Source organism: Tsukamurella pseudospumae (assembly GCF_001575195.1).
GTDB classification, from domain to species: Bacteria; Actinomycetota; Actinomycetes; order Mycobacteriales; family Mycobacteriaceae; genus Tsukamurella; species Tsukamurella pseudospumae.
On sequence record NZ_LSRF01000010.1, the window covers coordinates 1 to 56,109 of the forward strand.

Here is a 56,109-nt window from a genome sequence, read left to right on the forward strand (position 1 = left end):
ACCTCCAGACCGCGATCGACGAGGCGCAGCGCGCGCTCGGTGGCCCCGCGCCGGCCCCCGTCGCCCCTCCGCCGCCGGTCCCCGCCGCGACCCCGGCCGCGGGCGCGCCCCCTGCACCGGCACCCTCGGCGAGGCCCGCGGCGCCGACGGCGGTCACGGCCCGCCAGGCCGACGGTGCCGTTCTCGTCACGTGGGCCTCGCCGCACTCGACCGCCGACTACCGGGTCAGCCGGCAGCAGCCCGACGGTGCGTGGAAGGTGGTGGGGCGCACCCGCGCCACCGAACTCGAGGACGGCGGCGCGCCGCGCCGCACGGTCCCGACCTACGCCGTGATCGCGGTCGTCGACGGCGTCGCGTCCGACGAGGCCCGCTCGAGCGCCGCGCCCCGCGCCGAGGCGGCGCCGCCCGTCCCCGTCACCCCGGCGCCGGCGACGCGGGCACCGTCGGGACCGCCGGCGGCGCCCCCGGCCGACTTCCCCGCCGTGACCAACGTGGCGATGACGAGCGGACGCCTCACGTTCGACTGGCCGCCCGAGGTCACCGAGGTGTACGTCGCCGCGCGGGTCGCGGGGCCGCCGCGCTCCCCGACCGACCCGACGGCGCGGTCCTGGAAGGTCACCAACACGCGCTATCAGATCGACGGTGGCGCGGCGCTGCCCGCGGACCTGGCCCGGCCCGCGCACCTCGCGGTCGCCGCCTGCCGGCGTGGGCCGGACGGAACCCTGTTCCTCGCCCCGGATTTCGCGGAGAGCGCGCACCTGCGGTTGGATTGACGGGTGTCAGACTCCACCTCCCGCGCACAGAAGGGGAACGTGCGGCTCGCCCTCATCCTGGGCTCGCTGTCGGCGTTCGGTCCCATCACGACCGATCTCTACCTCCCGGCGCTCCCCGCCGCCGCCGACGACCTGGGCGCCTCGCAGCCCGCGATCCAGGCCACGCTCACCGCCTGCCTCATCGGCCTCGCCCTCGGGCAGGTGTTCGTGGGGCCGCTGTCGGACTCGATCGGGCGGCGCCGACCGATGGTGGTCGGGATGGCACTGTTCGTCGTCAGCTCGCTGCTGTGCGCCGTGGCGCCGTCGGTGTACCTGCTGGACGCCGCGCGCCTGTTCCAGGGCCTGGCGGGCGCAGCGGGGATCGTGCTCAGCCTGGCGATCGTCCGGGACATGTTCGACGGTGTCGCCGCCGCCCGGATGATCGCGGCCCTCATGGCGGTGGGCGGCGTCGCGCCGATCATCGCCCCGCTCGCCGGTTCGCAGTTGCTGCGGGTCACCGACTGGCGCGGCCTGTTCGTGGTACTCGCGGTGCTCGGCGTGGCGCTGCTCGCGATCGCCGCGGCGAAGGTGCCGGAGACCCTGCCGAAGGCGGACCGTCGACCGGTGGGCTGGCGGTCCGTGGCGAACGGCTTCGCGTCCCTCGCGCGCGACCGTCGGTTCGTCGCACTGACGCTGACCGGCGGACTCGCCTTCGCGGCGATGTTCGCCTACATCTCCACCTCGGCGTTCGTCTTCGAGAGCCACTACGGCTACTCCGAATCCGCGTTCAGCGTGGTGTTCGCGGTGAACGCGGTGGGCCTGCTCGCCACGAACCTGATCGGCGGCCGGCTGGTCGGGCGGGTGCCGGTGGCGACGCTCGTGCGGATCGGCCTCGCGGGCATGGTCGTGGGCGCCGTCGCCTCGCTCATCACCCTGACGATCGGGCATCCGCCGCTGGTGATCGCGTCACTGTTCGTGACGGTCTCGAGCCTCGGCCTGGTGATGCCGACGGTGGCCGCGCTCGCCCTCGACGATCACGGCTCTCTCGCCGGCACCGCGTCCGCCGCGCTCGGCGCGGCCCGCATGGTGCTCGGCGGCGTCGCGGCGCTGTTCGCCGGGATCGGCGGCGACCCCGTCGTCCTCGGCGCGGTGATGGTGCTGTGCGCGGTGGGCGCCGCGGCGTCCTTCGTCCTGGCCCGGCGACCTGTGCACTGAGCGGATCCTCCGGCGTGGGCCCTGCGGTATCGCGGACTTCAGCCGAGGAGGGTGAGGATCACCAGCGTCACCGTGGTCAGCGCCAGCGCGCCGTGCGCCAGCACGGCCGTGATGGGCAGGTTCCGCTCCGAGGATCCCCGGCGCCGCGACCCCCGCGGATCGCGGGCACGATGCCGGCCGGAGGGGCGCGCACCGTCGAACGCCTCGCGGGACCGGTAGCTGGGCACCCAGCGCACGAACATCGTCAGTCCCGACGCGGCCACGATCACCAGCAGAGCCAGGCTGAGCCACCCCGCGAAGGCGCGGCCGCCGAAGACGTAGACGATCCACGCGGTGGCGGCGGAGACGGCGAAGCCGACGTGCCCGAACACCAGGAGCGGGGGCAGCCGACGGTGCCGGCCGGAACCCGTGCGGGCCCGCCGCACGCTGGACAGCGCGAGCCACGCCCCGAGCACCACCAGGCCGGTGAGCGCGGTCAGTACCAGCACGATCAATGCCACGGTCCGCATGCCGTCATCCCCTCGATCACTGTGTCGGCCCGTATCGTCCCCGACACTGCAATGGCAAAGCACACCGGCCCGGAAGAGCAGCGACACAACGGGTTCCGGATGGCATGTGCAGGAGCAACTCCCACCCACCGAGACTTCTGTAGATTCAAGGCATGACCGATTCAGTGTCCCGAACGTATCGCTCACTCCCCGGTATCAGCACGCGCGCATGGGAGCACCCGGCCGACCGCGCAGCGCTCGTCGCGCTGCGCAACCTCAAGGGCTTCGACACGGTCCTCAAGGCGATCTCCTCGCTGCTGCGCGAACGTCAGCACCGGCTGCTGTTCCTGGCCTCCGGTGTCCGCGTGGACGATCGCCAGTTCCCTCACCTGAACGACCTGCTCGCCGACTGCGTGCGCGTGCTGGACGCCCCGTCGACGCCCGAGCTGTACGTCGTGCAGGACCCGACGGTCAACGCCATGACCATCGGGATGGACCGGCCCTTCATCGTCATCAACACGGGTCTGCTCGAACTGCTCGACGAGGAGGAGCAGCGGTTCGTCGTGGGCCACGAGCTCGGTCACGCGATGTCCGGGCACGCGGTGTACCGCACGATGCTGATGCACCTGCTGCGACTGGCGGGCAGCTTCGGCTGGGTGCCGATCGGCGGCTGGGCGCTGCGCGCCATCGTCGCGGCGCTCATGGAGTGGCAGCGCAAGTCCGAGCTGTCCGGCGACCGGGCCGGCCTGCTCTGCGTCCAGGACCCCGATGTGGCGATGCGCGTGCACATGAAGACGGCGGGCGGCACGAAGATCTCCGAGATGGACACGCAGCGCTTCCTCGCGCAGGCGGCCGAGTACGAGCGCACCGGCGACCTGCGCGACGGCGTCCTCAAGCTGCTCAACCTGGAGCTGCAGTCGCACCCGTTCTCGGTGTTGCGCGCCGCGGACCTGAACCGATGGGTCGAGCGCGGCGACTACGGGCGGATCGTCGGCGGCGAGTACCCGCAGCGGGCCGACGACGACAAGGCCAGCGCCGCAGACGAATTCCGCACCGCTGCGCGCGGCTACAAGGAGGGCTTCGACGCCTCGGCGGACCCGCTGATCACCACGCTCCGCGACTTCGGCTCGTCCGCCGTGAACACGGTCGGGCAGGGCGTCACGGATGTCGCCACCGGCATGGGCCGCAAGATCGACGAGTGGCGGCGCAACTCCCAGCGCAAGCAGGACGGCACCGGCTCGGAGTAGACGCGCACGACGGCGGGGCGCGCACGCTCAGGAGTCGCATCGTACTCCCCGAGGACTCCGGACCGCGGTCCGAAGGACCTGCTCACGGGGCGCCTGTGGACAACCGGTTCTCCTCCACAGGCGGGCGCTTCCGGCCCGATTCCCGACGGTGCCGTCCGGCATCGTCGGGGCATGCGCACCGTCACCCGAACGTCCCTGGCCGCCCTCGCCGTTCTGCTCGTCGGCGCGGGCGCACCGTCGGCGACGGCGCTCGACTACGACTGGCCCCTGGACCCCCGCCCGTCGGTGGCGCGGCCCTTCGCGAACCCCCAGAAGCGGTGGCAGCCCGGGCACCGCGGGGCCGACCTCGCTGCGGCCCCGGGGCAGGCGGTGTACGCCGCGGGCGCGGGCAGGGTGAATCACGTCGGACGCGTCGACGACCGGGTCGTCATCTCGGTGCTGCATCCGAACGGCCTCCTCACCACCTACGAGCCGATCGACGGTCCGCTCGTGCAGGAGGGCGACCAGGTCGGCACGGGTACCGCGCTCGGCCGTGTCGCCGCAGGGCACGAGGGCTGTCCGGCGAGCGCCTGCCTGCACTGGGGCCTGCGACGGGGGTCCGGCCACGCCGCGGAGTACTTCAACCCGCTGCTGCTCGTGGGTGCCGCGCCCGTGCGACTGCTCCCGGACGCCGGCGGCGCATGACGACACGGGCGGTGTCGCCTCCGCCGAGGGAATGCCAAACACGGCGCACGCGGAGCGGGAGTGCAACGATGGTCCCGTGACGGACGAACAGACCCCGGACAGCGCACCGTCGGGCACGGGCGACGGTGAGACGAACGCGGAGCGGCTGGAGGAGGCGCAGACCATCGCCTACCCGAGCGGATCGACGCGCCGCTCCCGGAAGACCTCGCAGGACGACCCGACCCTGGTGGTGCTGTTCGGCGCCACCGGCGACCTGTCCCGACGCAAGCTGCTGTGCGGCCTGGGCTACCTCGCGGTGTCCGGGCTCGCGCCGGACATGCGCGTGATCGGGACCAGTCTCGACGACATGACGGACGAGGAGTTCCGCACCTTCGCGAAGAAGGCGATCGACGAGCTCGGCAATCGCAAGCTCACGGACGCGCAGTGGGAGTTGTTCGCGCCCAAGCTGTCCTACGTGAACACCTCCGCCGGGCCGGACGCGCTGGCCGCGAAGGTCGCGGCGGAGGAGAAGGTGCTCGCCGACACCGACGAGCACGGCGATCCCGATCGGGTGCGTCGCCTCTACTACCTCAGCGTCCCGCCCAAGGCCGCCACGAAGGTGATCGCGACCCTGAACGAGGCCGGCCTCGTGGACCGTTCGCGCGTGGTCATGGAGAAGCCCTTCGGTGAGGACCTGGAGTCCGCCCTGGCCCTCAACGACGAGGTGCACAGGACCTTCAAGGAGAAGCAGATCTTCCGGATCGACCACTTCCTCGGCAAGGAGGCGGCGCAGAACATCCTCGCGTTCCGGTTCGCGAACGGTCTGTTCGAGCCGATCTGGAACCGCAACTTCATCGATCACGTCCAGATCGACATCCCCGAATCGCTGGGACTCGACGCGCGCGCCGCGTTCTACGAGCCCACCGGCGCCTACAAGGACATGGTGGTCACGCACCTGTTCCAGGTCATGGCCTTCGTCGCGATGGAGCCGCCGACGGCGCTCGAGCCGCGCGCGATCTCCGAGGAGAAGAACAAGGTCTTCCGCTCGCTGGAGCCGATCCGACCCGAGGACGTGATCCGCGGGCAGTACGCCGGGTACCGGCAGGAGGAGGGCGTCGACCCGGAGTCCGACACCGAGACCTTCATCGCGCTCAAGGCGCGGATCGACAACTGGCGCTGGGCCGGCGTGCCCTTCTACCTGCGCACCGGCAAGAAGCTGGCACAGGGCATGCGGATCATCTCCATCGCCTTCAAGGAGGCGCCGAAGTCGATGTTCCCGTCCGGCTCGGGCATCGGCCAGCAGGGCCCGGACCACCTGACCTTCGACCTCGCCGACGAGTCGAAGGTGTCGCTGTCGTTCTACGGCAAGCGCCCCGGACCGGGCATGCGCCTGTCGAAGCTGTCGATGCAGTTCTCCACCGAGGACACCGAGCAGGCCGACGATGTGCTCGAGGCGTACGAGCGGCTCATCCTCGACGCGATCAACGGCGACCACACGCTGTTCACCACCGCCGAGGGCATCGAATCCCTGTGGGAGCGGTCGATTCCGCTGCTCGACGACCCGCCGCCCGTGCGCCAGTACGAGCCGGGCTCGTGGGGCCCGAACTCGATCCACCAGCTCATCGCCCCGAACGCCTGGCGACTGCCCTTCGAGCGCAGCTGGCGCGACTAGAGACTCACGCGCGCGGGTGCGCCTGCTCGTGCGCCGCCCGGAGCCGGGCCACGCTCACGTGCGTGTAGAGCTGGGTGGTGGCCAGCGACGAATGGCCCAGCAGCTCCTGCACGACGCGCAGGTCCGCGCCACCGTCGAGCAGGTGGGTGGCGGCGGTGTGCCGGAGCCCGTGCGGTGCCACCTCGCGCCCGCCCGGCACCGACGCGGTGATCTCGTGCACGACGGTGCGCGCCTGCCGCGGGTCGAGCCGTCCGCCGCGCGCCCCGAGGAACAGGGCGTTGCCCGAGCGCGCGCCGACCAGGCCGGGCCGGGCTTCGTCGAGCCACCTCCGCAGCGCGGCAGCAGCGGGCGCGCCGAAGGGCACCGTCCGCTCCTTGTCGCCCTTGCCGATCACACTGAGCACGCGGCGCCCGTGGTCGACCGAGCCGAGGTCGAGCCCGCACAACTCGCTCACGCGGATCCCCGTGGCGTACAACACCTCCGCGATCGCGAGATCCCGCACCGCGATCGGGTCGCCCTCGGCCGCACCGGACGCCGCGTTGCGCAGGGCCTGGGCGGCATCGTCGGAGGAGAGGACCGCGGGCAGCGTGCGGTGCGCGCGCGGGGCCTTGAGCCGGGTCCCCGGGTCCTCGGGCAACAGCCCGCGCCGGGCGGCCCAGGCGGTGTAGGTCCGCGCCGAGGACGCCTGCCGGGCCAGCGTGGTGCGGGCGGCACCGGACGCCGCCCGCTCCCCCAGCCAGGCGCGCAGGGTCGCCAGGTCCAGACGGTCCGCCGCCACCCCACGCTCCTCGGCGAAGGCCAGTAGGGCGGTGAGGTCGGCGAGGTACGCGCGCACCGTGTTCTCGCTGCGCCCTCGCTCGAGACGCAGATACGTCTCGTACTCCGCCAACGCACCGCTCATGAGTCCCAGCCTAGGGCGACTCCGCCCCCACACCCGGATTGAACACCGTTATGGAGAATCCGACCTGCGGTTTCTCCCTCCGTAACGGTGTTCAATCGGGCAGGGGCGCGTGTGCCGTCTCCGGGCATCGTCGGACCACCGGGAGTGCGACGAGCTGCAGAACGACGAGGTACGCCGGGAAGACGAGGTCGAGGCCCGCGCCGTGCAGCGCCGTGCCGATCGCGGGGACCGTGCCGCCGAAGACCGCGGTGGCCAGCGCGAACGCGGCACCCGTGGCGAGGACGCGGACCCGGGCCGGGAACATCTCCGCGAGCGCGGTGCCGAGGCACGCCATCATCAGCGCCGTGATCGCCATCCCCGCGCTCTGCACCGCGAGGACGACGCCGGGCTCGGCGCTGATCGCGAGGAACAGCGGGACGGTGCACACCGCCCCGGCCACGAGGAAGCCGTACATCAGCGGCTTGCGCCCGATCCTGTCGGACAGCCTGCCGAGCGGGATCTGGACGAGCCCGTACACCACGAACGCGATCGCCGAGATGGTCACCGCGTCGGCCTTGTCCAGACCCGCGGTGAGGATCGCCCAGGTGGGCACGTACGTGCTCCACGTGTAGAACACCGCAGCGGTGACGGACGCCAGGACGAAGGCCCGCCGGAACGCGCTCCGGTGGTCCGTGAGGATCTCCCGATAGGGGTTCGCCGCGGGTCGCGCGCGGGCCGGTTCGAGCGTCTCGTCGGCGCTGCGCCGGATCCACCACGCGACGACCGCGAGCACCGCGCCGATGAGGAAGGGCACCCGCCACGCCCAGTCCGCCATCGCGTCGGCACCGACGAAACGGACGAGCAGGGTGATCGCGAGCAGGCACAGGACCTTGCCCAAGCTCGAGCTGACGTTCGTGATGCTGCCGTACGTGCCCCGACGGTCCCCGGGGGCCGACTCGACGAGGAACGCCGTGGCCGTGGACAGCTCGCCGCCGGTCGACAGGCCTTGGACGAGGCGTGCCGCCGTCAGGATGATGGGCGCCAGGAGTCCCACCTGCTGGTAGGTCGGTGCGAGCCCGATGAGGAGGCTGCCCAGTCCCATCAGCGCGACGCCGCCGGCGAGCACCGGTCGCCGGCCGTAGCGATCGGCGAGCCGACCCATCAGCACGCCACCCACGGGCCGCACGAGGAAACCGACCGCGAACACGCCGAAGGTCGCCAGTAGCGGCACGACCGAGTCCGCGTCGCCGGGGAAGAACTGCCGCGAGAAGTAGATCGCCAGGAACGAGTACGCGCTCCAGTCGAAGTACTCGACGAGATGCCCCACCGATCCGGTGAGGATCTGGGTCCGTCGCTGCGGGCGCTCGTCGCGCGATGCGCTCACCAGGGACTCGGTCACGGGAGAACGATACAGAGTCGGCAGCACCGTCCGGCTGAGACGGCCGACCCGGCATCGATCACGAATCGAGAAGCGGCCCGCCCCGGGGCCCTCCTACTGTGGAGCGCAGACCGTCCCGACCCGCCCCGAGGAGATCCCCATGGCCGCGAAGACCTTCGACCCCGTCCGGTGCACCGCCGTCGTCGAGCGGATCGGTGATCGCACGATCGTCCGGCTGCCGGACGCCGCGAGCGCGGCGCTCCCCTCCCGCGGGCAGGTGGCGGTGGTCGGATCCGTCGACGGCGCCGCTTTCGCCGACGTCGTCGAGCCCGACGGGAGGAAGGGGCACTGGCTCGATCTCGACGGGATCGACGGTGCGACGGCCGTGCCCGGCGACACCGTCGCCCTCGAGGTGACCCCCTCCGAGGACTGGCCCGAGCCCGAGGTCCCGGACGACCTGCGCGCGGCGCTCGACGCCGCACCGGATACCTCGGACGTGTGGATGGGCATCACGTCGATGGCCCGATGGGAATGGGTGCGGTGGATCGGCGCGACCCGTAACCCCGCGACTCGTTCGAAGCGGGTGGACGTGACGATCGACAAGATGCGCAACGGCAAGCGCCGCCCTTGTTGTTTCGACCTCGCCTCCTGCACCGATCCCGAACTCGCCCGCAGCGGCAAGCTCGTCGACGGCGACTGAGGGCCGTGGCGGAACTACGCAGCGCTCGGACCGTGACGCACGATCGTCCGGAGCGGTTCGTCGTCGGCCGGGTTGAGCAGCACGACCTGCACGCCGGGGAGGACGTCCGCGACGGCGGTGTGGACCAGATCGCCGAACGCGTTGTGCTCCATATCGTCGGCCCAATCCGACTCTATGAGCACCGCGAACTCGTCAGGAGCAGTCGCCACCATGCCGGGCGCGACCCGTCCGTGGTCCCCGACGCGAATATCGGCTTGTCGTCCGTTCTCCGTGATCGAGAGCGATCGAGCTCGAAGGCGCGTGGCGAGGGCACGGGCGAACAACCCGAAATCACCGTGGATCGCGCCGCTGCCGGTTCCGGTGAGGACCATGTCGTACCGCACTAGGACCACCTCCCGTACTCCTGATCGACCTCACGAGCGATGATCCGAATATACGTCGCGTCGCCGACCTCGACCACCGCCTTCATCTCCGCGGCGAGCTCTGCAGTCGGGATCCCGCTGCGCATCGCATTCACGAACACACGGCCCGTCCCCTGCCTCTGTCGCACGTCCGCGACCCGCCGTCCGAACGCTTTCGCATTCGCGTTGGTGGAGGTCTTGATCTCGCACGGTTCACCGTCGACCGCGATGTCGGGAGTAGGGCTCCCGCTCTTCGAGCGCGCCAGCACGGTCACGTTCCGTCCCTCGCGCAGGAGCCGATCGACGACCACCCTCTCATCGATGTCCAGCGCCCGCCCGACGCGTTCATCGAGCCTGCCCCGGATATTGCGAGACAGCCTGTATCGCTGCAGCACCTCGACGTGGACGTGAATGTCCGCGTACGTCGTTGCCGGCCGCCTGATCCGGCTCCGCATCGCGTCGTCCAGCGTCCACTCGAGAAATCGTTCTCGCACGTCCGAGGAGTAGCCACGACCACCGTCCGACGGCGGGCCATCTCGCGGAACATGTCCATCAGGGCCGCCAGGGTGGCCGCGGCGCCGTTCCTCGCCGTGCCTACGCTTCCCGTCCGGCACGTCCTAGTTCGCCAGCCGCCAGAGCGCTCCATCGCGGCGGATGAGGCCCTTCGTCTCGAGCACGGCCAGCTGCATCATGACCGCCCGCGCCGGAAGCCCTGCGATGGATGCGATCTCGGACACCGGCAGTCCCGACCTCGCGGGCAGCGCGTCGTGCACCCGCAGCGCGGGCCCCTCGAGGCCGTCCGTCGGCCGCTCGGGGACCTCGAGTTCGAGCGCGAGTTCGCCGATCCGGCCGACCTCCTCGATCACCTCGCTCGACCTGCTGACCAACCTCGCGCCGTCCCGGATCAACTGGTGGCAGGTGACCGAGGTGGCCGCCGTGACCGGTCCGGGGACCGCGCAGACCGGGACGCCCCGTCGCCCCGCCCAGGTGGCGGTGTTCCGTGTCCCCGACCGGAATCCCGCCTCCACCACCACGACTCCCCCGGTCGCGGTGCCGACGATCCGGTTCCGGTTCAGGAACCGGTGCCGGCCGGGCACCGTCCCCGGCGGATACTCGGACACCACGACGCCCGACTCGGCGATCCGCCGGAACAACCCGGCGTGGCCCGCCGGATACGGCCGGTCGAGGCCACCCGCGACGAAGGCGATCGTGCGCCCCTCCGCCGCGAGCGCGGCACGGTGGGCGGCACCGTCGATCCCGTACGCGCCGCCGGAGACGATCGTGAACCCCTCCGCCGACAGGTCACCCGCGAAATCGTCGGTGACCCGCTCCCCGTAGCTCGACGGTGCGCGCGTGCCCACCATCGCGACCGATCGCTCGAGCAGCTCGTCGATCCGGCCCTCGCCGATCACCCACAGCGCGACCGGCCGCAGCTCGCGCACCTCGTCCTCGTGGTGCGGGGCCTCCGGCGGAATCCGGGCCGCCATCGGCTGGAAGCGGTACTCCGGCCACTCGTCGTCGTCCGGGGTCACCAGCCGGCCGCCGAGGTGTGCCACGTGTTCCAGATCGGCGGCTGCACGATCGGCAGCAGCGCGGCCCGTGGTCGCGTCGGCGACCGCCTCGAAGCCCTCGGGGAACTCGCGCCGCCGCACCATCGCCGCGGCCTCCGGGGCACCCACGAGATCGATCAGCGCGACCAGCGGCCCGCACGGCGGCTCCGCCACCCGGCTCAGGTACGCCCATGCGCGTCGGACGTCGTCGTTCATGTCCACCCCTTCTCCCGGAACTGCAGTGCCAGCCCCACTTCGCTCTCACCGGGCCGGTCCAGACCCTGCAGGTCCGCGAGCGTCCACGCCAGCCGCAGCGAGCGGTCCGCGCCCCGCGCCGTGACCTTCCCCTGGCGCAGATAGGTCTCCAGTGGGCGCAGCGCCTTCGCGGGCAGCCGGAATCGGCGGCGCAGCACCACACCCGGCACCTCGGAGTTGGTCAACCAGCCCTCGGCCGCCCACCGGGACGCCGCAGCCTCCCGCGCCGCGCGCACTCGCTCGCGCACCACCGCGCTGGGCTCCTCCGCGGTGTCCTCCGCGTGGAGAGCGCCGGTCGTGGGCGGTTCCATCCGCACCCACAGATCCACCCGATCCAGCAGCGGTCCGGACAGCCTGCCCAGGTAGCGCCGGCGGACCGTCGCCGTGCATGTGCAGTCGTTGTCCCGCGCGGGTGCACACGGGCAGGGGTTGGCCGCCATCACCAGCAGGAACCGGGACGGGTACTTGACCACGCCGTCGCGCCGCGCGAGCCGGATCTGCCCCTCCTCCAAGGGGGTCCGCAATGCCTCCAGGGACTTGGGCCCCATCTCGGCGCACTCGTCGAGGAACAGCACGCCACGGTGAGCGAGCGAGACCGCACCGGGCCGGGCCAAGCCGCTGCCGCCACCGACGAGTGCGCTCACGGTCGAGGTCTGATGCGGCGCCACGAAGGGAGGCACGGTGATCAGCGGCCGATCGGCCGGGAGGTCGCCGGCGATCGAGTGGATCGCGCTCACCTCCAAGGCCTCTCTCCGCCCGAGCGGGGGCAGGATGCCCGGCAGGCGGGACGCCAGCATCGTCTTCCCGATCCCCGGCGGCCCCGTCATCATGATGTGGTGGGCGCCCGCAGCGGCGACCTCGAGCGCGAACTTCGCTTCCGGCTGCGCGACCACATCGGCCAGGTCGGCCACCGTCGGATCCACGTCGTCGACGACGAGCGGACCGGGCTCCGCGAGGACACCGGAGCCGTCGAGCCACGCGACGACCTCCGCGAGGTGCGCGGCGCCGAGCACCTCGATGCCGTCCACGAGGCCCGCCTCGTCCAGATTCGCCAGCGGTACGACCGCACGGGAGAAGCCCGACTCCTTGGCCGCCAGCACAGCGGGCAGCACCCCGCGGACCGGCCGGACCCGGCCGTCGAGCGCCAGCTCCCCGAGCAGCACGGCACCGTCGAGCCGGCCGACGGGCACGCGCTCCGCGGCGAGCAGGATCGCGACCGCCAGCGGAAGGTCGTACACCGAGCCCACTTTCGGCAGCGTGGCCGGCGAGAGGGCCACCGTGACCCGGGTGTCCGGGAACCGGATGCCGATGTTGACGACGGCGGCGCGGATCCGGTCGCGGGACTCCTTGAGCACCGTGTCGGGCAGGCCCACGAGGTGCACGGCCGGCAGCCCCGCGCCGATGCAGCCCTCGATCTCGACCACGGCACCGTCGACGCCCGTGATCGCCACCGTGTGCACCTTGCTCAGCGCCGACATCACGCGACCCCGGCCCGGTACTCGAGCGTGACGGGTCCGCCCGGCGGCGTGAAGACGGCGGCCACGTCGATGCGGACCTGCGCGAACGCGCCCTCCGTCTCGGCGAGCCAGCGCGAGGTCAGGGCGCGCAGCTGCGCGACCTTGCGCGGCGTCACCGCGTCGAAGCCCGTACCGAACGCTGTCCCCGTCCGCGTCTTCACCTCCACGATCGCGAGCAGGCCATCGGGCGCGCGGGCGATCACGTCCAGTTCGCCGCGCAGCCCTCCACCCGAGTACCGCCAGTTCCGGGCCAGCACCGTCCAGCCGCGGTCCGCCAGGAATCGACAGACCACGTCCTCACCCGCACGCCCCACCTCGTTGTTCCCCATGCGCCGATCATGCGCCGCGGACACCACAGGCACCGCCCGGGAAAGCGGTGCCTGTGGAGGAAAAAGGTTATGTACGCAAACCTGTGGACAGCGCGCGCCGTGGACTCATTCCTGTCGGACGAAGCGTCCCGCCATCGCGGCGATCTCCGTCCGGCCGACGGACGCCCCCTGCACGAGGACCCGGAACACGACCGGCCCCACGAGTTCGGCTGCGGCCGCCGACGGATCCAGCCCGGCAGGCAACCGCCCGGCCTGCTGATTCCGCGCGACGACGGCGCGCGCGGCGTCGCCCAGCGGGTCGGCACCGGCCATCAGCCGGGCGACCTTCGCGTCGTGCTGAGCCTCCCCGATCAGCGCCCGATAGGCCAGGCCCGCATCGGATTCCGTGAGGAACCGGACGACCGCCGCGAGGAAATGCTCGACCTCGCCGCGCACCGTCGAACCGGATTCGACGGTGAGCTCGCCCGCGGCGTCCGTGGCACTCGCCTCGAGCAGGATCTCGGCCTTGGTCGACCACCATCGGTAGACCGTCTGCCGGCCGACCCCGGCTCGCTCAGCGATGCCCTTCATCGTCATGGCGGCGTATCCCTGTTCGACGAGCATGTCGTCGACGGCCCGCAGCACGGCGGCGCGCGCCTCCTCACTGCGCGGCCGTCCGACGTGCCGCTCGGTCTGCGTCATCGCGTCACCGTAGCAGCGATCCGGCCGCCCCGGCCCGAGCCTCCGACCGCATCTCGATCAGCCCGACCGACGCTGCGAGCAGGGCGACGACAGCGCAGAAGACCAGGCCGGACGCCCGTAGCCCGAGCACCGCGGAGAGGGCACCGACCCCGATGGCCGGGAACGCGAGCATCACGTACAGCCCTGCGAAGAAGGACGACGAGACCTCGGCGCGGTGTGCGGGGGCCACCTGCTCGACGGTGGTCGCGATGCCGGCGTTCATGCAGAGGCCACCGAACACGCCGAGCACCGCGGCGGCCGCCAGCAGCGCGGCCAGGGACTGCGCCGCCAGGGCCGTCGCGAGCAGCGCCGCCGCCACGACCAGCCCGCCGCACCCGGCGACGAGCGCCGTGCGCGGTGCGAGTCGGCGGGCCACGAGCTGCCCGATCGCCATCCCGGCGAACGCGAGGAACACGACACCGCCGGCGAGAGCGTGCGAGGGCAGGTCCAGGAACCGCGCGAGGAAGATCGCCGAGACCGCGGTGAGCACGCCGGTCACCGCGAACGCGGACCCCGCGGCCAGCACGGCCCGCACGAACGCGCCGTGGATCTCGGCGGGCACGCGCAGCGGACGGGGTCGCAGCCGCGCCCGGCCCGCCACCGCGGCCCGAGGAGAGAACGCCCACAGCCCGGCGAACGCCGTCAGAGACAGGCCGAGGTGCACCGCGAAAGGCACGACGAGCGGGGCCGACGCGAGGTCCGCGACCACACCCGCCAGCAGCGTCCCGACCGCGAGCCCACCCGTGTTGACCGCGACCGCGAGCGTTCCGGCGGCGCCCTTGTTCTCGGGCGCGAACAGGTCGATCACCGCGGCCGTGCCGGTGCCGCTCATGAGCCCGGCACCGAGCCCCGACACCACACGCGCCACGATGAGCAACGGCAACGAGGGCGGCAGCAGGAACAGCAGCGCGCTGACGATCGCCAACAGCACCGCGAGGAGGAGCACGGGGCGGCGGCCGACGTCGTCGGACAGGCGACCGAAGACGGTCAGCGCGGCGACCACGCCGAGAGCGTAGACGGCGAAGAGCACCGTCACCGTCAGCGAACTGAACCCGAGCCGCGCGGAGTAGAGGGAGTAGAGCGGCGTGGGCAGGGTGGTACCCATCATGACGACCAGGAACGCGAAGGCCGTGCTCACCACGGCAGGCGCTGTGCGGTAGGCACCCCTGGGACGATCGGTGCGATCAAGCAACATGAGAAATTCCTTCTATATCGAGACAATGTGACTCGATATAAGACTCTAACAAATTCGAGACATCAAGTCTCGTTATCTGCGTCACAGAACGCCGCAGGCGCCGCCCCGAAACGGGAACGGCGCCTGCGGCGGATGGATCAGTGGAGCGGTCAGTCCGGAAGCCGCAACTCCGGCTTGTCCAACTCCTCGATGTTGACGTCCTTGAAGGTCACCACGCGGGCCTGCTTGAGGAACCGCGCCGGGCGGTACATGTCCCACACCCACGCGTCGGTCATCCGCACCTCGAAGTAGACCTCGCCGTCCGCGTTGCGCGGGATCAGGTCCACCCCGTTGGCCAGGTAGAACCGACGCTCCGTCTCCACCACGTAGGTGAACTGACTCAGCACGTCCTTGTACTCGCGGTACATGGACAGCTCCATCGCGGTCTCGTACTTCTCGAGATCCTCTGCGCTCACGTCGTCCTCCTCACCTCGGGTCACCGTTCGTAACCGCTCCAGATTACCGCGCCGCCGCGGCGCCGGCCGCCGACGCGGCCAGGGCCGCCCGCACGTTCTGGTAGCGCATGCGGTGCTGGCTGCTCGGGCCGAGCTCCCCCAGTGCCGTCATGTGCACCGCCGTCGAGTAGCCCTTGTGCACGGCGAAGCCGTATCCCGGGAAATCGTCGTCCAATTCGGCCATCACGCGATCGCGCGTCACCTTGGCCAGAACGCTGGCCGCCGCGATGCAGGACGCCGACGCGTCGCCACCGATCACCGGTAGCGAGGGCACGCCCAGGCCCGGCACGGTGAAACCGTCGATGAGCACGTACCCGGGACGCACCTGCAGGCCCGCCACCGCGCGACGCATGCCCATGATGTTGGCCACGTGCACCCCGATCCGGTCGATCTCCGGCGCCGGGATCGACACGACCGACCAGCTCACGGCCAGGTCGAGGATCTTCGGATACAGCTGTTCCCGCACGTTCTCGGTGAGCTTCTTCGAGTCGTCGAGGCGCGCCAGCGACGGCGGGATCCGCGCCGGCAGGATGCACGCTGCCACCGTCATCGGGCCCGCGCAGGCGCCGCGCCCGGCCTCGTCGATCCCCGCGACGGGCCCGAGCCCCGCCCGACCCAGCACCGTCTCCAGGGTGCTCAGGCCCGACGATGCCCGCACCACCGGCCGCGGAGGCCACCGGTCCCGCACGGTCGATCAGCCCTGCTGCGGGTTGATCGCCTTGACCGTCTGCCAGCGGCTGAACGGGTAGATGATCGCGACGACCTTGCCGCGGATGTCGGCCTTGGGGATCGTTCCCTGCAGCTCGTCCTCGAGGTGGAAACGCGAGTCCGCCGAGGCCATCCGATTGTCGCCCATCACGAAGACATTGCCCTTCGGGATGGTGATCGGGCCGAAGGCACCGTTCTCGCTGCCGTTGATCGGCCAGCAGCCGTTCGTCTTCGCGTACTCCTTGGCGTTCTCCGCCAGGTAGGGTTCGACGATCTTCTTGCCATCCACGGTGACGCCCGTCTCGGGGCGGCACTGGATGGTCTGACCGCCGACGGCGATCACCCGCTTGACCAGGTCGTTCTCGTTCGGCGGCTGCAGGCCCACGTACGAGAGCGCCTCCTGGACGCCGCGGATCACGGTGTTGTCCGAGCGCACCTTCTGCACCGGATCCAGCCCCCACGACGAGGTCGGGCCCTTGAACACGATCACGTCGCCCGGCTTCGGGTCGCCCGCGAAGTAGCTGATCTTCTGCGTCACGATGCGGTCGCCGGTGCAGCCGGCGCAGCCGATCAGCGTGGGCTCCATCGACTCCGACGGCACGTACCACTGCCGACCCACGAAGGTCTGCAGGCAGAAGCTCAGCACCAGCGCGACGAGGATGATCGCCCCGACCTCGAGCGGCCAGTTGGTCTTCTTCTCGCGCCCGGCCTTCTTCTCCCCCTCACCGTCCGACGGTGCCGGGTCCGGCGCGGAGTGTCGGCCGCCCTTCCGGGCGGGCTCGGCGGGGCCGTCGGCCCCGGAAATGCCGGGACCCCCGGCCGGCGATACGGGATCGCTGGGCTCGGGGGTCTCCGGGGAGTTCGTCTGCTCGGGCACGGGTACACACTACCGAGCAGGCGGGTCGGTCTCGTCCAGGCGGACGGTGACCGGCGCTGGTGTCAGCGCTTCTCCTTGATCTTGGCGGCCTTACCGCGCAGGTCGCGCAGGTAGTACAGCTTCGCGCGACGGACGTCACCACGGGTGAGGACGTCGATCTTGGCGATGTTCGGGGAGTGCACGGGGAAGGTGCGCTCCACACCGACGCCGAAGGAAACCTTGCGCACCGTGAAGGTCTCGCGCACGCCGCCGCCCTGGCGGCGGATCACGACGCCCTTGAACACCTGGACGCGCTCCTTGCTGCCCTCGATGACCTTGACGTGCACGTCAAGGGTGTCGCCGGGGCGGAAGTCGGGCACATCGCTGCGCAGGGACTGCTGGTCAATGAAGTCGAGCGTGTTCATCGCTGGATCATCCGTTTCTTACATGTCTTCGTGAGCAGAGGACCCTGGCGGCCCGTCGCGGCTACTGCCGCGGGGGTTCGACCGGTTCGTACTCCTGTCCTGCCGACTGCTCCGCAGTCGGATACACCCGGGCAGCACGCAGCCCGGGCAACCTGTTGATTGTGCCAGATCGGCGCCGGTTCTTCGAAATCGTCAGGCGGCGGGCCATGGACCTGGGTCGACGGGGCGGCGCCGGCGCGGGCACGACGGTGCGATCCAGCTCGCGCTCCGCATCCTCCCGCAGGTGCGGCAGCAGGTCCGGACGGCCGGCCATCAGCTCCTGCACCGCGATCTTCGCGCGGATCAGCGGTCGGCGGACCCGCCGCTCGCGGCGCAGCGCGCGCAGCATCCGCCGGGAGCTCGTCTCGTACCGCCAGCGCGCCCACGGCGAGCCCGGCCGCGCCAGCCGGATCGCGCCGATGAGCAGCAGCGGGAAGAAGAACAGGCCGACGAGCCCGGTCCAGATCTTGCCTTTGAGCAGCACGATCGCTGCCGTCCCGAGACTGATCACGCCGAACAGGATCTGCGCCGCCCGCTCGGGCGAGTCGCGGAACCCCGCGATGTCCACGAGGTCCAGGGGCCGCAGCCCGAGCAGGAGCAGCCCCGTCACCGCGACCGCGACGAACACGGCGTCGACGGAGGCGCGCCCCTCCTCCTGCCAGTACACGTCGCGCAGGTAGAGGATCAGCGCGAACTCGTCGAGGATCAGCGCCGCGCCCAGCCCGAAGACTCCGGCCAGTACCGCGGCCGTCGTCTGGGTGGCCTTGTCGAAGTTCGCGATGAGGCCGATCGCCGAGCCCATGCAGAGCACCACGCCGAACACCATGTGGTGCACGTGCAGGCCGCCGGGCGTGACATTGCCGAACCACCACCGCACGTTCGCCCGGATCAGCCGCACGCTGATCCGGATGCACACGAAGCCCACGATCAGCCCGACGAAGAAGGCGAACAGCGGCAGCCGTCCCGCCTCCACGATGTCGTGCCGGAACCAGGTGGACATGCCTCCAACCTACGGCGCGGACCGTCACCGCAGGTCGGAACGCCGCGCGGCGCTACTTGCCGAAGCCGGCCTGGCGCAGCGCGTCGGCCATCGAGCCCGACGGTGCCTGCTCCCGCCCGCCGCGCTGCCCGCGGCCGCCCTGCTGGCCACCACGGTTCTGCCCGCCGTGGCCTCCCCGGCCCTGCCCACCGCGCGGCTGTCCACCACGATCGCCGCGCTGGCCGCCGCGATCGCCGCGGTCACCGCCTCGCTGCCCGCCGTCGCGCGGGCCGCGCTGCTTGGGGGCGGCATCGTCGTTCAGGCGGAGCGAGAGACCGATCCGCTGGCGCTCGACGTCCACGTCCACCACCTTGACCTTGACCACCTGGCCGGACTTGACCACCTCGTGCGGGTCGGAGACGTACCGGTCGGACATCGCGGAGACGTGGACGAGGCCGTCCTGGTGCACGCCCACGTCGATGAACGCGCCGAAGGCGGCCACGTTGGTCACCACGCCCTCGAGCACCATGCCCGGCTTCAGGTCGGACACCTTCTCCACCCCCGCGGCGAAGGTCGCGGTGGCGAACGCCGGACGCGGATCCCGGCCGGGCTTGTCGAGCTCGGCGAGGATATCGGTCACCGTCGGCACACCGAACCGCTCCGACCCGAACTCGAGGGCGAGCTCGGCGACCAGATCGGCCGGGCGCAGCTTCGCCAGCGCCGCACTGTTGCCGATGAGCTCGGCCAGCTGCAGACCCGAGCGGTCCAGGATCTTCCGCACGACCGGGTACGCCTCGGGGTGCACGCCGGACGCGTCCAGCGGGTCGTCGCCGCCGCGGATGCGGAGGAAGCCGGCGCACTGCTCGAATGCCTTCGGGCCGAGCCGCGGGACGTCCAGCAGGCCGGACCGGCTGCGGAAGGCGCCGGACCGGTCGCGGTACGCGACGATCGCCGCGGCCAGCGACTCGGAGACGCCCGACACGCGCGCGAGCAGCGGCACCGACGCGGTGTTCAGGTCCACCCCGACGGCGTTCACCGCGTCTTCGACCACCGCGTCCAGCGACTTCGCGAGGCTGGCCTGCGACACGTCGTGCTGGTACTGGCCCACGCCGATCGACTTGGGGTCGATCTTCACCAGCTCGGCGAGCGGGTCCTGCAGCCGGCGGGCGATGGACACGGCGCCGCGGAGCGAGACGTCCATGTCCGGCAGTTCCTGCGAGGCGTACTCCGACGCGGAGTAGATCGACGCGCCGGCCTCGCTGACGACGGCCTTCGCGGGGACGCGCGCGCCGGTCTTCTTGATCTCCCCGAGCAGCTCGGTGGTCAACGCGTCGGTCTCCCGCGAGGCGGTGCCGTTGCCGATCGCCACGAGCTCCACGTCGTGCCGGGCGATGAGGGCCGCCAGCAGCGCCTTGCTCTTGTCCCACTGGTTCTGCGGCTGGTGCGGGTAGATGATGAGCGTGTCCAGCACCTTGCCCGTGCCGTCGACCACGGCGGTCTTCACGCCGTTGCGGAAGCCCGGGTCGAGCCCCAGCGTGGGCCGGGTGCCCGCCGGCGCGGCCAGCAGCAGGTCCTTGAGGTTGGTCGCGAACACGTTCACCGCGTCCTCCTCGGCGCGCTGCCGCAGCCGGGTGCGGGCGTCGACGGTCGCGGAGACCATCAGCTTGGTGCGCCACGCCCACCGCGCGACGGTGCCCAGCCACTTGTCGGCCGGCCGGCCCTGGTTCGAGATCCCCAGCACGGCCGCGACCATCGCCTCGTAATCGGCGTCCTCACCGCCGTCGAACTGCAGAGAGAGCACCTCCTCCTTCTCCCCGCGCAGCACGGCCAGCACGCGGTGGCTGGGCATCTGGTCGAGCGGCTCGGAGAACTCGAAGTAGTCGCGGAACTTCTGCGCCTTCTGCGGGTCCGCGCCCTCGCGCACGCCGGTGCGCAGGGTCGAGTCGCCCCAGAACTTCTCGCGGACCGTGCCGACGAGCTCCGCGTCCTCGGACGCCCGCTCGACGAGGATGTGCCGCGCGCCCTCGAGCGCGGCCGCCGCGTCCGCGACGTTCTCGCCGAGGAACTCCCCCGCCAGCTCCTCGGGAACCAGCGTGGGATCGGCCAGCAGCCGTTCGGCCAGCGGGGCGAGGCCGTTCTCGCGCGCGATCTGCGCCTTGGTGCGCCGCTTGACCTTGTACGGCAGGTAGATGTCCTCGACACGGGCCTTGGTGTCGGCGGCGAGCAATGCCGCCCGGAGCTCGGGCGTGAGCTTGCCCTGCTCCTCGATCGAGGCGATGACGGCGGCCCGGCGGTCGTCGAGTTCCCGCATGTAGCCGAGCCGCTCCTCGAGGGCACGCAGCTGCGCATCGTCGAGGCTGCCCGTGACCTCCTTGCGGTACCGGGCGATGAACGGCACCGTCGACCCCTCGTCCAGCAGCTGGATCGCTGCGGCCACCTGGTTCTCCCCCACCGAGAGCTCCTCGGCGATGCGGGCGGATACGGACTTGCTCGGCGCGCTCGAATTCACGCGGCCACCCTACCGGCGGCCACCGACGAGTTCGGCGATCACCGGCTCCGTGGCGCCGCACACCATCACCGCCTCGTACGCGACATCGGCCAACGCCTCCCCGCCGTCGCGGACGAGGAAGTGCAACGCCGACAGCGCCCGCGCCGCCTGAAAGCCCAGGACGTAGCCGGTGTGGTCACCGTCGCGACGGCACCGGTGGGCGGCCCGGTCGAGACGCTCGACCGCCGCGGCCAGACGGTGCGCCTCCCCGCGCCGGGACCCCGGCGCCCGTCGTTCGTCGAGGAGTACCTCGCCGGCGTCGTCGAGCCGCGGATCCGCCGCGCGATCCAGCGCGCCGGCCACGAGGGTCACGCCCGCGGCGTGCCGACGATCCGCGGCCACGGCGGCGACCGCATCCGCCAGCTCCGGCAGGCTAGTCGACCTGTGCATCGGCGTCCCCTCCTCCCGTGGCCCACGCGTCGCCCGACCAGCTCGGCGCGAAGCCCGACGCGCGCAGGTGATCGCACACCTCGTCGGGCGGCAGGATCGCGCCGACTACCGGGCCGGGGGCGAAGCCGCGGGCGGCGCAGAAGGTGGCGATGGACAGCTCCGGCCATTCCTCGTTGCCCGCGGCGAGCTCGCCGTCGCGCAGCACCACGCCGGGCCGCAGGTAGCCGTCGAGTTCGGTGGTGCCGATGAGCCGCCAGGGCCGGCCCGCTTCGTCCACGACCTCCGCGACCGCGATCCGCACCCAGTTCCGCGCCGCGCCGCCGATCGCCCCGCACAGCTCCCGCAGCCGCAGGTCCAGGTCCGCGGGGGCCGCGGCCGGCACGGCGTAGTGCGCCGCGCGGTGGGCACCGTCGGACCCGAGCGACCGGCCGAGCATGCCCAGACCGGCCAGGGGCGCCATCGTGCCGACGGCGGAACCGTGCCCCGCGGCGAGGGCCGCGGACCGTCGCTCGGCCTCCTCCGCCGCATCCTCCGCCTCGGCCCGGCCCCGCAGGTCGGCCAGGTCCGCGGCCTCGTCCGCCGCCGGATCTCCGGGCGGACGGCCGCCGCGGGCCTCGAGACGCGCGAGCCCGGTCCGGGCGGCGATGCCGGTCATCCGCGAGCGCGTCTCGTCGACGAGGACCGCGTAGTCGCCGACGAGGGCCGCTCTGGCATCGTCGAGCTCGCCGGCCCGGACCAACACGTCCGACGGTGCCCGCACGCCCAGCCGGGCGGCGATCCGCCGCGCCTCGGCGTGCGCGGCACGGTACTGCTCGGCGGCGCCGGTGAACTCGCCGGGCGAGCGGGGCCAGAACTCGGGGGCGGTCATCCCGCGGCCTCGATCGCCTCCGCGGCGGCCTGATCCGCAGCCATCGCGGTCCGGGCGCCGGTGCGGATCCGCTCGGCGAGCGCCCGGAGCTCCGCGACGGACGACGCATGCAGCTCGCGCGCCGCTGCGTCGGAGACGACGGGGGCCGCGCCGAGTGCGCGCGCATACCTGTCCTCGGGGAACGGAAGGGCGGCCGGCGCGGGGATCGCCTCGGCGAGAGCGTCGACGGTGCGCGCGAGCCGCTCCCACGCCGCCGGTTCCAGGTCGAAGATCATGCGGGCGTCCGGGCGATCTGGGCGCGCCGCGCGTAGTGCTCGCGCAGCGAATCGGCCGCGCGCTCCGCGAGCTCGACGATCAAGGGCCCCAGCCGTTCCGGCGGGTGCGCCCGGGCCGACGCCGGCGCGAGTTCGACCTCGACCAGGCGCCCGCGCACATCGACGGTGACCGCCACCGTGCGGTCCTGCGAGCGTGCGGTGACCCGTGCGGTGCGGAACTCCTCGTCGAGGCGGGCCAACTCGGCCTCGCGCCGCTCGACCTCCGCCAAGAGGGCGGCGGCACCGCGAGCATTGTCGACGACAGCCATGATTCCCCGCCCATCCCGGGCGCCCCCACGCCCGCTCCGGCCATCATGCCGCGACGCGCGACGCGCCGGGGCCGATCTACGGAATCGGCGCCGGTGCGGGCAGTTCCACGCGCAGCCGCGCCCCGCCCGACGGCGACTCCCCGACCCGGATCGCTCCCTCGTGGGCCCGCACGATCTCGGCGGCGATGGCCAGCCCGAGGCCGGAGCCGCCGTCGTCTCGGGACCTGCCCTCGTCGAGTCGCAGGAACGGGGTGAAGACCTGCTCGCGATGCTCCGGCGCGATGCCGGTCCCGTCGTCGTCGACGTCGAGGACGACGGCACCGTCGACCTCCCGGACGGTGAGCGACACGGCCGACCGGGCGTGCCGCGCCGCGTTGTCGACGAGGTTCTGGAGGAGCCGCGTCACCTGCTGCCGGGAGCCCACGACGAGGGTCGCGGGATCGACGTCGACGGTGTACTCGACGTCCGTCGGGGGCCGCACGGGCCCGAGCACCTCGAACAGCGGCAGGATCTCCCGTTTGGGCTTCTCCCCCGCCTCGAGCCGGGCGAGCGTCAGCAGGTCGGTGGCCACCGACTGCAGCCGGTCCACGTCGATCAGTGCTTCGCGGACCGCGACGACGGGGTCCACCTGATCCGGATACGCCGCCGCCACCTCGAGGTCGGCGCGGACGGCGCCGATCGGTCCGCGCAGCTCGTGCGCCGCGTCGGCGACGAACCGCAGCTGGCGGTCGGACGATTCCTGCAGCAGCTCCAGCGTGTCGTTCATGGTCCGGGCCAGACGAGCCACCTCGTCGTCACCCGCGGGCTCGGGGACCCGCAGGCTCAGGTCACCGGAGGAGAGCTCACGGAGGCGCCGCTCGATGGCGCCGACGGGCCGCTGAACACGACGACGCACGTCAACAGCGCGAGCTGCATCCGGACGGACCCGAGGCGCCTCACGAGCGGATCCGGTGGCCGTGGCCGCGCCGCGCCTCGACGGACGCGGCACCCAAGGGCGCGTCCACCGTGCGCCTCAGCGCGCTGATGTGGACCTCGTGCGGCGGGCGCCGGCCGTCGTCGGCGATCAGGATCCGGGTCAACGCCCCTCCCTCCACTCGAGCGCGGGCGGCACCCACCGCCCCGTCGGACTCGACGGTACCGCCCGCAACCACTCTGCCTTTGCAGTACTACACGCGTCGGGGTGCGACGGCGCGCCACCCACCACTCGCAGCGGCGGTGGATCCGGTGACCACGCCGGTCGTCAGGAGCTCTGCGCAGGTGGGAGGAGGTCCGGTCGACGGTCCGCGGTCCGCGCGCGGGACTGCTCGCGGCGCCACTGCGCGACCTTGGCGTGGTCGCCGGACAGCAGCACAGGTGGCACTGTCAGGTCGCGCCAGGTCTCGGGGCGCGTGTACGAAGGGCCCTCGAGGAGGCCGCCGGCACCGTCGGAGAAGGAGTCGTCCTGGTGGCTGAGCTTGTTGCCGAGCACCCCGGGGACGAGTCGGCCGAAGGCCTCGACCATGACGAGTACGGCGACCTCGCCGCCGATCAGCACGTAGTCGCCGATGGAAACCTCGACCACGCGGACCCGCCGGGCGGCGTCGTCGAAGACGCGCTGGTCGATGCCCTCGTAGCGGCCGCAGGCGAAGACGATGTGGTCCTCGTTCGCCCATTCGTGCGCCATGGCCTGGGTGAAGGGGACGCCCGCGGGCGTGGGGACGACGAGCAGCGCGTCGTCGGGGCAGACGTCGTCGAGCGCGGGGCCCCAGACGGTGGGCTTCATGACCATGCCGGGCCCGCCGCCGTAGGGCGAGTCGTCGACGGCCTTGTGCACATCGTGGGTCCAGTCACGCAGGTCGTGCACGCCGAACTCGAGGATGCCCTTGTCGACGGCCTTGCCGAGCAGCGCCTGTCGCAGCGGCGCGAGGTACTCGGGGAAGATCGTGATGACGTCGATGCGCATCATTCGGGGTCCAGGAGCCCCTCGGGCGGGTCGACGGTGACGACGCCACCGGCGATGTCGATGTCGGGGACGATCGCGGTGACGAACGGGATGAGGATCTCGCGGCCGTCGGGCGCCTTCACCGACAGCAGCTCCCCACCGGGTGCGTGCAGGACTTCGGCGATGACGCCCACGTCGTCACCGCCGACGGTGCGCACCGCGAGGCCCTCGAGTTCGTGGTCGTAGAACTCGTCCGGATCGTCGCTCGGCTCGACGTCGGCGGAGTCGATGAGGAACAGGGTGCCGCGCAGCTCGTCGGCCGCAGTGCGATCGTTCACACCCTGCAGACGCACGAGCAGCCTCCCGGAATGGTTCCGGGAGGCTGCCACCGTGTACGTCCGGGTGTTCTTCTCGCGGGGGCGCCGTCCGGTGAGGACGGCGCCGTCCGCGAAGCGGAGCTCGGGCGAATCGGTGCGCACCTCGACGACGAGTTCGCCGCGGATGCCGTGTGACTTGGCCACGCGGCCGATCACGAGCTCCATCGGGTCAGCGGACCCGATCGGTGTCGACGACGTCGATCCGGATGCCCTTGCCACCGATGCCGGTGACGAGGGTGCGCAGGGCGGTGGCGGTACGGCCGCTGCGGCCGATCACCTTGCCCAGGTCGTCCGGGTTCACGTGGACCTCGATCACACGACCGCGACGGCCGGTGATGAGGTCGACGCGGACGTCGTCCGGGTTCGACACGATGCCGCGCACGAGGTGCTCGACGGCATCAGCGACGACGGCACTCATTTACTCGCCCTCGGCCGGAGCCTCGGCGGCGGCCTCGGCCGGAGCCTCAGCGGCGTCGTCGGCCTTCTTCTCGGCCTTCTTCTTCGGCGTGGTGGCGGCCACGGCGGGCTCGTTGTCGGCCGCGGCGAGGGCGGCGTTGAAGAGGTCCAGCTTGGACGGCTTCTCGGCGGCGGTGCGCAGGGTGCCCTCGGCACCGGGGAGGCCCTTGAACTTCTGCCAGTCACCGGTGATCTTCAGGAGGGCGAGCACGGGCTCGGTCGGCTGCGCGCCGACGCCCAGCCAGTACTGCACGCGCTCGGAGTCGATCGCGATGAGCGACGGCTCCTCCTTGGGGTGGTACTTGCCGATCGACTCGATCGCGCGGCCGTTACGGCGGGTGCGCGCGTCGGCGATGACGACCCGGTACTGCGGGTTGCGGATCTTGCCGAGCCGCGTGAGCTTGATCTTGACAGCCATGTGTCGTGTTCCTTCGTGTGTCGTCACGTGTGCAATTCAGCGATGCGTCAGGATGAACGCACCCGGTTTTGCCGTCTTCATGCGTGACCGCCGGGCGGTATCTCAGCCGCTGCCGGTCAGCAGCGGTCCATTGTGCCATGTCGCGCGAGCTGCGCGAAATCGCCCGCGCTGCCGCTGCCGGCCCGCGGCGGTAGCGTTCGGTCATGTCCACCAACCCGCTCGACGACGACGCCGTCCTCATCCCCGCCTACGCCGGACGGCTCGGCACCGACCCCCTCCCCCGCGCCCGGCTCGCGGACGGTGAGACGACATCGGCCGAGGCCTACCGGTTCATCCACGACGAGCTGATGCTGGACGGGCAGTCGCGGATGAACCTCGCGACCTTCGTGACGACCTGGATGGAACCGCAAGGGCAGACCCTCATGGCCGAGTCCTTCGACAAGAACGCCATCGACCACGACGAGTACCCGGCCACCTCGGCGATCGACGCGCGCACGGTGGCGATCGTCGCGGACCTGTTCCACGCCCCCGGCCTCGACCCGGCGGACCCGGCGTCGGCGACCGGGACGACCACCATCGGCTCGTCCGAGGCGGTCATGCTCGCCGGCCTCGCCCTCAAGTGGCGGTGGCGCAAGGCCCGGCAGGCGCAGGGCCTCGACACGACTCGGCCGAAACTGGTCCTGGGCTCGAACGTGCAAGTGGTGTGGGAGAAGTTCTGCCGCTACTTCGACGTCGAGCCCGTGTACCTCCCGATCGAGCCCGGCCGCTATGTCATCACACCCGAGCAGGTGCGCGCCGCCGTCGACGAGCACACGATCGGCGCCGTCACGATCCTGGGCACCACCTTCACGGGCGAGTACGAGGACATCGCAGGCGTGTGCGCGGCGCTGGACGAGCTCGCCGCGCAGGGCGGGCCGGACGTCCCGGTGCACGTCGACGCCGCCAGCGGCGGCTTCGTCGCCCCGTTCCTGGACCCGGACCTGCAGTGGGACTTCCGGGTGCCGCGGGTGGCGTCGATCAACGCCTCGGGCCACAAGTTCGGCCTCACCTACCCGGGCATCGGCTTCGTCGTCTTCCGCGACCGCGCGGCGCTCGACGACGATCTCGTGTTCCGGGTGAACTACCTCGGCGGCGACATGCCGACCTTCACCCTCAACTTCTCCCGTCCCGGCGCACAGATCATCGGCCAGTACTACAACTTCGTCCGTCTCGGACGCGACGGCTACACCAAGGTGATGCGGGCCCTACGCGGGACCGCCACCTGGCTGGCGAGGGAGCTCGGCGCCCTGCCGCACCTGCACGTCGTCACCGACGGCTCGGCCCTGCCCGTCGTCACCCTGACGATCGACGACGGTGCGCCGTTCACGGCCTTCGACGTCTCGCACGAACTGCGCGCGTACGGATGGCAGGTCCCGGCATACACGATGCCGGCGGACGCGGAGGCTGTCACCGTCCTCCGGATCGTCGTGCGCGAGGGCTTCTCGGGCGATCTGGCGGGCCGGCTCCGCGACGATCTCGCCGCCGCGCTCACCCGGCTCAGCCGGACCGACGGGCCCGCCGATCGGCGCACCGTCTTCCACCACTGAGCGCCACTCGGGCGGGACACCGACACGCGGCTCACGACCCCGGCCTCCGCTCGCGGCTAGACTGGCACACGAACACGGTCACCTCCGCGTGACGCGCGCCACTTCCGGTGCGTTGCACTCGGCCGGAAGGTTACCGGCGGGTAAATTCGGGGCTGTTCGTTGCAGCCTGCGCCCGCACCTCAGCCCGGTGTAGCCCACTGCCAGGCCGCGTACAGCCACCTCGCAGGATCGGATCACAGACTCTTCACCATGGCCACGCACCTGGACCGCACCTCCCCGTCACCGGTGATCACCGGCGACGCCGCGGTCTCGCGTCCCCGCGGCGGCTACCTGCACCAGCTCGACTTCGTCCGGACGATCACCTTCCTGCTGGTGGTGTTCATCCACACGCTGACGAACACCAACGACGAGGTCAACGGCACCGTCACCAACGCGATCGCGATGAACCTGCACTTCACGCGGAACGCCTTCTTCGCGCTGACCGGCCTGGTACTGGCGTACGGGATCGTCGAGCGCGGCGCGCAGCTGAGCCCGGTCCGGTTCTGGCGCAAGCGCCTGAAGCTGGTGGTGATCCCGTTCGTGATCTGGGCCTTCGCCTACTGGGCCTACGACATGGCGGTCCGCGGTGACGGCGCGGCGATCCCCCGGAGCCTCGGCGACTTCTGGAACAACCTCAAGTGGGGTGGTCTCAACGGCTACCAGCTGTACTTCATCTTCGTCACGATCCAGATCTACCTGCTGTTCCCGCTGATCTTCGGGTTCGTGCGCCGCACCCGCCGCTTCCACGGTCGGATCCTGCTCGCGAGCGCCGCACTCCAGGTCGGGATCTACATCGCTGCCACCTACTGGAACCCGACCACCGGCTGGTGGGGCGAGAACTTCTGGCACCTGTACGCCACGTTCGTCCCGTACCAGTTCTTCATCCTGCTCGGCGTGATCACGGCGTTCCACCGGGAACGGGTGGAGGCGGCGCTGTTGCGGCACGCGCCGCTCGTCTTCGGGCTCGCGGTCGGCACGGCCGTCGCGGCGCAGGTGCTCTACCGGGTCCGCCTCAGCGATGAGACCGCCCCGATCGTGGCCTCGGCGGTGTTCCAGCCGGCGAACTTCGTGCTCTACGTCGCGCTGGTCGCGGCGGTGTACACCACGGGCCTGCTGCTCGCTCGCAACCGGCACCGCCTGCCGCGGCTGACGCGGTTCGCCTCGTACGGCGCGAAGCGCTCGTTCGGCGTCTTCCTCGTGCACGTCATGGTGCTCTCGGTGCTGCTCCTGCCCAAGTCGGGCGACGGTGCGCCGTGGCTCACCACGGTGCTCCCCTCCCCGTTCGGCACGGCCGTCGCCTACCTGGTGACCATCACGCTGACGCTCGGCATCGTCGAGCTGCTCAGCCGGGCGCCGATGGCGCAGTGGTGGGTCGGCCGCCCGCGGCCGGCGAAGCGGCCCGTCACCACTCCCTAACGGGGCGGCCCGACCGGGCTCCTCGTCCCGCTGGGGAGCACGTGCCGCGCAGGCTCAGGCCAGCGCGCCCCGCACCACCACGGCCGACGGTGCCGGCAGCCCGCCGTGCGCCAGCGCGACCCGCGGGTCCTCGTCGTAGATCACGAGGTCGGCGGGGGCACCGTCGTCGATGCCGGCGAAGCCGAGCCACTGCCGGGCGCGCCACGACGCGGCGGCGATCGCGTCTTCGGGCGGCATCACGGCGGCGAGGGCGGTGATCTCCCGAGGCAGTGCGCCGTGCACGTTGAAGCCCCCGGCGTCGGTGCCGGCGTACATCGCGACGCCCGCCTCCCATGCGGCCCGGAAGGTCGCTTTGCGGCGGTCGTGCAGCGCCATCATGTGCCGGTAGTAGGTGGGGAACTTCTCGCGGGCGGGCTCGGCGATCGACGGGAAGTTCTCGATCTGGATCATGGTCGGCACCAGGCCGATCCCCTTCTCCACCATCACCTCGATCGTGTCGGGCCCCAGCCCGGAGCCGTGCTCGATCGCGTCCACGCCCGCGGCGAGCAGGCCGGGCAGGGCGTCCTCGCCGAAGACGTGAGCCGTCACACGGGCGCCCGCGTCGTGGGCGACGGCGACGGCCTCCGCGAGCACGTCGTCGGGCCACAGCGGCGCGAGATCGCCCACGGACCGGTCGATCCAGTCCCCCACCAGCTTGATCCACGGATGTCCCTCGACGGCGCGGCGACGCACGGCCGCGACCAGCCCGGAGGGGTCCTCGAGCTGCTCCCCGAGGCCGCGGGTGTACCGCTTGACCAGCGCGATGTGCCGGCCCATCCGGACGAATCGCGGTAGGCCGGGCTGCCCGTCGAGGGGCGAGGTGTCGAGGTCGGAGCCCGGTTCACGGATGACGGTGACCCCGACCGCGACGTCCTCGAGCGCGAGGGCGCGGCCGCGGACGAGGTCCGGCTCGCCGTCGGAGACGATGCCGACGTGGCAGTGCGCGTCGACGTAGCCGGGCACTGCGTAGCCCCGCAACTCGGTCCACGGACCGGTCGTGCCCGGGTGGGACAGGTGCACGGCACCGTCGGACACCCAGAACTCGCCCTCGCCGCCGGGCAGCACGACGCCGGAGAAGTGCAGATCGCTCACCCGGGAACTGTAACCCCGCTACCGCTTCTTACGGAGCTGCTCCTCGAGCGCGGCCATGTCGATGCCCTCGAGGCCCGGAGGCAGCTGGTCGAGGCCCTTGGGCATGCCGGAGAGGTCCATGCCGGCGGGCATCCCGGGCATGCCGGGGAAGCCGCCGCCCATCCGGGGCGCCGCGGGGCCGGTCTGCCGGGCGCGGTTGTTCTTCTTGCCCTGCTTGCCCTTCTGCTTGCGCTTGGACAGCCGCTTGGGGGCGCCGCCGCCGAAGCCGGCCATCTGCGACATCATCTTGCGGGCCTCGAAGAACCGGTCGACCAGCTGGTTGACGTCGGTGACGGTGACACCGGAGCCCTTGGCGATGCGCAGGCGGCGGGAGGCGTTGATGATCTTCGGATCGTTGCGCTCGGCGGGCGTCATGCCGCGGATGATCGCCTGGATCCGGTCGAGCTGACTGTCGTCGACGGCCGCGAGGGCGTCCTTCATCTGGCCCGCGCCGGGCAGCATGCCCAGCAGGTTCCCGATGGGGCCCATCTTGCGAATCATCAGCATCTGGTCGAGGAAGTCCTCGAGGGTCAGCTCGCCGGAGGTGATCTTGGCGGCCGCCGCCTCCGCCTTCTGCTGGTCCATGTGCTGCTCGGCCTGCTCGATGAGCGAGAGCACATCACCCATGCCGAGGATCCGGGAGCTCATCCGGTCCGGGTGGAAGACGTCGAAGTCGTCGAGCTTCTCGCCGGTGGACGCGAACAGGATCGGCTTGCCGGTGATCTCGCGGACCGAGAGCGCGGCGCCTCCGCGGGCATCGCCGTCGAGCTTGGTGAGCACGACACCGGTGAAGTCCACGCCGTCGGCGAAGGCCTGCGCGGTGGTCACCGCGTCCTGGCCGATCATGGCGTCGAGGACGAAGAGCACCTCGTCGGGGTCCACGGCGTCGCGGATGCCCCGCGCCTGGCACATGAGCTCCTCGTCGATGCCGAGGCGGCCGGCGGTGTCGACGATCACCACGTCGTGCTGCTTGGCCTTCGCCTCGGCGATGCCCCCGCGCGCCACCTCGACCGGGTCCGCGGCGCTCACGCCGAGGGCGCCCTCACCGCCGACCGACGTGCCGGGATGCGGCGCGTAGGTGGGCACGCCCGCCCGCTCGCCGACGACCTTGAGCTGATCGACCGCGCCCGGACGCTGCAGGTCGCAGGCCACGAGCATGGGCGTGTGGCCCTGCTTCTTGAGGAAGTGCGCGAGCTTGCCGGCGAGCGTGGTCTTACCCGCGCCCTGCAGGCCCGCGAGCATGATCACCGTGGGCGGGGTCTTGGCGAGGTTGAGCCGCCGGGTCTCGCCGCCGAGGATGCCGACGAGCTCCTCGTTGACGATCTTGACGATCTGCTGCGCGGGATTGAGCGCCGCAGAGACCTCGTGGCCCTTGGCCCGCTCCTTGACCCGCGCGACGAAGGCGCGCACCACGGGCAGCGCGACATCGGCCTCGAGCAGCGCGAGGCGGATCTCGCGCGCCGTCGAGTCGATGTCGGCGTCGGTGAGCCGGCCCTTGCCGCGCAGGTCCTTGAGCGCGCCTGTGAGCCGATCGGAGAGCGATTCGAACATTGCTTCAGCCTACCGAAAGCCCTGCGTCTGCCCGCCCTCCGGTGGTGCGGGCGGCTCGGCCTCGGGCAGGACGGCGAGGACGGCACCCTCCGCGCGGGCCCGGAGACTCGGCTCGTCGGCCGGGACCGCGAGGCAGAAGGCGTCCACGACGGTGGCCCCGAGCGTCGCGACCCGGGCCCAGCGCACGTCGAGTCCGGCGTCGTCGAGGGCGCCCGCGATCCGCGCGAGCAGGCCCGGGGTGTCCCCCGCCCGGACCTCGAGGACGACGGTGCCGGGCGCACCGTCGAACCAGCGCAGCCGGGGCGGCGCGGCCACCCGCAGCGGCGGCGCGGCGGCGGATCGGTCGACGGGGGCCGCGGCCGAGTGTTCGCGTTCGCGCAGCTCGGCGAGCACGTCGGCACCGTCGAGCGCGGCCAGCACGCGCTGCCGGACGACCGCGGGATCGGGCGGATCGCCGAAGGTCGGGACCACGACGAAGGTGTTCACCGCGGAGTCCTCGACGCCCGCGACGGTCGCGCTGTGCACGCGCAGTCCGGCGAGGGCAAGGACGGCGGCCATGCGGGCGAGCACGCCGCGCCGGTCGGGACCGACGACCACGACGGTGAAGGTGTGCGGACCGAGCGCCGGCGCGGGCGTGATCCGCACGTGCGTGCCGCCCGCGGCGGCGAGCGCGACGACCTCGTCGGGCACCGGCGCGGGCTGCGGCGCGGGCTCCCCCGCCAGCACGCGGCCCGTGCGGCGGACCAGTTCGCCGATGAGCCGGGACTTCCAGTCGCCCCACACGCCGGGCCCCGTCGCCAGCGAGTCCGCCTCGGCGAGCGCGTACAGCAGTTCGAGCAGCACCGGGTCGCGGCCGACCTTGTCCGCGACCGTCTCGATGGTCGCGGGATCGTCGAGATCGCGCCGGGTCGCGACCGCGGGCAGCAGCAGGTGGTGCCGCACCATGGCGGCGAGCAGCCCCGTGTCGCGCTGGTCGAGGCCGAGGCGGGTCGCGATCGCCTCGGCGAGCTCCGCGCCGATCAGGCTGTGGTCGCCACCACGGCCCTTGCCGAGGTCGTGCAGGAGCGCGCCGAGCGCGAGCAGATCCGGCCGGGCGACGTCGGTGGCGCGGCTCGCGGCGTATGCGGCGGTCTCCACGAGGTGCCGGTCGACGGTCCACGTATGCACGGCGTCGCGCGGCGGGAGGTCGCGCACGGCGCCCCATTCGGGGAGCAGGCGGCCCCACAGCCCGGTCCGGTCGAGGGCCTCGATGACGGGCACGGCGCTGCGCCCGGCGCCGAGCAGGGCGAGGAAGTCGGAGACCGTCTCCGCGGGCCAGGGACTCCGGGGCGCGGGGGCCACCTCGGCGAGGCGGCTCAGGGTGGAGGCGGACATCGGCAGGCCCGACGCGGCGGCCGCGGCGGCGACCCGCACGGTCAGTCCGAGGTCCCGGTCGGGCCGGGCGTCGCGGGCGAGGGTGACCTCGCCGGCGTGCTCGACCACGCCCTCCGCGAGGGGGCGCCGCACCGGTGCACGACGCAGGCGCGAGAGGCCGCGCCGGGGCAGGGCGTTCTGCGCGGTCCGGATGCCGACGTCGACGGCGTAGGCGACGGTGCGGCCGCTGTCACTGATCGTGCGGGCCAGGTCGAACCGGTCGCCGAGGCGCAGCGCCGCACCGATCTCGTCGGCCTCCTGGGCGCGCACCTGGTCGCGGGCGCGCCCGGAGATGCGGTGCAGTTCGGTGCGCACGTCCAGGAGTCGGCCGTACGCGGTGGCCAGGTCGTTGCCCGTCGAGCCGCCCGGGGAGCCCGACGGTGTCGGGATCCCGTCCGTCAGCTGGGCGAGCGAGAGCGCCTGCAGCAGCTGCACGTCGCGCATGCCGCCGCGGCCGTTCTTGAGGTCGGGTTCGGCGCGGTGGGCGATCTCGCCGGAGCGGCGCCACCGCTCGCGGGCCTGCTCGACGAGGTCGTCGACGCGGGTGCGGATGTCGGTGCGCCACTGCTTGCGGACCCCGCTGATCAGCAGGTTGGTGATCTCCTGGTCGCCCACGATGTGGCGGGCGTCGAGGAGGCCGAGCGCGGCGGTCAGGTCGGACTGGGCGACGCGGACGGCCTCGGGCACCGTCCGGACGCTGTGGTCGAGCTTGATGTGCGCGTCCCAGAGCGGATACCAGATGCTCTCGGCGACGGCGGTGACGCGCGCCGGATCGAGCCCGTCGTCGTGCACGAGCAGCAAGTCGAAATCGCTGTGCGGCAGGAGTTCCCGTCGGCCCAGCCCGCCGACGGCGACCAGCGCCAGCCCGCTGTCCGGGCCGATCCCGGCGGCGGTGCCGTGGGTGGTCAGCCACACCTCGGCGAGGTCCGCGAGCGCGCCGCGCAGCGCGGCGGGGTCCAGCCCGTGGGGGCCCGCCGCCCGGTCCAACAGGCGGGCCCGGGCGGCGACCAGTTCCTTCGCCCCGCCCGGCCCGCCGCCGGCCGCGCCCTCCGCGCTCCCGATGTCCGGCACCGTCATCGGCGTTCCTACAGGGCCTCGTTGCCGCGCTCGCCGGTGCGTACGCGCACGACGGACTCGACGGGGGTGACCCACACCTTGCCGTCACCGATCTTGCCGGTGCGCGCGCCCTCGACGATCACGTCGACCACGCTGTCGACGACGGCGTCGTCGACGACCACCTCGATGCGCACCTTCGGCACGAAGTCCACGGAGTACTCGGCGCCGCGGTACACCTCGGTGTGCCCCTTCTGGCGGCCGTAGCCCTGGACCTCGCTGACGGTCATGCCGAGGATCCCGGCCTGCTCGAGTCCCGCCTTCACGTCCTCGAGCGTGAAGGGCTTGACGATGGCGGTGACCAGCTTCATATGAGTTTCCTTCTTGGGTCGATGGAGGGTTTCAGCTTAGTTCCGGTCGCCTCAGACCAGGTCGTAAGCCGTTTCCGCGTGCTCCGAGTTGTCGATGCCGTCGGCCTCGGACTCCTTGTCGATCCGCCAGCCGAGCGGCTTGAGCAGCAGGGCGATGATCACGGTCAGCACGCCGGTGAACAGCAGAGCCACGCCGGCGATGACGATCTGGACCACCAGCTGGCGGTAGTCGCCACCGTAGAACAGGCCGGTGTCCTTGGCCAGCAGGCCCAGCGACACGGTGCCGATGAGCCCCGCCACCAGGTGCACGCCCACCACGTCGAGCGAGTCGTCGAAGCCGAAGCGGTGCTTGAGGCCGACGCCGTACGCGGCGGCGACGCCGGCCACCACGCCCAACCCGATCGCGCCGGCGGGGCTGATGTTCGCGCAGGCCGGGGTGACGGCGACCAGCCCGGCGACGACGCCGGACGCCGCGCCCACGGTGGTGGCGTGGCCGTCGCGGAACTTCTCCACCGCGAGCCAGCCGAGCATGGCGGCGGCGGTCGCGACGGTGGTGTTCACCCAGGCCAGACCCGCCGTCATGTTCGCGGTGCCGGCGGAGCCGGCGTTGAACCCGAACCACCCGAACCACAGCAGAGCGGCGCCGAGCATGACGAAGGGGATGTTGTGCGGCCGGTACGCGGCCTTGCCGAAGCCGAGTCGCTTGCCCACGAAGATGGCCAGGATGCCGCCGGCGATGCCCGCGTTGATGTGCACGACGGTGCCGCCGGCGAAGTCGATCGGCGCCACAGTGGCCTTGCCGTCGGTGGTGCCGAACAGCCACGCCGCGATCCCGTGCTCCGAGTTCGACAGCAGTCCCCCGCCCCAGACCATGTGGGCCAGCGGCAGGTACACGATCGTGGTCCAGACCGCGGTGAACGCGAGCCAGGTGCCGAACTTCACGCGCTCGGCGACCGCTCCGGAGATCAGCGCGACCGTGATCACGGCGAAGGTCAGCTGGAACCCCGCGAACACGATGGCCGGGAGGCCGGCGCCGGTGGGGCTGAGGACGTACAGGGTGTCGGCGCCCGCCGTCTTGGTCTGGGTCAGCGCGTCGAGGCCGAAGAACCGGAACGGGTTGTCGAAGAGCCCCAGGTAGTTCCCCTCGCCGGAGAACGAGGTCGAGTAGCCCCACAGCACGTAGACCACGGAGACCACGCCCAACGAGCTGATCGACATCATCATCATGTTGAGCACGGACTTCTGGCGGGATAGCCCGCCGTAGAAGAACGCCAGCGCGGGTGTCATCAGCAGCACGAGCGCGGCCGACATCAACATCCACGCGGTGGTGCCGGTGTCCACTTTCCCGAACATGTCGTCGGGTACTGAAGCCAAGAGCACGGGGAAACCTCCTCGGGCGCGCCGCCGGTGCGACGCGAGTGAGAAAAGCTTCTTCCGCCGCGGTTTCCCGGTGGTCGCGCCCGTGTTGCCCGTGTGTAACCGGTTCGGGCCCCGTCGGGCCCCCGGGTTACGTCCGTGTTTCCGACGGTGCGCCGCCCCCTACCGGGCGCCGCTCCCGATTCCCCGCGCTCCCAGCCACGTCTCGATCTCGATCCCGGCCAGCGCCGCGGCCGTCGGCTCGCCGTCCACGAGGGCGGCGCCGAAGTGCTTGCCGCGCACCCGCACGTGCACGACATCGGACGTCCCGAACGCCGCGACCATGGCGCGGGCGTCGTCGGGGAAGCACGCCTGGTCCCCGGTGATCTCGATGAACAGGGTCGGCATCGTCACCGCGGGCGCGCAACGGAGGAATCCTGCGCGGCTGCTCAGCGCCGACCAGGTCGACAACCACGCCTCGGGCGTGGTCAGCCGCCCGAAGCCCACGACTCCGTAGTCGGTGAGGTCCGGGCGGGCGCCGAACAGCGAGCCGTAGGGCCGGTCGTTGGGGTCCAGCGACGGGTCCATGCAGCGCAGGTCGGCGTCGGTGCGCTGCACCGTGAGGAACTCGGTGGCCAGCGCGGCCCGGCGGTCGGCCGGATCGCCGCTCTCCTTGAACCGCCGCTGCGCCTCCCGCGCCGTCGCCACGCGCGCCCGGGCCAGGGCGTCGAGCCGCTCCACCCGCCCGCGCTGCGCCGCGCGGTACCGCTCCACGAACACCGGCGAGTACGACGACGCCTGCGGTGCCGGCCGGTAACCGTTGGCGGGGTTGAACGGGTCCAGGTCCGGCACCACGGACAGCGGGTCGGCCTCGTCCGCCACGGACGGATCGATCATCCGCAGCAGCAGCTCCCCCTGGCCGGGGTGCGGCGCCAGGAACACCGCGTGGTCGGGCAGCGGCATCGTCGCCGTGCGCAGCGGCACGGACTTGCCGCCGGGCGTCCCCGCGAGCCGCTCCTGGGCGGGCAGGCCCGCCTGCTCGATGTAGAACGCGGCCAGCGCGCCGCCGCCGGAGTGACCGACGGCGATCACGGTGTCGAAGCCCTGCTCGCGGAGGAAGACGTGGCCCGCGGCCATGTCGAGCAGCGCCTGCTCGTGCAGGAGCGTCAGGTCGTTGCCGAGGGTCCGCGAACCCTGCGTCCACACCGCGACGCCGCGCCGCAGGAACTCGGGCACGAGCACGTGGTGCGTGAAGTCCTGCCGGGGGTGCATGAGGAAGGCGACGGCGGTCGCCCCGGGCACGGTGCGCAGGACCCCGGCGACCTTGGCACCGTCGACGGTGGCCAGTTCGACGGGCGTCGCGACGGTACTCTCCGGCACGTCCTCGGCGTCGAGATAGCGCCCCGCGCCGACCCTCTCGGCGGCGGTCACCGGTCCACCACCCGCAGGGCGTCCTTGTCGTGCTGCGCGACCTTCGAGTCCTCGAGGCCCGCGAGCGAGCTGTACCAGACCGCGTGCCGGCATCCGGTCGCGCGCCGGTCGATGACGATCTCCTCGGGTCGCGTGATCCGGAAGTACGGGCCCACCTTGGCGATCTCCACGTCGGGCTCGGCGCCGGCGACCTTGACGACGCCCTCGTTCTCCGGGACGTCCAGGACGTACAAGCGGCTCATCGGACGCCCTCCCGCTCCCACGCCTCGGCGCGCTCGACGATCAGCTCGGCCTTGCGCACCAGCAGCGCGTCCATCGACGGTGCGCCGCCCGAGACCACGTCGCACAGCGCCTCGATGGTGAGCGCGGCGTCGAGGTCCTCCTGCGGGGTCACCGGGCGCAGGGCCCGGGTGATCTCGATCATGTAGCCGTTGGGGTCGTGCGTGTAGATCGACTCGATGGTCTCGTGCATCACCTGCATCTCGCAGGGCCACGCGGAATCGTCCAGCCGCCGGCGGTATTCGAGCAGGTCCTCCTCGCTGTCCACGTGGATCGCGAGGTGACGGGAGTTGACGAAGTAGCCGGGGGCGCCCTGCGGCAGGCGCGCCCAGGAGTCGCCGGGCGCGGTGGGATCGCCGATCGGGTCGAGGCCGAAGTAGTAGAAGAAGGCCATCCGGTCGCCGTTGCCGATGTCGAAGAAGAAGTGGATGAAGTCGGGGTGATCCTCAGGGCCCCAGCCCGCGGCGCAGATCGAGTGGACGATGGGGAACTTCAGGACGCCGTTGTAGAAGCGGACGGTGCCCACGGGGTCGAAGGTGGGGAAGGCGGCGTGGTCGACGCCCTGCACGCGGTGCTCGGTGTTCTCGGTCATGGTGGTGCTCCTTTCCGGAGGTCGGGTCGGGGTGCTAGACGTCGACGGTGACGGTCGCGTCGGCCCGCAGCAGCGAGCCGGCGCCGGGGATGTCGACGGTCGCGCCGACGGCGCGCAGGATGCGGTAGGCGCCCGCGGTGGCGGCGGTGATCACGGGGATGCCGAACTCGTCCTCGGCGGCCTGGACCAGGTCGAGCGAGGGCATCTGCACGCACGCGGAGAGCACGATCGCGTCGACGCCGGTGAGGTCGAGGCTGCGCGCGGCCTCCATGACGCGATCGCCGGGGATGCAGCCGACCTCGGCGTTGTCCGCCACTTCCAGTGCGCGCCAGTCGGTCACGGTCAGGCCCTCGTGCTCGAGGTAGGCCATCACCTGCTCGGCGAGCGGCCGCAGGTAGGGGGTGACGACGGCGATCCGCCGGGCACCCATGTCGGCGAGCGCGTCCACGAGGGCCCCTGCGCTGGAGAGCACGGCGGCCTCGCTGCCGCCGGCGGCCAGCTGCTCGGCGATCGACAGTTCGACCTTGTGGTGCTCGCCGAGGCCGCTGGACATGATCGCGACGAGGCAGGCGTAGAGCATCGCGTCGACACCGGCGTCACCGAGCTCGATGACGCAGCGTTCGCGCTGGGCGTTCATGGCGCGCAGCTGCTCCGGCGAGACTTTCTGCATCCGCATGCGGCTCGAGTGGAAGGTGAATTCCTGCTCCGGGTGGCGGGCGAGGATGCGGGGCATTTCGGTCTCGACGGTGACGTTCGAGCTGGGGACGACCAGTCCGATCCGAATGGGCTTGGCGCTCATGGTTCTCCTCCGATGGGGTTCGCCGTTCCCGTTCAGTATTCGACGTTAGCGTTCAATTGTCAACACTCATGTCGAGTCGGTGACATCGGCGTCCCGGGCCACGACGAACACCCGCCCCGCCGGGCGGCGGAGCGGGCGCGGGACAACGGGAATCGTTCTCAGATCAGGGGTTCGAGCCGGTCCAGACGACTGCGGATCTCGGCGAGCAGGTCGGCCGGGCCGGCCACGGCACCGTCGACCTCGGGGACGCAGAGCATCTGCCGGGCGAGAGCGCTGACGGTGTCGACGATGGCCTGCACCTCGACACCGTCGGCGGGCTTGGCCCACCAGGCCACCCAATTGCACATCCCCAGCAGACTCAGCGCGGCGGTACGGGGGTCGACAGGCGTGAACTGCCCCGCCTTGATCCCCTCCTCGATGATCGCGACCACCTCGCGCAGAACGCGCCGGCGCGCGGCGGCGTGGTCCTCGCCCGCCGCCTTGGGCAGCATCATCTCGGAGCGGTCGAGGATACGGAACTGGCTGGGGTGCTCGGCCCGCTGCCGAACGAGCTGCTCGGTGAGGATGGTGAGCTTCTCGGTGGGCTCGAGGTCCGCGCGGGCGCTGAGCTCGGCGAAGACGTCGGCGAGCGCCTGTGAGACCCGCTCCACCAGCATCACCAGCAGGTCCTCCTTGCTGCTGATGTAGTGGTACAGCGCGGGCCGCGACACCCCGACGGCGTCGGCGATGTCCTGCAGGCTGGTGGCGTCGTAGCCCTTCACGGCGAACAGGTCCGTCGCCGCGTCCAGCACGTCGCCGATCACCAAGTCGCGCCGTCGCTGTCCGCTCGCCCTACCCGTGCGTTCCGCCGTCGCCATGGGTCGCAGTGTACGCACGCCGCCGACTCACCCCACGGTGACGACGGCGTCCGCCCGGCCCGCACCCACCGCCGCGGCCCCCTCGGACCGCAGCGCCACCGGCACCTCGACGACGACCGTCTTACCGGCCCATCGCACCCGCTCGGCCAGGTCGATCCGGGCCCCCACGTCCGTCGGGCCCGACGGTCCGCCCAGCACCACGACGGGCGCGTCGGCGCCGCGGAGCTCGGCGACGAGGTCGTCATGGGCCGAACCCCAGACCTCCCCGCCGGACCAGTCGGCACGCACCGCGTGGGCATCGTCGAGCCCGTCGACCGGCAGCTCGCGCCCTGGCGCGGACAGCGCCTCGGTCGTGAGCGGGCGGCTCAGCACCCAATCGTCGACGGTGCCGGGCGTCGCCACGGGCGCCTCCCCGAGTTCGCGCAGCGCGAGGGCGGCGACCTGCGGGTACTCGGCGGCGTAGTGCTCGAGCCCGAGGTTCCCCGCGCGGGTCATGTAGGACAAAGCGATCCGCTCGGGCGCCTCAGCGGTGCGCTCGCGGAAACTGGACCACCAGTTCTGGGATCGGGCGGCGAGGTGCTTGAACCGGCTCACGTACGGCCGTCGCGCCGTCTCGTAGGCGGCGAAGGCCTCCGCGACGTCCTCGTGCTCGGACAGCGAGCGGGCCAGGGCGATGGCGTCTTCGAGCGCCAGCTTCGTCCCCGACCCGATCGTGTAGTGCGCCGTGTGTGCGGCATCCCCGATGAGCACCACGTTGCCGGTCGACCACCGATCCAGCGAGACGGTGGGGAACTGCGCCCACCGGGTGCGGTTGGCGAGCAGCTTCCGCCCGCCGAGCTCCTCGGTGAAGACCTCCTCGAGCAGCCCGAGGCTGCGCTCGTCGGATTCGCCGGCCGGGGTCTCGTCGGCGAACCGGTCCAGGCCGGCCGCGCGGAAGGAGTGGTCGTCGGTCTCGATGAGGAAGGTGCTGCGGTCGTCGGCGTACGGGTAGGCGTGCACCACGAAGGTCGCGTCACCCTTGGTGCGCCAGGTGAAGTTGGCGTCGTCGACCGCGAAATCGGTACCGCACCACATGAAGTGGAGGCTGCCGTAGCTGACGGACGCGCCGAGCTCGCCGGCGAAGCGCTCCCGAACGGCGCTGCGCGCCCCGTCGGCGGCGATGATCACGTCTGCGGAGATGTCGTCGATGTCGGTCTTGGCGCCCAGCCGGATGTCCACGCCCACCTCGAGCGCCGACGTGGTGAGCACCTCGAGGAGGATCGCGCGCCCGATCGCCAGGTTCCGTGCGCCGTGCAGCTCGACCTCGCGGTCGCCGGTGCGCAGCACAAGACTGTGCCCGTCGTGACTGGCCTCGCGGAGCCGGTCGGCGGTGACCGGATCGGCGGCGGCCATGTTGGACATGGTCGACTCCGTCAGCCCCACGCCGAAGCCGAAGGTCTCGCCGCTGGCGTCCGACCGCTCGTACACCGTGACCTGCGCCTGCGGGTCGCCGAGCTTGATCAGCCGCGCCGCGGCCAGTCCGGCGGGTCCGCCGCCGATGATCGCTACCGTCCTGTTGCCCATGATCGTCTTCCTCGTGTTCGTATCGGTCAGCGCGCGGACTCGGCGCGCAGTGCTTCGGCGACCCGCTCGCGCAGATCCTTCTTGGAGACCTTCCCCACGTTGGAGAGGGGGAACTGGTCGACGACCTCGATGCGCTCGGGACGCTTGTAGCCGGCGAGGCCCTGCGCGGTGAGGAACTCACCGATCGTCGCGACCGTCGGCGCGGGGTGTCCGTCCTCGACGATGAGGTACGCGCACGCCTTCTCCCCCAGCACGGGGTCGGGCATGGCGACGAGCGCCGCGCTGACGATGTCCGGGTGGCGCAGGAGCACCTCCTCGACCTCCTCGGCGTGGATCTTCTCGACACCGCGGTTGATCACGTCCTTGATCCGCCCCTCGATCGAGTAGACGGTGACGCCGTCGATCACGTGGGCCCGGGCGAGGTCGCCGGTGCGGTAGAAGCCATCGGCGCTGAAGGCGTCGCGGTTGTGCTGCTCGGCGCGGTAGTAGCCGCGGATCGTGTACGGCCCACGAGCGCAGAACTCGCCGATCTCGCCGGCGGGGACCTCGGCGTCGCCGCCGATCTCGGCGATCCGCACCTCGTCGGCGGGCGAGACCGGCGCGCCCACACTGTGGTGCCGAACATCTTCGCCGGAACCGTCGGGCGTCACCAGGAACATGCCCTCGGCCATGCCGAACATCTGCCGCACAGGAATGCCCAGCTCGTCGCGCAGTCGCTCGGACACCTCCTCGGGCAGGGCCTGCCCGCCCACGATGAGGTCGACGATGCTCGAGAGGTCCGCCGTCGCACTCCGGGGCTCCTCGAGCAGGCGCACCACGAGGGCGGGCGGCATGAGTGGCAGGACCGTGGGGCGCTCCGCCTCGATGAGGTCGAGCAGCTCGGGGATCCTCGGGGTGGGCGCGAGGACGACGGTCGCGCCGCTGAGCAGCGCGGGCTGGACCGCGAGCGCGATGCCCGCGTTGTGCATCACCGGCAGCGGATACAGGATCCGGGTCTCGGTGCCCCACCGCAGCGCGCGGGCCCAGGCGCGGGCGTTGTGCACGTACTCCTCGTGCAGCCGGGCCGCGACCTTCGGCAGCCCGGTGGTGCCGCCGGAGAGCTGGAACAGTGCGATCTGCTCGGGATCGACCGCGGGCGCCTCCGGCGCAGAGGCCCCGACCACGAGGAGGTCCTCGTAGGTCGGCGACTCGCCGATCGCAGTGCCGCGGGCGACGATGACGATCGGGAGGGCACCGTCGGCGTGCAGTGCGGCGGCGACCGCGAGGGTCTCCCCCTTGCCGTGATCGCCCTGGACCACGGTGGCTCGCGCTCCGACGTGCTCGGCGAGCAGGCCGATCTCGCGGACACCGTGCTGCGGCAGCGTGCAGACGGGGCGCAGGCCGGCGATGAGCGCGCCGAGGTAGGCGACGACGGTCTCCGCGACGTTGCCCATCTGGAACATGATCGGCTCGCCGGGCGCGAGGTCGGTACCGGCGAGGAGGCCGCGGGCGAACCGGTCCGCGCGGCCGAAGAGCTCCGCGTAGGTCCAGCGGACCTCGGGCGTGATCAGTGCGGTCCGCTCGGCGAAGACACCGGCGGCAGCGAGGAGTTCGCCCGGGAGGGAGGCGCCGCGCCACAGCCCCTCATCCCGGTATCGGCGCACGTACTCGTCCGGGTAGGCGACGAGGCCGGGCTCGTGGAAGGGGCTGGTCATCTGCATCACCGCTATCGTCTCTGACATACGAGTCAAATTATCAACATCACTGTTGACAATCAAGAGCTTCACGGAGTTTTCTTGACATCAACGTTGAAATCTCGCCATCAACGTATCGTTGCCTCACCCGCACAAGGAGACCTCACCATGACCACTGCCACCGCCCCCGTGGAATCGATCACCCTCGTCGCCGACGGCGTGTCCCTCGCCGCCCGCATCGCCCGGCCGGCCGGCGTCTCGCGCGCCCTGATCCTCGCCGTACACGGCGGCACCTACGACTCCGAGTACTTCCAGGTCGGCGACGATTCCCTCCTCACCATCGCGCCCGCCCTCGGCCACACCGTGGTCGCCGTGGACCGCCCGGGCTACGGCGGCAGCGCGGACGTCGCAGCGGACCGGCTGGGTTTCGACGCCCAGGCGAAGATCCTCACCGCCGCGATGGACGGCCTGGCGGCGAGCTTCGACCTGCCGGTCGTGCTCGTGGGCCACTCGATCGGCGGCATGCTCGCGCTGCTGGTGGCGGCGTCGTCGAGCACGCCCCGCGGCGTCGAGGTCAGCGGCCTCGGCGAGTTGTGGCAGCCCGGCATTCGCGAGATGTGGGGCGGCCTGCGCGGCGACGCCCCGTCGATCGCCCTGCCGCCCGAGGCGCACGCCGGCGTCATGCTGGGACCGGAGGGCACCTACCCCGCCTCGGCGATCGCGCGCGACGGAGAACTGTTGCGCCCCATGCCGATGCCCGAGCTGTACGACGTCGTCGACTGGGCCGACCGGCTGCCCGCGGTCGGCGCCGCCGTCAGCGCGCCGGTCCGGCTCACGTTCGCGGCGCACGACAACATCTGGCGCTCCGACGACGAGGCCGTCGCCGCCGTCGCGCGGCACTTCACCGCCGCGCCCTTCGCCACCGCGCTGATGGCGGGCGTCGGCCACTCCATCGAGCTGCACCACCTGGCCCGCGCCTACGTGCTGAGCCAGCTCTCGTTCGTCGAGCAGGTCATCGCCTGAGCCCGGTGGCCCCGCCACTTCAGGCCGGGACCACCGGAACCACCCCGACCGAGCGGCCCGCGGCGTCGAGGAGGTGACCCATGCGTTTGATGTGCCTCAGTGCCAGCATGCGGTCCACAACCTCGATGCCGCGGGCCTGCGCGCTGAGCTGACCTTCGAGCCGGTGCAACTCGCCTGGCGAGCGGACCCACAACGATACGAACAGGTTCGCGGTCCCGCCGGTCAGGGCGGCACAGAGCCGGACCTCGGGCATTCCGGCGAACCCGCTCATCACCGCCTCGAGTTCCGCGGGCGGGACCCGGCACCAGATCGCCGCCGACACGGGCCAGCCGCTGAGCGCCTGCGCCACTTCGCAGCGCAGGCTCACCGCGCCGTTCGCGATGAGACGCTGCACGCGGCGCCGCACGGTGCTGATCCCCAGCCCGGACAGGGCAGCCAGCTCGCTGTATCCCGCCCGCGCATCGCGCCCGAGCTCGGTGACCAACAGCACGTCGTGCTCGTCGAGCCGCATCGGATGGAAGCGCACCTCGGTGCGATCCTCCGCCAGCCGCCGGACGGCGTCGGGCTCGACGGCACGCAACCGCCAACCGCCGCCCTCGACGGCGACCACGGTCGCCAGTTGCACCCGCACCGCGCGGATGCCGTCGATGGCCTCCAGTTCCTCGGACAACACCCCGGAGAGGGCGGACAATCCGCTCGCCAGAACGCTCACCAGAAGGTCACGGCCGCCGGTCGCGTGCTCGATCGTGGCGGCCCACGGTCGTTCGGCGAGCGCGTCCGCGACGGCCGTACGAGCGCCAACGCGACAGCCCACCTCGATGAACGCCACGAACGGCACCCCGGCCGGGGTCGCGCGCGGATAGGCCGAGACCCAGACCCGCCCGGAGGCGGCAAGGGACTTCCAGGTGCGCGCCACCGTCGACGGATCCACGCCGAGCGCCTCGCCCGCACGCGACCAGGAGACACGCGGGTCGACCTGCAGCACGTTGATCAATCTCAGCTCCAGATCGGATAGCTCGGCAGATTCCTGCACTGGACTGATCATTTCGGCAATCTACACCAGATTTTCGAGTTGATGTGATGCGGCTCACCACCATTGCGAGCAGCGCCGCAGGCCGGCGGAATGAAAGGACCACACCGCCATGACAACCACGTCACCCATCGAGGCCCCACCCCGTGACCGCGGCCGATCCCGGCGAGAGCTGACCGCCTCGACCGTGGGCTCGATCGTGGAATCCTTCGACTGGAACATCTACGCCGTTCTCGCCCCGTTCTTCGCGGCATCGGTGTTCGGCGATGGCAGTGGGAAGCTGCTGGCCGCGTACGCCGGCTTCGCCGTCGGCTTCCTCGCCCGCCCGGTGGGCAGCATTGTGATCGGCCGGTTCAGCGATCGCTACGGCCGCCGCCTGGGCCTCCTTGTGAGCATGAGCGGCATCGCCCTCGCGAGCCTGGGGATCGCACTGTTGCCCACCGCCGCCGCGGTCGGCGTGCTCGCCGGCGTACTGGCCGTCGTCCTGCGCCTGATCCAGGGGCTCGCGTACGGGGGCGAAACCCCGACGGTGGCCGCCTATGTGACCGAGGCCGCTCCCGTCCACATGCGGTGGCGCTACAGCGCAGTCGCGTACGGCGGCATCGTGATCGGATCCCTGCTCGCGTTCGGAACGATCGCCGCCATGTACGCGATCTTCGGCAGGGAGGCCCTCAACGACGGTGCCTGGCGCTGGGGATTCGTCGCCGCTGCCGCAGTGGGACTGTTCGCGATCTGGGTGCGCCGCAGCGCCCCCGAGACCGAATCCTTCGAGGCGATGACCGCCGAGCTCGGCACGAAGCGCCCTCCCATCGGCACCGTCTTCCGAGAGCACCGCTGGGCCTGCCTGGCAATGCTGGGAATGACGATCTCCGGCACCATCCCGTTCTACTTCGCGCTGCTCTACATGCCGGTGTACGGCGACAACATCGGCGTCACGTCGAAGGAGTCGGCGTCGAGCTTCATGACGCTCACCCTGGCCCTCGTCCTGGTCACGATGCTCGCACTGGGCTGGCTCGCCGATCAGGTCGGCATTCTGGTCGTTCTCCGCATCGGCTACGTCCTGCAGATCCTGCTCACCGCTCCCCTGCTGCTGGCTCTGAAGGCCGGGTCCATGCCCTTCTGGGTGGTCGCGCTGGTGCTGGGCCTGCTGGTGGCGCCGGCGATGACGGCGATCAACGTCTACGGCGGGCTGCTCTTCCCGCCCGCACTGCGCGCGGTGGGCGGCGGCATCGTCAACGCCACCACGGTCGCGGTCTTCGGCGGTACCTTCCCGCTGCTCGCCGAGTGGCTCCACGAGCGCGGCGGCTACGGCGTGCTGCCCTACTACGTGACCTTCGCGTCGATCGCCGGACTGCTCGGCACCTTCGCCGCGTTGCGCTCGCCGTCCTTCGTCGCCGCGATCCGCGGGAACACCGCCACCATCGCACCGACCGCTGTCACCGCCTGAACCACAGCCGCTGGCCCACCCACGAACACCCACCCGCACAAGGAGATCCACCATGCCCTACGCACCCTCCGGCGACATCGACGTCTACTACGAGACCGCCGGCTCAGGCCACCCGCTGTTCTTCGTCCACGGCGGTGGCGGCAACACGATGTGCTGGTTCCAACAGGTCCCCTACTTCGCCGAGAGGTACCGGGTGATCACCGTGGACCTGCGCGGATTCAAGAACTCGCGGTGCCCGCCCGAGCAGTCGCACCCGCGCCACTACCCCGACGACATCCTCGCGATCATGAACGCCGAGGGCATCGACCGGGCCGCGTTCTGCTGCCAGTCGCTCGGCGCCTGGGCAGGCCTGCCGCTGGCGGCACGACACCCGGAGCGGGTCTCGGCGCTGTTCATCAACGGCTCGCCGACCCCCGCCTACTCGCCGCAGAACTGGGAAGTGCTCCGGACGGCGGGCGATACCTTCAACGCCGGCCACGGCGGCAACCGCGGCGGCGACGACGCGGCGGTCGGGTGGAACCGCACCTTCGTCAAGGAGCACCCGGAGCTGTTCTTCCTCTACAGCCGGATCAAGGAGCTCAACCCCGGTTTCGACGCGCGCACCATGCAGGACGACGACGTCAAGCTGCTCCCCGAGGATCTCGCCTGCTTCTCCACGCCGACGCTGATGGCCGGCGGCTCGCACGACGACTTCCTCACGCCCACGAGTCATCTACACGTCGCGACGCTCATCCCCGGCGCCGTCCCCCACACCTTCGAGGAGTCCGGCCACTCGGCGTACTTCGAGACTCCCGGGGAGTTCAATGCGGCGCTGGACTCGTTCCTCTCGCGCCACGTCTGACCGACGGTTCGGCGTGTGCTCCGAACACCACCGCACGGGTCGTGTTCGGAGCAGCGTCGTGTCAGCCCAGTAGTGCGTCGACGAACGCGGTGGGCTCGAACGGCGCCAGATCGTCGGCGCCCTCGCCCAGGCCGACGAGCTTGACCGGCACGCCCAGCTCGTGCTGCACGGCGTAGACGATGCCGCCCTTGGCGGTGCCGTCGAGCTTCGTCAGCACGACGCCCGTGATGTCCACGACCTCGGCGAACACCGTGGCCTGTGTGAGACCGTTCTGCCCGATGGTGGCGTCCAGGACCAACAGCACCTCGTCGACCTTGGCCTTCTTCTCGACGACGCGCTTGACCTTGTCCAGCTCATCCATGAGCCCCGTCTTGGTGTGCAGGCGACCGGCGGTGTCGATCATGACGACGTCGACACCCTCCTCCGCGCCCTTCGCCACCGCGTCGAAGGCGACCGCCGCCGGGTCGGCCCCCTCCTTGCCGCGCACGATGCCGGCGCCCACCCGCTCGCCCCAGGTCTGCAGCTGGTCGGCAGCCGCGGCACGGAAGGTGTCCGCGGCGCCCAGCAGTACGCGTCGGCCGTCGGCGACGAGCACACGCGCCAGCTTGCCGGTCGTGGTGGTCTTGCCCGTGCCGTTGACGCCCACCACCAGCAGCACCGACGGTGCGCCCGCATGCGGCAGCGCCTTGATGCTGCGGTCGTACTCAGGGTGCGCCTCCTCGATGAGCACCTGCCGCAGCAGCGCGCGGGCCTCCGCGGCGCTGCCGACTCCCTGCGTCGCGATCCGGTCGCGCAGCTTCTCCACGACGGCCATCGTGGTGGGGGTGCCGAGGTCGGCGAGCAGCAGCGTGTCCTCGATCTCCTCCCACGAGTCCTCGTCGAGATCGCCCGCGCCGAGCAGGCCCAGCAGCGACGCGCCGACCGTCGACTGCGAGCGCGCGAGCCTGCCCTTGAGCCGGTCCAGGCGCCCCGCTGTCGGGGCGATCTCGTCCAGCTGCGGGGCCGACGGTGCCGCGGGCGCCTCTGACTCCGGGGCTGCGGGCACGGCCGGAGCGGCGGCCTCGTCCTCGATCTCCTCGACCTCGCTCGGCGCGGCGGGGGCGACGTTCGCGATGGTCGGGTCGATCTCCTCGGCCTCGGCTAGCCGCGCGTCCATCTGCGCCGAAGTGGCCTCAGCGGCCTCCTGGTCGCGCGACTCCTGCAGGTCCTTGAGGGAGATCCTCGGCGCGGCCTCGGGCTTGACCTCGTCCTGCGCCGCCACCCGGTCCGCCGCCTCGACCTCGACATCGGGCTCGACGGTGGCGCCCGGTGTCACCTCGGGCGCTGCCGGCTTCGGCGCGGGCGGAGCCTTCGGCACCAGCGGAACGGCCTCGGCCTCCCGGGTGCCCTCGCTGAAGCTGAACCCGCCGCCGGCCTTGTAGCCGCCCGACTTGTCGAGGCCCTTCGGCTCGGGCGTCTCGTCCTTGAGCGAGACCCGCCGGCGCTTGTTCAGGTAGAAGCCCGTGGCCAGCGCCACCAGGATGACGAGGACGGCGACGACGGCGACGAGGATCGCGATGGTGGAAGTGCTCACGCCTCGACTGTAGTCAACGGGTGATGTCGGATTCGACGAGCGCACGACCGCGAGGCTCCCGAAGTTCCTTCGCGACCGCGTGGCTTCGCCGTCCTGATAGCGTCCACTCCGAGTCGGACAGGGGAACCCGGTGAGAATCCGGGACTGGCGCGCAACGGTATGAGGTGGCACCACCTCGAGTCCGATACCCGCCGACTCGCCGTAGTCCCATCGCCGCCCCGCGCACGGGCGGCCGACGAAAGCGTGAAAACCATGCGCTCTGCCGCCCTTCTCGCCCCGGTCCTCGCCGCGACTCTCCTCGCCGGATGCGGCACCTCCGATCAGGCGGCCGCTCCGAGCAGCCGCGCGAACGGGAAGTTCCCGGTCACCGTCACCACCTGCGATTTCGCCTCGGAGGTCAAGGCCGAGCCGCGGCGGATCGTGACGATGAACCAGGGCGCCACGGAGGTGGCGCTCGCACTGGGCGTCGCGGACCGAATGGTGGGCACGGCGTACCTCGACGACGCCGTCGCGCCACGGTTCCAGGCCGACTACGCCAAGGTCCCGGTGCTCGCGGCGACGTACCCGACGCAGGAGAAGATACTGTCGGTGCATCCGGACCTGGTCTACGGCTCCTACAACTCCGCGTTCAGCGAGAAGAACGCCGGCGATCGCGCCAAGCTGCAGGGGCAGGGCATCGCCACGCTGCTCGCCCCGGCGGGTTGTGCGCGCAAGCCCGAGCGCGCCTCCTGGGACCTGATCTGGGACGAGCTCACCGCCGCGGGGAGGGCGTTCGGGACCGAGACCGCGGCGCAGAAGGTGATCGACGCGCAGAAGGCCGAGTTGGGTACTCCTGCGCTGAAGGACGCCGCCAAGGGACAGCGGATCCTGTGGTGGGACTTCGGCGCGCAGTCCGGGCTCAACGTGGGTGCAGGCAAGGGGACGCCGCAGCTTCTCATCGACTCCGTCGGTGGCGTCAACGTGTTCGCCGATCGGCCCGGCAACTGGGCCGAGATCTCGCTGGAGAACGTTGTCGGCACGAACCCGGACGTCATCGTGATCGCTGAATCGTCCGGCCACCCCGCCCAGGAACGCATCGACCAGGCGCGCAAGGACCCGGCGATGAGTCAGCTCCGCGCGGTGCGCGAGAACCGCTTCGTCATCGTCCCGTTCTCGGAGACCACCTCGGGCGTCCGCCTGCTCGACGGTGCGCGCCGCGTCGCCGACGGCATCCGGGCCCTGCCGTGACCGCGATCCTCGTCGGCATGTCGGCCGGCGTCGACCCCGCCGAGCTGACCGACCTCGCCCGGACGGCCGACGCTGAACCGGCGTTCCTGCAGGTCCACGACCCGGCGCTGGTCGACGTACTGACCGCGGTCGCGGACCGCGGCGCCGGAGACCTCTTGCTCATCGGCACGGGGTGGGCGCAGCCCGGCCCGAAGCGGTCGTGGTTGCGCCGGGTGGCCGCGCACTGGCTCCGGGGCTACGACGGTGCGCCGACCCTCCGTCTGGCCCCGCAGCTCCTGCCCGAGCCCGACGCCGCGCTACTCACGGCGGCGATCGCCGCGGGCGGCGCGCCGATGGCGGCCGACGCCGCGCCGCTGCACTCGCCCGCCTGGGAGGACGTGCCCCAGCACCGTCATCAGGTCCTCGTGTGCCGCGGTCCGCGCTGCTCGGCCCTCGGGGCGTCCGGACTGGCCTCAGCGTTCGGCGAGGAGCTGCGCCGCGCGGGCCTGGGCGACGACGACGCCCTGGTCACCGTGACCGGCTGCCAGTTCCCGTGCAACCACGCCCCCGTGGTCACCGTGCAGCCGGACGACGCCTGGTACGGGCGAGTCAGCGTCGCCGACGTGCCGGACCTCGTCGACGCGCACCTGATCCGCGACGACCGCGTGGGTCGCCTCGCGCTGCCCCGGGAGCGGTCCGCCGCCCGACGGTGCGCGGAATATTCGGACCGCAGTCCGGGGTTGTAGCGGCCATGAAGAAGATCGGCTTCCTGTCCTTCGGTCACTGGACCGACTCCCCCGGCTCGCGGACCCGCTCCGCGGCCGACGTCCTGCACCAGTCGATCGATCTCGCGGTGGCCGCCGAGGAGGTGGGCGCCGACGGCGCGTACTTCCGCGTGCACCACTTCGCGAACCAGCTCGGCTCGCCGTTCCCGCTGCTGGCGGCCGTGGGGGCGCGGACCTCGCGGATCGAGATCGGCACCGGCGTGATCGACATGCGCTATGAGAACCCCCTGTACATGGCGGAGGACGCGGGCGCCGCCGACCTCATCGCCGGCGAGCGACTGCAGCTCGGCGTGAGCCGCGGATCGCCGGAGCAGGTGATCGAGGGCTACAAGTACTTCGGCTACCAGCCCGGCGAGGGCAAGACGGACGCCGACATGGGACGCGAGCACACCGAGGTCCTGCTCAAGGTGCTCGAGGGCGGCGGCTTCGCGCAGCCGAACCCGCGGCCGATGTTCCCGAACCCGCCCGGGCTGCTCCGCGTCGAGCCGCATTCGCCGACGCTGCGGGACCGGATCTGGTGGGGCGCCGCATCGGATGCCACCGCCGAGTGGGCGGCGAAACTGGGCATGAACCTCATGAGCTCGACCCTCAAGACCGATGAGTCGGGCGAGCCCTTCCACGTGCAGCAGGCGAAGCAGATCCGGAAGTTCCGCGCCGCGTGGGCCGAGGCCGGTCACGATCACGAGCCGCGCGTCTCGGTGAGCCGCAGCATCATGCCGCTGATCGACGACGAGAGCCGCGCCTACTTCGGGCACGAGCGCCCCAGCGACGACCAGTTCGGCAACATCGACACCTTCCGCGCGGTGTTCGGTCGCACCTACGCCGCGGAGCCGGAGCAGCTCGTGGAGCAGCTCCGCGACGACGAGGCGATCGCCGAGTCCGACACCGTGCTGGTGACGGTGCCGAATCAGCTGGGCGTGGAGTACAACACCCGTCTGCTGGAGTCGCTGGTCAAGGACGTGGCCCCGGCCCTCGGTTGGCGCTGAGATTCACAGCCGCGCGATCATCGTGCAAATTGCTGCGGCAATTTTATGTACGGAAGACTATGGTCATGAGGATGAGTCACACACCTCATGCAGACCGAGGTCTCACCTGTCAACCGAGGACCGGCCTCGATGAAGCGAAAGACACTCACACAGAACACGCGTGCCCATACTGCACCTTGGCGGTCGACCGCACAATATTTCGATCACATCTATCAAGCATCTACGCCCCTGAGCGACCACACATTTCAGCGAACAACGGTGGCCACATTCTCGTCGTAACGCACCGACATGTTGCGAGTCGACTCGAGTTTACCGCTGATGAACTATTGGACCAAGCAATGCTCTCCGTGCTTGCAGCCAGACTATTGGCCAGTTCGTTAGGCGCCGATTGGATCAACTATCAGGAGAATGGCAATTGGTCCACGCCACGGCTGCGACATGCCCATCTTCACATCTACGGGAGACGACACGATTCCACAGAGCAGCCATTCGGCGAAGCACTCTCATTCCCGCTCTCATCACAGGCTAACAACAAATGTCGGACACCAATTTCCGAGTGCGCCATAGGTGAAATGCGCACCGAGTCAACTCGGATTCGAAGTTCTCTCGAATGTGAACACACGATAGTGCTGCGTAAATCCTAAGTCGTCAATCTCATAGATCTGTCGTACTTCATCAGACGCACTCCTGTACTTTTCACACGCCGCCAATAGATCCTCGCGCGCCGTGAAACGCACCTTGTCTGAAACCAGATCCGAGAAATTCCGACGATAAGGGCATTCGATCTTCGAGATCAACTCCAGGCCTTGCTCATGAAACGCATTATCAATGTCCTGCTCGGTTCGAAATCTGGAATAATACCTACCCTCACAGTCCGATTGAAATTCAGCATCACGCCATCGACTGTCGTCGTCCTGATGGACCACAACAACCCCGATGGTAATCCGGGATCCGACTGCCAGAATTCTTGCGCACTCGTAAGCGAAAGCTCGAAGGTCCAGATATTGAAGAACGCTGATACAGACTGCGTAGTCGAACCCTTCATCGGAGAATGGCATGTTCTCAACGTCCGCACACACAACACGGGAAGCAAATACGGGGGCCGACTGAATTCGTCGCATCAATACCCTCAGCATATCCTTAGAGCAATCGACGCTCGTCAACATCGCTGAGCGCTGTCCGAGGATCTCGGCAAATCTTCCCGTTCCGGCACCGAGGTCAATTGTATCGCCTGCGACAGGCATTACACGCACGATCTCAGCAGCGATTTCCGCGAAGAGCACCCTAGCGGCCTCGCCGCGTCGGGCATTTTCGCCGTCGTAGCCAACCGCACGTCGCGAGTACAACGCTCTTGCCGACGCCAATTCCCGGAAATCCACCTCAGAAGGACACTTCAAGGTCGGATTGCACACATTCGCGATAGACCGAGTAGGTATCCCCACTGTCCCCACGACGCAAGATACAAATCGATGGCGACCGCCCGCCAGTCCGAGTACTGATTACCGGGGTGATCACTATCTCGTCTTGATTACCCACCAAAGAAACACTCGGCACATGCTGCAGTTGCCGGAATTCGAACCTCACGTTATCTAATCCAGAAGCCACACTCTCCAAGTCACGCACAACGGATATCGATGCGTGAATCTTGCTTATCGCAGAGCCACCAGAACCACCATAGGCAGAAGACCCCGCGCGCACCCGCGAAGCCTCGCTATCAGGGTTCAGCAAACCAACGACAACAGTAGTCAAATCTCCTGACCTCATCCGATCCTCGATAAGATCCGACACCGCTACGGCAAGAACATCATTCGAGCTGATTCCAACGATAAACAACGTCGTGGAGCGCCTGACGAACGCTGCGAAGTCAATCTCGCGGCGACTCGCTACAATCCGCCCTTCTCCAGCAGACGCTCCGCACGAATCGACTGCAGCGGAGATTCCTTCGAGCTTCTCATAAAGAGGTTCTAGGGTATCGAGTCGCATCGCCGCCTCGCTAATTACAGACAACACGGACGAAGTAAGAAGCGTTGCACCCAGCGCAACCAGAAGATCTCGTCCGGATCCTCGACCTACAAGTAGGCCAAGCAGCATAAATACCCACCCGGCCAGGAATATCAACGACGCAATGTAGACGGTTTTCGCCCTGAGCAGACTACGAACATTGCCCCAACCGTTCTCGTTTGCCAAACGTCCCACCATAATTGAAACCTCCAGGAGACTACGAACAGAATCTGCTCAACATCAAGTTCCAGTCATCAGGGCAGTCTACATCCATGAAGTCCGCGCATATGACTGCGCCGATCCGCGCAGGGAATTTGTCGGCGAGCTTGGACATTACCTCCGTGTCACTAGAAGACCCACCTGCAGCTTCGACATACGCTCGACAAAATTCTCCGCTCATTACACGGATGCCAGAGTACGTAAGTGGCTCCGACTCGATCGATTTCCCAATACAGGATACCAACATATTGTTGGAATCAACTCTCACCGACACCGGACGCATGTCCGACAATCGAATCCAATCAACGGCGAGGACACAATCAAGGATTCCGCCCCTCACGTCCGCGACAGCCATATTAACGAATCGTGACACCGCTCCTGCATCACCAATCAAGTCAGAAGCAGCGACGACGAGCGTCTCACCGACTCCTACATCTTCCGCTGCGCCGACTACAGCAGGTGCAGTTCCGAGAGATTTCATGTAGCGGAACGACCTCCCTGTTATTCCACGACAGCTTTCAAGGAAATTCTCAGTCACACTGTCGCTCTCAGCAAGCACCATCTCGATACGATAATCAACAGTAATCCGACTCAACTCAGACAACACGTAACCAACCAACGGACTACCATTGGGGAGAGGCATTAGATGTTTTCGTCCATTCGCGAGCCCCATTCGAACCCCTGCTCCACCTGCAAGGATGCTCACTTTCACCACGTCATCCTCGCCGAGTGAGAACCATCGCAGTCGACTCTGCAACCGAAGACGATCATGTCCCTGAGAGAAAATGAGATGACATCACCTACCGTCCTAGTCATGATCATTTCGTTCAACAACCCTCTGGCTTCCTGGTCAAGTGGACCTGCGACGTCCAGCCTCATTGCGAACTCTAGGAATTGCTTCAGTGCGCCATCCGGAACACCCGCACGGTACTGTTCCCTCGGAAAAGAAACAAGCCTCTGCACATATTCAACCACTGGATCCAACCCGGCACCACGGAACGCCGCCATCACCTTGCTCTCATTAATCCTAGCCGTCTCCGCAGTGCGTCGGCAGGAAAGTGAACGCAAGAGGAACGTATCGCACGTTGTTGAGCGTACGACTGTTGTCAACAACCCGCTGTGAGACAGGCGCCCAGCGAAATCGATTATCGCCTCCTTCAGATCGGAGAAGTGGTATAGTACGTGAGAAGCTAAGACATGCGCAAAACCTCCTCCCGCATGATCTATCGAGGAAACCCCCACGACTCGACCTGTGCCAACCGAAATCCTGGCGACCGCAATATCACACAGACTCAGATCTGGTTCGACAACAACCACCGAATCGAACCTAATATTCTTTGTAAAACTAAGAATGGCCTCGGTTGCGGCACCGTCAGCAGAACCTACGTCAAGTAGATTCGATGCGGATGATCCGTTGTGCTCGTTCCAAAATTCTCCGATTGTGCGGGCAGTTTCCTCCGCAGGTCGGGCCCCGAGCGCGACGATCGCCTCCTGGTACGCGTATCTCATACCCGGAAGATACACTCACATATTGCTCGGTCTCCCGAATTTCGACGATCCATCGAGCCGCGACTACTCCAGGCATCGCATCTCCACTCGGGTGAAGTGGGCGAGCACCGACATAGCGTAGTGGACGCAGTCGAAGCTACGACCGCTGGAATGACTGCGCCGGTGCCGGCGTACACGACCGTCAGGTCGACCTTCGCGCGCCCTTGAATGTCTCCAGGAATGCCTCTACCACGCTCACTCGGTCTGTCCAAGCGGAACTCGACCACACCCGGCTTCGGGTTTGTGGCTGCCCCCCTTCCTGCGGGTTCATTCGCTT

At 70.3% G+C, this 56,109-nt stretch carries 57 protein-coding genes, 1 pseudogene and 1 riboswitch; of the genes and pseudogenes, 14 read left to right on the forward strand and 44 right to left on the reverse strand.

Annotated features, from left to right (window positions below; all coding sequences use genetic code 11):
- Together AXK60_RS07240 and AXK60_RS07245 are read left to right on the forward strand one after the other, a co-directional pair.
- Positions 1–773 (forward strand): annotated as a pseudogene (locus AXK60_RS07240) (hypothetical protein); the annotation flags it as partial.
- Positions 774–776: 3 nt separating this feature from the next.
- Positions 777–1,967 carry a multidrug effflux MFS transporter gene (locus AXK60_RS07245; protein ID WP_068570396.1) on the forward strand — a complete coding sequence of 397 codons (1,191 nt, stop codon included), beginning with the start codon at positions 777–779 and terminating at the stop codon, positions 1,965–1,967.
- 38 nt (positions 1,968–2,005) lie between these two features.
- Here the strand turns inward: AXK60_RS07245 and AXK60_RS07250 are convergent, their stop codons facing one another.
- Positions 2,006–2,476 (reverse strand): hypothetical protein, encoded by a 471-nt coding sequence (locus tag AXK60_RS07250; RefSeq protein WP_068570397.1) that lies wholly within the window; start codon positions 2,474–2,476, stop codon positions 2,006–2,008.
- Positions 2,477–2,628: 152 nt separating this feature from the next.
- Here AXK60_RS07250 and AXK60_RS07255 point away from each other — a divergent pair, with 152 nt between their 5' ends.
- From AXK60_RS07255 to zwf, 3 genes are all read left to right on the forward strand, one after another.
- Positions 2,629–3,702 (forward strand): M48 family metallopeptidase, encoded by a 1,074-nt coding sequence (locus tag AXK60_RS07255; protein ID WP_068570398.1) that lies wholly within the window; start codon positions 2,629–2,631, stop codon positions 3,700–3,702.
- A 171-nt stretch (positions 3,703–3,873) separates the two neighbouring features.
- The gene (locus AXK60_RS07260; protein WP_068570399.1) at positions 3,874–4,386 is read left to right on the forward strand and encodes a M23 family metallopeptidase; all 513 of its coding nucleotides are present in this window, start codon (positions 3,874–3,876) and stop codon (positions 4,384–4,386) included.
- 145 nt (positions 4,387–4,531) lie between these two features.
- On the forward strand, positions 4,532–6,037 hold the full coding sequence (zwf, locus tag AXK60_RS07265) for a glucose-6-phosphate dehydrogenase (protein WP_068570437.1): 1,506 nt from the start codon (positions 4,532–4,534) through the stop codon (positions 6,035–6,037).
- A 4-nt stretch (positions 6,038–6,041) separates the two neighbouring features.
- Here the strand turns inward: zwf and AXK60_RS07270 are convergent, their stop codons facing one another.
- The gene (locus tag AXK60_RS07270) at positions 6,042–6,938 is read right to left on the reverse strand and encodes a tyrosine recombinase XerC (protein WP_068570400.1); all 897 of its coding nucleotides are present in this window, start codon (positions 6,936–6,938) and stop codon (positions 6,042–6,044) included.
- Between the two features lie 91 nt (positions 6,939–7,029).
- Positions 7,030–8,316 carry an MFS transporter gene (locus AXK60_RS07275; RefSeq protein WP_068570401.1) on the reverse strand — a complete coding sequence of 429 codons (1,287 nt, stop codon included), beginning with the start codon at positions 8,314–8,316 and terminating at the stop codon, positions 7,030–7,032.
- A 139-nt stretch (positions 8,317–8,455) separates the two neighbouring features.
- Here AXK60_RS07275 and AXK60_RS07280 point away from each other — a divergent pair, with 139 nt between their 5' ends.
- Positions 8,456–8,995 carry a YdeI/OmpD-associated family protein gene (locus AXK60_RS07280; RefSeq protein WP_068570402.1) on the forward strand — a complete coding sequence of 180 codons (540 nt, stop codon included), beginning with the start codon at positions 8,456–8,458 and terminating at the stop codon, positions 8,993–8,995.
- 14 nt (positions 8,996–9,009) lie between these two features.
- On the opposite strand, the gene AXK60_RS07285 is transcribed toward AXK60_RS07280, so the two are convergent.
- From AXK60_RS07285 to rpsP, 23 genes are all read right to left on the reverse strand, one after another.
- Positions 9,010–9,378, reverse strand: a complete 369-nt coding sequence (locus tag AXK60_RS07285) for a hypothetical protein (RefSeq protein WP_068570403.1) — start codon at positions 9,376–9,378, stop codon at positions 9,010–9,012.
- Positions 9,378–9,890 carry a hypothetical protein gene (locus AXK60_RS07290; RefSeq protein WP_139057804.1) on the reverse strand — a complete coding sequence of 171 codons (513 nt, stop codon included), beginning with the start codon at positions 9,888–9,890 and terminating at the stop codon, positions 9,378–9,380. The genes AXK60_RS07285 and AXK60_RS07290 overlap by 1 nt, the downstream gene beginning before the upstream one ends.
- 123 nt (positions 9,891–10,013) lie before the next feature.
- A complete protein-coding gene (gene dprA, locus AXK60_RS07295) occupies positions 10,014–11,162 on the reverse strand; it encodes a DNA-processing protein DprA (protein WP_068570438.1) in 1,149 nt (382 codons plus the stop codon).
- Positions 11,159–12,679, reverse strand: coding sequence for a YifB family Mg chelatase-like AAA ATPase (locus tag AXK60_RS07300; protein ID WP_068570405.1), 1,521 nt, complete (start codon positions 12,677–12,679; stop codon positions 11,159–11,161). Before AXK60_RS07300 ends, dprA begins: the two co-directional genes overlap by 4 nt.
- Positions 12,679–13,047 carry a YraN family protein gene (locus AXK60_RS07305; protein WP_068570406.1) on the reverse strand — a complete coding sequence of 123 codons (369 nt, stop codon included), beginning with the start codon at positions 13,045–13,047 and terminating at the stop codon, positions 12,679–12,681. Before AXK60_RS07305 ends, AXK60_RS07300 begins: the two co-directional genes overlap by 1 nt.
- A gap of 105 nt (positions 13,048–13,152) precedes the next feature.
- Positions 13,153–13,728 (reverse strand): TetR/AcrR family transcriptional regulator, encoded by a 576-nt coding sequence (locus AXK60_RS07310; protein WP_068570407.1) that lies wholly within the window; start codon positions 13,726–13,728, stop codon positions 13,153–13,155.
- Between the two features lie 4 nt (positions 13,729–13,732).
- Positions 13,733–14,962, reverse strand: a complete 1,230-nt coding sequence (locus AXK60_RS07315) for an MFS transporter (protein WP_068570408.1) — start codon at positions 14,960–14,962, stop codon at positions 13,733–13,735.
- A 149-nt stretch (positions 14,963–15,111) separates the two neighbouring features.
- Positions 15,112–15,417, reverse strand: a complete 306-nt coding sequence (locus tag AXK60_RS07320) for a DUF2469 domain-containing protein (protein WP_068570439.1) — start codon at positions 15,415–15,417, stop codon at positions 15,112–15,114.
- Positions 15,418–15,460: 43 nt separating this feature from the next.
- A complete protein-coding gene (locus AXK60_RS07325; RefSeq protein ID WP_082777879.1) occupies positions 15,461–16,144 on the reverse strand; it encodes a ribonuclease HII in 684 nt (227 codons plus the stop codon).
- Positions 16,145–16,150: 6 nt separating this feature from the next.
- Positions 16,151–17,041, reverse strand: a complete 891-nt coding sequence (gene lepB / locus AXK60_RS07330) for a signal peptidase I (protein ID WP_082777880.1) — start codon at positions 17,039–17,041, stop codon at positions 16,151–16,153.
- Positions 17,042–17,103: 62 nt separating this feature from the next.
- A complete protein-coding gene (gene rplS / locus AXK60_RS07335; RefSeq protein ID WP_019203499.1) occupies positions 17,104–17,445 on the reverse strand; it encodes a 50S ribosomal protein L19 in 342 nt (113 codons plus the stop codon).
- A gap of 61 nt (positions 17,446–17,506) precedes the next feature.
- The gene (locus AXK60_RS07340) at positions 17,507–18,484 is read right to left on the reverse strand and encodes a hypothetical protein (RefSeq protein ID WP_068570410.1); all 978 of its coding nucleotides are present in this window, start codon (positions 18,482–18,484) and stop codon (positions 17,507–17,509) included.
- Between the two features lie 52 nt (positions 18,485–18,536).
- A complete protein-coding gene (locus AXK60_RS07345) occupies positions 18,537–20,972 on the reverse strand; it encodes a Tex family protein (protein ID WP_068570411.1) in 2,436 nt (811 codons plus the stop codon).
- Positions 20,973–20,981: 9 nt separating this feature from the next.
- Positions 20,982–21,401, reverse strand: coding sequence for a hypothetical protein (locus AXK60_RS07350; protein WP_068570412.1), 420 nt, complete (start codon positions 21,399–21,401; stop codon positions 20,982–20,984).
- Entirely contained in the window at positions 21,385–22,269 is an 885-nt protein-coding gene (locus AXK60_RS07355) for a hypothetical protein (RefSeq protein WP_068570413.1), read from the reverse strand. Before AXK60_RS07355 ends, AXK60_RS07350 begins: the two co-directional genes overlap by 17 nt.
- A complete protein-coding gene (locus AXK60_RS07360; protein WP_068570414.1) occupies positions 22,266–22,544 on the reverse strand; it encodes a hypothetical protein in 279 nt (92 codons plus the stop codon). Before AXK60_RS07360 ends, AXK60_RS07355 begins: the two co-directional genes overlap by 4 nt.
- Positions 22,541–22,852, reverse strand: a complete 312-nt coding sequence (locus AXK60_RS07365; protein WP_068570415.1) for a YbaB/EbfC family nucleoid-associated protein — start codon at positions 22,850–22,852, stop codon at positions 22,541–22,543. The genes AXK60_RS07360 and AXK60_RS07365 overlap by 4 nt, the downstream gene beginning before the upstream one ends.
- Positions 22,853–22,928: 76 nt before the next feature.
- Positions 22,929–23,747, reverse strand: a complete 819-nt coding sequence (locus AXK60_RS07370; protein WP_068570416.1) for a sensor histidine kinase — start codon at positions 23,745–23,747, stop codon at positions 22,929–22,931.
- A 40-nt stretch (positions 23,748–23,787) separates the two neighbouring features.
- A complete protein-coding gene (locus tag AXK60_RS26840) occupies positions 23,788–23,931 on the reverse strand; it encodes a hypothetical protein (RefSeq protein WP_175399952.1) in 144 nt (47 codons plus the stop codon).
- Positions 23,932–24,092: 161 nt separating this feature from the next.
- Positions 24,093–24,794, reverse strand: a complete 702-nt coding sequence (trmD, locus tag AXK60_RS07375) for a tRNA (guanosine(37)-N1)-methyltransferase TrmD (RefSeq protein ID WP_068570441.1) — start codon at positions 24,792–24,794, stop codon at positions 24,093–24,095.
- A complete protein-coding gene (gene rimM, locus AXK60_RS07380; RefSeq protein ID WP_068570417.1) occupies positions 24,794–25,315 on the reverse strand; it encodes a ribosome maturation factor RimM in 522 nt (173 codons plus the stop codon). The genes trmD and rimM overlap by 1 nt, the downstream gene beginning before the upstream one ends.
- 4 nt (positions 25,316–25,319) lie before the next feature.
- Positions 25,320–25,568 (reverse strand): RNA-binding protein, encoded by a 249-nt coding sequence (locus AXK60_RS07385; protein ID WP_013126270.1) that lies wholly within the window; start codon positions 25,566–25,568, stop codon positions 25,320–25,322.
- Positions 25,569–26,024, reverse strand: a complete 456-nt coding sequence (gene rpsP, locus AXK60_RS07390; protein WP_068570418.1) for a 30S ribosomal protein S16 — start codon at positions 26,022–26,024, stop codon at positions 25,569–25,571. It abuts the gene before it with no gap.
- Positions 26,025–26,227: 203 nt separating this feature from the next.
- Here rpsP and gad point away from each other — a divergent pair, with 203 nt between their 5' ends.
- Together gad and AXK60_RS07400 are read left to right on the forward strand one after the other, a co-directional pair.
- Complete coding sequence (gene gad, locus AXK60_RS07395) at positions 26,228–27,610, forward strand: glutamate decarboxylase (protein WP_068570419.1); 1,383 nt, start codon at positions 26,228–26,230, stop codon at positions 27,608–27,610.
- Between the two features lie 249 nt (positions 27,611–27,859).
- The gene (locus AXK60_RS07400; RefSeq protein WP_068570420.1) at positions 27,860–29,065 is read left to right on the forward strand and encodes an acyltransferase; all 1,206 of its coding nucleotides are present in this window, start codon (positions 27,860–27,862) and stop codon (positions 29,063–29,065) included.
- Positions 29,066–29,119: 54 nt separating this feature from the next.
- On the opposite strand, the gene AXK60_RS07405 is transcribed toward AXK60_RS07400, so the two are convergent.
- The 12 genes from AXK60_RS07405 to AXK60_RS07460 all read right to left on the reverse strand — a co-directional run bounded on the left by AXK60_RS07405 (position 29,120) and on the right by AXK60_RS07460 (position 43,221).
- On the reverse strand, positions 29,120–30,196 hold the full coding sequence (locus AXK60_RS07405) for an amidohydrolase family protein (RefSeq protein ID WP_175399953.1): 1,077 nt from the start codon (positions 30,194–30,196) through the stop codon (positions 29,120–29,122).
- An 18-nt stretch (positions 30,197–30,214) separates the two neighbouring features.
- Entirely contained in the window at positions 30,215–31,786 is a 1,572-nt protein-coding gene (ffh, locus tag AXK60_RS07410) for a signal recognition particle protein (protein ID WP_068570421.1), read from the reverse strand.
- Between the two features lie 9 nt (positions 31,787–31,795).
- On the reverse strand, positions 31,796–34,276 hold the full coding sequence (locus AXK60_RS07415) for a [protein-PII] uridylyltransferase (protein WP_068570422.1): 2,481 nt from the start codon (positions 34,274–34,276) through the stop codon (positions 31,796–31,798).
- Between the two features lie 8 nt (positions 34,277–34,284).
- Complete coding sequence (locus tag AXK60_RS07420; protein WP_068524879.1) at positions 34,285–34,623, reverse strand: P-II family nitrogen regulator; 339 nt, start codon at positions 34,621–34,623, stop codon at positions 34,285–34,287.
- 51 nt (positions 34,624–34,674) lie between these two features.
- Positions 34,675–35,976: an ammonium transporter gene (locus tag AXK60_RS07425; protein WP_068570423.1), complete on the reverse strand. Its 1,302-nt coding sequence runs from the start codon at positions 35,974–35,976 to the stop codon at positions 34,675–34,677.
- Positions 35,977–36,162: 186 nt separating this feature from the next.
- The gene (locus tag AXK60_RS07430) at positions 36,163–37,410 is read right to left on the reverse strand and encodes an alpha/beta fold hydrolase (RefSeq protein ID WP_068570424.1); all 1,248 of its coding nucleotides are present in this window, start codon (positions 37,408–37,410) and stop codon (positions 36,163–36,165) included.
- A complete protein-coding gene (locus AXK60_RS07435) occupies positions 37,407–37,652 on the reverse strand; it encodes a hypothetical protein (RefSeq protein WP_068570425.1) in 246 nt (81 codons plus the stop codon). The genes AXK60_RS07430 and AXK60_RS07435 overlap by 4 nt, the downstream gene beginning before the upstream one ends.
- The gene (locus tag AXK60_RS07440) at positions 37,649–38,281 is read right to left on the reverse strand and encodes a VOC family protein (RefSeq protein ID WP_068570426.1); all 633 of its coding nucleotides are present in this window, start codon (positions 38,279–38,281) and stop codon (positions 37,649–37,651) included. The genes AXK60_RS07435 and AXK60_RS07440 overlap by 4 nt, the downstream gene beginning before the upstream one ends.
- Before the next feature lie 34 nt (positions 38,282–38,315).
- Complete coding sequence (locus AXK60_RS07445) at positions 38,316–39,080, reverse strand: maleate cis-trans isomerase family protein (RefSeq protein WP_068570427.1); 765 nt, start codon at positions 39,078–39,080, stop codon at positions 38,316–38,318.
- Between the two features lie 158 nt (positions 39,081–39,238).
- Entirely contained in the window at positions 39,239–39,937 is a 699-nt protein-coding gene (locus tag AXK60_RS07450) for a TetR/AcrR family transcriptional regulator (RefSeq protein ID WP_068570428.1), read from the reverse strand.
- Positions 39,938–39,964: 27 nt separating this feature from the next.
- Complete coding sequence (locus AXK60_RS07455; protein ID WP_068570429.1) at positions 39,965–41,500, reverse strand: FAD-dependent monooxygenase; 1,536 nt, start codon at positions 41,498–41,500, stop codon at positions 39,965–39,967.
- Positions 41,501–41,526: 26 nt separating this feature from the next.
- Positions 41,527–43,221: an AMP-binding protein gene (locus tag AXK60_RS07460; RefSeq protein WP_231855608.1), complete on the reverse strand. Its 1,695-nt coding sequence runs from the start codon at positions 43,219–43,221 to the stop codon at positions 41,527–41,529.
- A gap of 120 nt (positions 43,222–43,341) precedes the next feature.
- On the opposite strand from AXK60_RS07460, the gene AXK60_RS07465 reads away from it, so the two are divergent.
- The gene (locus AXK60_RS07465; protein ID WP_068570430.1) at positions 43,342–44,196 is read left to right on the forward strand and encodes an alpha/beta fold hydrolase; all 855 of its coding nucleotides are present in this window, start codon (positions 43,342–43,344) and stop codon (positions 44,194–44,196) included.
- A 19-nt stretch (positions 44,197–44,215) separates the two neighbouring features.
- Here AXK60_RS07465 and AXK60_RS07470 read toward each other — a convergent pair whose 3' ends face one another.
- Positions 44,216–45,241 carry an Lrp/AsnC family transcriptional regulator gene (locus AXK60_RS07470; RefSeq protein WP_068746751.1) on the reverse strand — a complete coding sequence of 342 codons (1,026 nt, stop codon included), beginning with the start codon at positions 45,239–45,241 and terminating at the stop codon, positions 44,216–44,218.
- A 97-nt stretch (positions 45,242–45,338) separates the two neighbouring features.
- Here AXK60_RS07470 and AXK60_RS07475 point away from each other — a divergent pair, with 97 nt between their 5' ends.
- Together AXK60_RS07475 and AXK60_RS07480 are read left to right on the forward strand one after the other, a co-directional pair.
- The gene (locus AXK60_RS07475) at positions 45,339–46,673 is read left to right on the forward strand and encodes an MFS transporter (RefSeq protein ID WP_082777883.1); all 1,335 of its coding nucleotides are present in this window, start codon (positions 45,339–45,341) and stop codon (positions 46,671–46,673) included.
- Between the two features lie 52 nt (positions 46,674–46,725).
- On the forward strand, positions 46,726–47,514 hold the full coding sequence (locus AXK60_RS07480) for an alpha/beta fold hydrolase (protein WP_068570433.1): 789 nt from the start codon (positions 46,726–46,728) through the stop codon (positions 47,512–47,514).
- Between the two features lie 61 nt (positions 47,515–47,575).
- On the opposite strand, the gene ftsY is transcribed toward AXK60_RS07480, so the two are convergent.
- On the reverse strand, positions 47,576–49,087 hold the full coding sequence (gene ftsY / locus AXK60_RS07485; RefSeq protein ID WP_082777884.1) for a signal recognition particle-docking protein FtsY: 1,512 nt from the start codon (positions 49,085–49,087) through the stop codon (positions 47,576–47,578).
- 97 nt (positions 49,088–49,184) lie between these two features.
- Positions 49,185–49,297, forward strand: a riboswitch (cobalamin riboswitch).
- Between the two features lie 42 nt (positions 49,298–49,339).
- Between ftsY and AXK60_RS07490 the strand changes: the two genes are divergently transcribed.
- From AXK60_RS07490 to AXK60_RS07500, 3 genes are read left to right on the forward strand one after another with little or no spacing between them, the layout of a single operon-like run.
- Positions 49,340–50,314, forward strand: a complete 975-nt coding sequence (locus tag AXK60_RS07490) for an ABC transporter substrate-binding protein (RefSeq protein ID WP_068570434.1) — start codon at positions 49,340–49,342, stop codon at positions 50,312–50,314.
- Positions 50,311–51,039, forward strand: a complete 729-nt coding sequence (locus tag AXK60_RS07495) for a (2Fe-2S) ferredoxin domain-containing protein (RefSeq protein ID WP_068570435.1) — start codon at positions 50,311–50,313, stop codon at positions 51,037–51,039. The genes AXK60_RS07490 and AXK60_RS07495 overlap by 4 nt, the downstream gene beginning before the upstream one ends.
- Positions 51,040–51,044: 5 nt before the next feature.
- Complete coding sequence (locus AXK60_RS07500) at positions 51,045–52,064, forward strand: LLM class flavin-dependent oxidoreductase (protein WP_068570436.1); 1,020 nt, start codon at positions 51,045–51,047, stop codon at positions 52,062–52,064.
- Positions 52,065–52,648: 584 nt separating this feature from the next.
- Here AXK60_RS07500 and AXK60_RS25690 read toward each other — a convergent pair.
- From AXK60_RS25690 to AXK60_RS26255, 4 genes are read right to left on the reverse strand one after another with little or no spacing between them, the layout of a single operon-like run.
- Positions 52,649–53,443: a class I SAM-dependent methyltransferase gene (locus AXK60_RS25690; protein ID WP_139057805.1), complete on the reverse strand. Its 795-nt coding sequence runs from the start codon at positions 53,441–53,443 to the stop codon at positions 52,649–52,651.
- Position 53,444: 1 nt separating this feature from the next.
- The gene (locus AXK60_RS26245) at positions 53,445–54,251 is read right to left on the reverse strand and encodes a hypothetical protein (protein ID WP_139057806.1); all 807 of its coding nucleotides are present in this window, start codon (positions 54,249–54,251) and stop codon (positions 53,445–53,447) included.
- A 31-nt stretch (positions 54,252–54,282) separates the two neighbouring features.
- The gene (locus AXK60_RS26250; protein ID WP_342342452.1) at positions 54,283–54,999 is read right to left on the reverse strand and encodes an NTP transferase domain-containing protein; all 717 of its coding nucleotides are present in this window, start codon (positions 54,997–54,999) and stop codon (positions 54,283–54,285) included.
- Positions 54,993–55,793, reverse strand: a complete 801-nt coding sequence (locus AXK60_RS26255) for a class I SAM-dependent methyltransferase (protein ID WP_139057808.1) — start codon at positions 55,791–55,793, stop codon at positions 54,993–54,995. The genes AXK60_RS26250 and AXK60_RS26255 overlap by 7 nt, the downstream gene beginning before the upstream one ends.
- Between the last annotated feature and the right edge of the window lie 316 nt (positions 55,794–56,109).

What these genes read in the sequence shown, in the direction of transcription:
- AXK60_RS07425 (WP_068570423.1), bottom strand. Translation starts at nt 35,976, where the DNA reads ATGTTCGGGAAAGTGGACACCGGCACCACCGCGTGGATGTTGATGTCG.
- AXK60_RS07270 (WP_068570400.1), bottom strand. Translation starts at nt 6,938, where the DNA reads ATGAGCGGTGCGTTGGCGGAGTACGAGACGTATCTGCGTCTCGAGCGA.
- AXK60_RS07440 (WP_068570426.1), bottom strand. Translation starts at nt 38,281, where the DNA reads ATGACCGAGAACACCGAGCACCGCGTGCAGGGCGTCGACCACGCCGCC.
- AXK60_RS07475 (WP_082777883.1), top strand. Translation starts at nt 45,339, where the DNA reads ATGACAACCACGTCACCCATCGAGGCCCCACCCCGTGACCGCGGCCGA.
- AXK60_RS07310 (WP_068570407.1), bottom strand. Translation starts at nt 13,728, where the DNA reads ATGACGCAGACCGAGCGGCACGTCGGACGGCCGCGCAGTGAGGAGGCG.
- gad (WP_068570419.1), top strand. Translation starts at nt 26,228, where the DNA reads ATGTCCACCAACCCGCTCGACGACGACGCCGTCCTCATCCCCGCCTAC.
- rimM (WP_068570417.1), bottom strand. Translation starts at nt 25,315, where the DNA reads ATGGAGCTCGTGATCGGCCGCGTGGCCAAGTCACACGGCATCCGCGGC.
- AXK60_RS07340 (WP_068570410.1), bottom strand. Translation starts at nt 18,484, where the DNA reads ATGTCCACCTGGTTCCGGCACGACATCGTGGAGGCGGGACGGCTGCCG.
- AXK60_RS07500 (WP_068570436.1), top strand. Translation starts at nt 51,045, where the DNA reads ATGAAGAAGATCGGCTTCCTGTCCTTCGGTCACTGGACCGACTCCCCC.
- AXK60_RS07490 (WP_068570434.1), top strand. Translation starts at nt 49,340, where the DNA reads ATGCGCTCTGCCGCCCTTCTCGCCCCGGTCCTCGCCGCGACTCTCCTC.
- AXK60_RS07250 (WP_068570397.1), bottom strand. Translation starts at nt 2,476, where the DNA reads ATGCGGACCGTGGCATTGATCGTGCTGGTACTGACCGCGCTCACCGGC.
- AXK60_RS07315 (WP_068570408.1), bottom strand. Translation starts at nt 14,962, where the DNA reads ATGTTGCTTGATCGCACCGATCGTCCCAGGGGTGCCTACCGCACAGCG.
- AXK60_RS07445 (WP_068570427.1), bottom strand. Translation starts at nt 39,080, where the DNA reads ATGAGCGCCAAGCCCATTCGGATCGGACTGGTCGTCCCCAGCTCGAAC.
- AXK60_RS07470 (WP_068746751.1), bottom strand. Translation starts at nt 45,241, where the DNA reads ATGATCAGTCCAGTGCAGGAATCTGCCGAGCTATCCGATCTGGAGCTG.
- AXK60_RS07455 (WP_068570429.1), bottom strand. Translation starts at nt 41,500, where the DNA reads ATGGGCAACAGGACGGTAGCGATCATCGGCGGCGGACCCGCCGGACTG.
- AXK60_RS07300 (WP_068570405.1), bottom strand. Translation starts at nt 12,679, where the DNA reads ATGTCGGCGCTGAGCAAGGTGCACACGGTGGCGATCACGGGCGTCGAC.
- rpsP (WP_068570418.1), bottom strand. Translation starts at nt 26,024, where the DNA reads ATGGCTGTCAAGATCAAGCTCACGCGGCTCGGCAAGATCCGCAACCCG.
- AXK60_RS07460 (WP_231855608.1), bottom strand. Translation starts at nt 43,221, where the DNA reads ATGTCAGAGACGATAGCGGTGATGCAGATGACCAGCCCCTTCCACGAG.
- AXK60_RS07480 (WP_068570433.1), top strand. Translation starts at nt 46,726, where the DNA reads ATGCCCTACGCACCCTCCGGCGACATCGACGTCTACTACGAGACCGCC.
- AXK60_RS26255 (WP_139057808.1), bottom strand. Translation starts at nt 55,793, where the DNA reads ATGAGATACGCGTACCAGGAGGCGATCGTCGCGCTCGGGGCCCGACCT.
- AXK60_RS07400 (WP_068570420.1), top strand. Translation starts at nt 27,860, where the DNA reads ATGGCCACGCACCTGGACCGCACCTCCCCGTCACCGGTGATCACCGGC.
- AXK60_RS07255 (WP_068570398.1), top strand. Translation starts at nt 2,629, where the DNA reads ATGACCGATTCAGTGTCCCGAACGTATCGCTCACTCCCCGGTATCAGC.
- AXK60_RS07360 (WP_068570414.1), bottom strand. Translation starts at nt 22,544, where the DNA reads ATGATCTTCGACCTGGAACCGGCGGCGTGGGAGCGGCTCGCGCGCACC.
- AXK60_RS07465 (WP_068570430.1), top strand. Translation starts at nt 43,342, where the DNA reads ATGACCACTGCCACCGCCCCCGTGGAATCGATCACCCTCGTCGCCGAC.
- AXK60_RS07420 (WP_068524879.1), bottom strand. Translation starts at nt 34,623, where the DNA reads ATGAAGCTGGTCACCGCCATCGTCAAGCCCTTCACGCTCGAGGACGTG.
- AXK60_RS07355 (WP_068570413.1), bottom strand. Translation starts at nt 22,269, where the DNA reads ATGACCGCCCCCGAGTTCTGGCCCCGCTCGCCCGGCGAGTTCACCGGC.
- AXK60_RS07385 (WP_013126270.1), bottom strand. Translation starts at nt 25,568, where the DNA reads ATGAGTGCCGTCGTCGCTGATGCCGTCGAGCACCTCGTGCGCGGCATC.
- AXK60_RS07260 (WP_068570399.1), top strand. Translation starts at nt 3,874, where the DNA reads ATGCGCACCGTCACCCGAACGTCCCTGGCCGCCCTCGCCGTTCTGCTC.
- AXK60_RS07280 (WP_068570402.1), top strand. Translation starts at nt 8,456, where the DNA reads ATGGCCGCGAAGACCTTCGACCCCGTCCGGTGCACCGCCGTCGTCGAG.
- AXK60_RS07350 (WP_068570412.1), bottom strand. Translation starts at nt 21,401, where the DNA reads ATGCACAGGTCGACTAGCCTGCCGGAGCTGGCGGATGCGGTCGCCGCC.
- dprA (WP_068570438.1), bottom strand. Translation starts at nt 11,162, where the DNA reads ATGAACGACGACGTCCGACGCGCATGGGCGTACCTGAGCCGGGTGGCG.
- AXK60_RS07305 (WP_068570406.1), bottom strand. Translation starts at nt 13,047, where the DNA reads ATGGGGAACAACGAGGTGGGGCGTGCGGGTGAGGACGTGGTCTGTCGA.
- AXK60_RS07450 (WP_068570428.1), bottom strand. Translation starts at nt 39,937, where the DNA reads ATGGCGACGGCGGAACGCACGGGTAGGGCGAGCGGACAGCGACGGCGC.
- AXK60_RS07365 (WP_068570415.1), bottom strand. Translation starts at nt 22,852, where the DNA reads ATGGCTGTCGTCGACAATGCTCGCGGTGCCGCCGCCCTCTTGGCGGAG.
- rplS (WP_019203499.1), bottom strand. Translation starts at nt 17,445, where the DNA reads ATGAACACGCTCGACTTCATTGACCAGCAGTCCCTGCGCAGCGATGTG.
- AXK60_RS07415 (WP_068570422.1), bottom strand. Translation starts at nt 34,276, where the DNA reads ATGACGGTGCCGGACATCGGGAGCGCGGAGGGCGCGGCCGGCGGCGGG.
- AXK60_RS07435 (WP_068570425.1), bottom strand. Translation starts at nt 37,652, where the DNA reads ATGAGCCGCTTGTACGTCCTGGACGTCCCGGAGAACGAGGGCGTCGTC.
- ffh (WP_068570421.1), bottom strand. Translation starts at nt 31,786, where the DNA reads ATGTTCGAATCGCTCTCCGATCGGCTCACAGGCGCGCTCAAGGACCTG.
- trmD (WP_068570441.1), bottom strand. Translation starts at nt 24,794, where the DNA reads ATGCGCATCGACGTCATCACGATCTTCCCCGAGTACCTCGCGCCGCTG.